The organism is Paenibacillus sp. Y301, assembly GCF_059445505.1.
The window spans coordinates 519,042-576,712 of the sequence record NZ_JCAIUL010000002.1 but is presented as its reverse complement, the minus strand read 5'-3'; the positions used below and the strand labels follow the sequence as shown (position 1 = coordinate 576,712).

The 57,671-nt window shown below is 40.9% G+C and carries 55 protein-coding genes, 2 tRNA genes and 1 other annotated feature (2 of these 58 cut by a window edge); of the genes, 8 read left to right on the top strand and 49 right to left on the bottom strand.

Going from position 1 to position 57,671, the window contains the following annotated elements:
• The 22 genes from AC1D69_RS06180 to AC1D69_RS06075 form a co-directional block, all read right to left on the bottom strand.
• Positions 1–410 carry the beginning of a bifunctional folylpolyglutamate synthase/dihydrofolate synthase gene (locus AC1D69_RS06180; protein ID WP_495455257.1) on the bottom strand. It extends 967 nt beyond the left edge of the window, so only the first 410 of its 1,377 coding nucleotides appear in the window; its start codon is at positions 408–410; its stop codon lies beyond the left edge, outside the window.
• 46 nt (positions 411–456) lie between these two features.
• Complete coding sequence (locus AC1D69_RS06175; RefSeq protein ID WP_495455256.1) at positions 457–3,123, bottom strand: valine--tRNA ligase; 2,667 nt, start codon at positions 3,121–3,123, stop codon at positions 457–459.
• Positions 3,124–3,182: 59 nt separating this feature from the next.
• Positions 3,183–3,460, bottom strand: a binding site (T-box leader).
• Between the two features lie 153 nt (positions 3,461–3,613).
• Positions 3,614–4,813, bottom strand: coding sequence for a LysM peptidoglycan-binding domain-containing protein (locus tag AC1D69_RS06170; protein ID WP_495455255.1), 1,200 nt, complete (start codon positions 4,811–4,813; stop codon positions 3,614–3,616).
• Positions 4,814–4,942: 129 nt separating this feature from the next.
• Positions 4,943–5,842, bottom strand: coding sequence for an RluA family pseudouridine synthase (locus AC1D69_RS06165; RefSeq protein ID WP_495455254.1), 900 nt, complete (start codon positions 5,840–5,842; stop codon positions 4,943–4,945).
• Positions 5,839–7,140 carry a glutamate-1-semialdehyde 2,1-aminomutase gene (gene hemL / locus AC1D69_RS06160; RefSeq protein ID WP_495455253.1) on the bottom strand — a complete coding sequence of 434 codons (1,302 nt, stop codon included), beginning with the start codon at positions 7,138–7,140 and terminating at the stop codon, positions 5,839–5,841. Before hemL ends, AC1D69_RS06165 begins: the two co-directional genes overlap by 4 nt.
• A gap of 76 nt (positions 7,141–7,216) precedes the next feature.
• Positions 7,217–8,218 (bottom strand): porphobilinogen synthase, encoded by a 1,002-nt coding sequence (gene hemB, locus AC1D69_RS06155; RefSeq protein ID WP_495455252.1) that lies wholly within the window; start codon positions 8,216–8,218, stop codon positions 7,217–7,219.
• 566 nt (positions 8,219–8,784) lie between these two features.
• Complete coding sequence (gene cobA, locus AC1D69_RS06150; protein WP_495455311.1) at positions 8,785–10,326, bottom strand: uroporphyrinogen-III C-methyltransferase; 1,542 nt, start codon at positions 10,324–10,326, stop codon at positions 8,785–8,787.
• 13 nt (positions 10,327–10,339) lie between these two features.
• Positions 10,340–11,296 carry a hydroxymethylbilane synthase gene (hemC, locus tag AC1D69_RS06145; RefSeq protein ID WP_495455251.1) on the bottom strand — a complete coding sequence of 319 codons (957 nt, stop codon included), beginning with the start codon at positions 11,294–11,296 and terminating at the stop codon, positions 10,340–10,342.
• A 3-nt stretch (positions 11,297–11,299) separates the two neighbouring features.
• Complete coding sequence (locus tag AC1D69_RS06140; protein WP_495455250.1) at positions 11,300–11,947, bottom strand: precorrin-2 dehydrogenase/sirohydrochlorin ferrochelatase family protein; 648 nt, start codon at positions 11,945–11,947, stop codon at positions 11,300–11,302.
• Positions 11,948–11,955: 8 nt separating this feature from the next.
• The gene (gene ccsA, locus AC1D69_RS06135; protein ID WP_495455249.1) at positions 11,956–12,783 is read right to left on the bottom strand and encodes a cytochrome c biogenesis protein CcsA; all 828 of its coding nucleotides are present in this window, start codon (positions 12,781–12,783) and stop codon (positions 11,956–11,958) included.
• A 15-nt stretch (positions 12,784–12,798) separates the two neighbouring features.
• A complete protein-coding gene (gene hemA, locus AC1D69_RS06130) occupies positions 12,799–14,193 on the bottom strand; it encodes a glutamyl-tRNA reductase (RefSeq protein WP_495455248.1) in 1,395 nt (464 codons plus the stop codon).
• A 217-nt stretch (positions 14,194–14,410) separates the two neighbouring features.
• Entirely contained in the window at positions 14,411–14,935 is a 525-nt protein-coding gene (locus AC1D69_RS06125) for a hypothetical protein (RefSeq protein ID WP_495455247.1), read from the bottom strand.
• A gap of 112 nt (positions 14,936–15,047) precedes the next feature.
• Positions 15,048–15,446: an adenosylmethionine decarboxylase gene (gene speD / locus AC1D69_RS06120; RefSeq protein WP_495455246.1), complete on the bottom strand. Its 399-nt coding sequence runs from the start codon at positions 15,444–15,446 to the stop codon at positions 15,048–15,050.
• A 273-nt stretch (positions 15,447–15,719) separates the two neighbouring features.
• Positions 15,720–16,307 carry a non-ribosomal peptide synthetase module gene (locus AC1D69_RS06115; RefSeq protein ID WP_495455245.1) on the bottom strand — a complete coding sequence of 196 codons (588 nt, stop codon included), beginning with the start codon at positions 16,305–16,307 and terminating at the stop codon, positions 15,720–15,722.
• A 208-nt stretch (positions 16,308–16,515) separates the two neighbouring features.
• The gene (yihA, locus tag AC1D69_RS06110) at positions 16,516–17,136 is read right to left on the bottom strand and encodes a ribosome biogenesis GTP-binding protein YihA/YsxC (protein WP_495455244.1); all 621 of its coding nucleotides are present in this window, start codon (positions 17,134–17,136) and stop codon (positions 16,516–16,518) included.
• A gap of 17 nt (positions 17,137–17,153) precedes the next feature.
• The gene (gene lon, locus AC1D69_RS06105) at positions 17,154–19,490 is read right to left on the bottom strand and encodes an endopeptidase La (RefSeq protein WP_495455243.1); all 2,337 of its coding nucleotides are present in this window, start codon (positions 19,488–19,490) and stop codon (positions 17,154–17,156) included.
• A gap of 88 nt (positions 19,491–19,578) precedes the next feature.
• Positions 19,579–21,315 (bottom strand): ATP-dependent protease LonB, encoded by a 1,737-nt coding sequence (gene lonB / locus AC1D69_RS06100; RefSeq protein ID WP_495455242.1) that lies wholly within the window; start codon positions 21,313–21,315, stop codon positions 19,579–19,581.
• A gap of 137 nt (positions 21,316–21,452) precedes the next feature.
• Positions 21,453–22,562 carry a flavodoxin-dependent (E)-4-hydroxy-3-methylbut-2-enyl-diphosphate synthase gene (gene ispG / locus AC1D69_RS06095; RefSeq protein ID WP_495455241.1) on the bottom strand — a complete coding sequence of 370 codons (1,110 nt, stop codon included), beginning with the start codon at positions 22,560–22,562 and terminating at the stop codon, positions 21,453–21,455.
• A 120-nt stretch (positions 22,563–22,682) separates the two neighbouring features.
• Positions 22,683–23,957 carry an ATP-dependent protease ATP-binding subunit ClpX gene (gene clpX / locus AC1D69_RS06090; protein WP_495455240.1) on the bottom strand — a complete coding sequence of 425 codons (1,275 nt, stop codon included), beginning with the start codon at positions 23,955–23,957 and terminating at the stop codon, positions 22,683–22,685.
• 11 nt (positions 23,958–23,968) lie between these two features.
• Positions 23,969–24,559: an ATP-dependent Clp endopeptidase proteolytic subunit ClpP gene (gene clpP, locus AC1D69_RS06085; RefSeq protein ID WP_495455239.1), complete on the bottom strand. Its 591-nt coding sequence runs from the start codon at positions 24,557–24,559 to the stop codon at positions 23,969–23,971.
• A gap of 246 nt (positions 24,560–24,805) precedes the next feature.
• The gene (gene tig, locus AC1D69_RS06080) at positions 24,806–26,137 is read right to left on the bottom strand and encodes a trigger factor (RefSeq protein WP_495455238.1); all 1,332 of its coding nucleotides are present in this window, start codon (positions 26,135–26,137) and stop codon (positions 24,806–24,808) included.
• A 163-nt stretch (positions 26,138–26,300) separates the two neighbouring features.
• Positions 26,301–27,176, bottom strand: coding sequence for a hypothetical protein (locus AC1D69_RS06075; protein WP_495455237.1), 876 nt, complete (start codon positions 27,174–27,176; stop codon positions 26,301–26,303).
• A 217-nt stretch (positions 27,177–27,393) separates the two neighbouring features.
• Between AC1D69_RS06075 and AC1D69_RS06070 the strand changes: the two genes are divergently transcribed.
• A tRNA-Arg gene (locus tag AC1D69_RS06070) sits at positions 27,394–27,467 on the top strand.
• Positions 27,468–27,846: 379 nt separating this feature from the next.
• On the opposite strand, the gene AC1D69_RS06065 is transcribed toward AC1D69_RS06070, so the two are convergent.
• The 6 genes from AC1D69_RS06065 to AC1D69_RS06040 form a co-directional block, all read right to left on the bottom strand.
• A complete protein-coding gene (locus tag AC1D69_RS06065; protein WP_495455236.1) occupies positions 27,847–28,050 on the bottom strand; it encodes a sporulation protein Cse60 in 204 nt (67 codons plus the stop codon).
• Between the two features lie 32 nt (positions 28,051–28,082).
• A complete protein-coding gene (locus tag AC1D69_RS06060; protein WP_495455235.1) occupies positions 28,083–28,532 on the bottom strand; it encodes a GreA/GreB family elongation factor in 450 nt (149 codons plus the stop codon).
• A gap of 176 nt (positions 28,533–28,708) precedes the next feature.
• On the bottom strand, positions 28,709–29,476 hold the full coding sequence (locus AC1D69_RS06055; protein ID WP_495455234.1) for a VOC family protein: 768 nt from the start codon (positions 29,474–29,476) through the stop codon (positions 28,709–28,711).
• Positions 29,473–30,285: a pyrroline-5-carboxylate reductase family protein gene (locus AC1D69_RS06050; protein WP_495455233.1), complete on the bottom strand. Its 813-nt coding sequence runs from the start codon at positions 30,283–30,285 to the stop codon at positions 29,473–29,475. Before AC1D69_RS06050 ends, AC1D69_RS06055 begins: the two co-directional genes overlap by 4 nt.
• 12 nt (positions 30,286–30,297) lie before the next feature.
• Entirely contained in the window at positions 30,298–31,125 is an 828-nt protein-coding gene (locus AC1D69_RS06045; protein ID WP_495455232.1) for a MetQ/NlpA family ABC transporter substrate-binding protein, read from the bottom strand.
• Positions 31,125–32,156: a uroporphyrinogen decarboxylase family protein gene (locus AC1D69_RS06040; RefSeq protein ID WP_495455231.1), complete on the bottom strand. Its 1,032-nt coding sequence runs from the start codon at positions 32,154–32,156 to the stop codon at positions 31,125–31,127. Before AC1D69_RS06040 ends, AC1D69_RS06045 begins: the two co-directional genes overlap by 1 nt.
• A 293-nt stretch (positions 32,157–32,449) precedes the next feature.
• Between AC1D69_RS06040 and AC1D69_RS06035 the strand changes: the two genes are divergently transcribed.
• The 3 genes from AC1D69_RS06035 to AC1D69_RS06025 are packed head-to-tail and all read left to right on the top strand — an operon-like array spanning position 32,450 to position 35,330.
• Entirely contained in the window at positions 32,450–33,607 is a 1,158-nt protein-coding gene (locus AC1D69_RS06035) for an amidohydrolase (RefSeq protein ID WP_495455230.1), read from the top strand.
• Between the two features lie 44 nt (positions 33,608–33,651).
• Positions 33,652–34,674 carry a methionine ABC transporter ATP-binding protein gene (locus tag AC1D69_RS06030; protein ID WP_495455310.1) on the top strand — a complete coding sequence of 341 codons (1,023 nt, stop codon included), beginning with the start codon at positions 33,652–33,654 and terminating at the stop codon, positions 34,672–34,674.
• Positions 34,671–35,330, top strand: a complete 660-nt coding sequence (locus AC1D69_RS06025) for a methionine ABC transporter permease (RefSeq protein WP_495455229.1) — start codon at positions 34,671–34,673, stop codon at positions 35,328–35,330. The genes AC1D69_RS06030 and AC1D69_RS06025 overlap by 4 nt, the downstream gene beginning before the upstream one ends.
• A gap of 97 nt (positions 35,331–35,427) precedes the next feature.
• Here AC1D69_RS06025 and AC1D69_RS06020 read toward each other — a convergent pair whose 3' ends face one another.
• From AC1D69_RS06020 to AC1D69_RS06005, 4 genes are all read right to left on the bottom strand, one after another.
• Positions 35,428–35,844 (bottom strand): DUF1259 domain-containing protein, encoded by a 417-nt coding sequence (locus AC1D69_RS06020; protein ID WP_495455228.1) that lies wholly within the window; start codon positions 35,842–35,844, stop codon positions 35,428–35,430.
• A 205-nt stretch (positions 35,845–36,049) separates the two neighbouring features.
• Positions 36,050–36,123 (bottom strand) — tRNA-Arg (locus tag AC1D69_RS06015).
• 172 nt (positions 36,124–36,295) lie between these two features.
• Positions 36,296–36,427 carry a hypothetical protein gene (locus AC1D69_RS06010; protein WP_495455227.1) on the bottom strand — a complete coding sequence of 44 codons (132 nt, stop codon included), beginning with the start codon at positions 36,425–36,427 and terminating at the stop codon, positions 36,296–36,298.
• A gap of 75 nt (positions 36,428–36,502) precedes the next feature.
• The gene (locus AC1D69_RS06005; protein ID WP_495455226.1) at positions 36,503–36,832 is read right to left on the bottom strand and encodes a hypothetical protein; all 330 of its coding nucleotides are present in this window, start codon (positions 36,830–36,832) and stop codon (positions 36,503–36,505) included.
• Between the two features lie 157 nt (positions 36,833–36,989).
• Here AC1D69_RS06005 and asnB point away from each other — a divergent pair, with 157 nt between their 5' ends.
• Positions 36,990–38,834: an asparagine synthase (glutamine-hydrolyzing) gene (gene asnB, locus AC1D69_RS06000; RefSeq protein ID WP_495455225.1), complete on the top strand. Its 1,845-nt coding sequence runs from the start codon at positions 36,990–36,992 to the stop codon at positions 38,832–38,834.
• A gap of 79 nt (positions 38,835–38,913) precedes the next feature.
• Here the strand turns inward: asnB and AC1D69_RS05995 are convergent, their stop codons facing one another.
• From AC1D69_RS05995 to AC1D69_RS05985, 3 genes are all read right to left on the bottom strand, one after another.
• Positions 38,914–39,537: an XTP/dITP diphosphatase gene (locus AC1D69_RS05995; protein ID WP_495455224.1), complete on the bottom strand. Its 624-nt coding sequence runs from the start codon at positions 39,535–39,537 to the stop codon at positions 38,914–38,916.
• 1 nt (position 39,538) lies between these two features.
• Entirely contained in the window at positions 39,539–40,300 is a 762-nt protein-coding gene (gene rph / locus AC1D69_RS05990) for a ribonuclease PH (RefSeq protein ID WP_495455309.1), read from the bottom strand.
• 93 nt (positions 40,301–40,393) lie between these two features.
• Positions 40,394–41,470, bottom strand: coding sequence for a GerMN domain-containing protein (locus AC1D69_RS05985; RefSeq protein ID WP_495455308.1), 1,077 nt, complete (start codon positions 41,468–41,470; stop codon positions 40,394–40,396).
• 134 nt (positions 41,471–41,604) lie between these two features.
• On the opposite strand from AC1D69_RS05985, the gene AC1D69_RS05980 reads away from it, so the two are divergent.
• Positions 41,605–42,180 carry a phosphatidylglycerophosphatase A family protein gene (locus AC1D69_RS05980; RefSeq protein WP_495455223.1) on the top strand — a complete coding sequence of 192 codons (576 nt, stop codon included), beginning with the start codon at positions 41,605–41,607 and terminating at the stop codon, positions 42,178–42,180.
• Positions 42,181–42,312: 132 nt separating this feature from the next.
• On the opposite strand, the gene AC1D69_RS05975 is transcribed toward AC1D69_RS05980, so the two are convergent.
• A complete protein-coding gene (locus tag AC1D69_RS05975; protein ID WP_495455222.1) occupies positions 42,313–43,251 on the bottom strand; it encodes an MBL fold metallo-hydrolase in 939 nt (312 codons plus the stop codon).
• Between the two features lie 388 nt (positions 43,252–43,639).
• Here AC1D69_RS05975 and AC1D69_RS05970 point away from each other — a divergent pair, with 388 nt between their 5' ends.
• Positions 43,640–44,458, top strand: coding sequence for a TerC family protein (locus AC1D69_RS05970; protein WP_495455221.1), 819 nt, complete (start codon positions 43,640–43,642; stop codon positions 44,456–44,458).
• An 88-nt stretch (positions 44,459–44,546) separates the two neighbouring features.
• On the opposite strand, the gene AC1D69_RS05965 is transcribed toward AC1D69_RS05970, so the two are convergent.
• The 5 genes from AC1D69_RS05965 to AC1D69_RS05945 all read right to left on the bottom strand — a co-directional run bounded on the left by AC1D69_RS05965 (position 44,547) and on the right by AC1D69_RS05945 (position 48,639).
• Positions 44,547–45,245, bottom strand: coding sequence for an ABC transporter permease (locus tag AC1D69_RS05965; RefSeq protein WP_495455220.1), 699 nt, complete (start codon positions 45,243–45,245; stop codon positions 44,547–44,549).
• A gap of 56 nt (positions 45,246–45,301) precedes the next feature.
• Positions 45,302–46,078, bottom strand: a complete 777-nt coding sequence (locus tag AC1D69_RS05960) for an ABC transporter ATP-binding protein (RefSeq protein WP_495455219.1) — start codon at positions 46,076–46,078, stop codon at positions 45,302–45,304.
• Positions 46,059–47,027, bottom strand: a complete 969-nt coding sequence (locus AC1D69_RS05955; RefSeq protein ID WP_495455218.1) for an ABC transporter substrate-binding protein — start codon at positions 47,025–47,027, stop codon at positions 46,059–46,061. Before AC1D69_RS05955 ends, AC1D69_RS05960 begins: the two co-directional genes overlap by 20 nt.
• Before the next feature lie 249 nt (positions 47,028–47,276).
• Positions 47,277–47,501, bottom strand: coding sequence for a helix-turn-helix domain-containing protein (locus AC1D69_RS05950; protein WP_438347154.1), 225 nt, complete (start codon positions 47,499–47,501; stop codon positions 47,277–47,279).
• 229 nt (positions 47,502–47,730) lie between these two features.
• A complete protein-coding gene (locus AC1D69_RS05945; protein WP_495455217.1) occupies positions 47,731–48,639 on the bottom strand; it encodes a YhcN/YlaJ family sporulation lipoprotein in 909 nt (302 codons plus the stop codon).
• A 171-nt stretch (positions 48,640–48,810) separates the two neighbouring features.
• Between AC1D69_RS05945 and AC1D69_RS05940 the strand changes: the two genes are divergently transcribed.
• Positions 48,811–49,890, top strand: a complete 1,080-nt coding sequence (locus tag AC1D69_RS05940; protein WP_495455216.1) for a glycosyltransferase family 4 protein — start codon at positions 48,811–48,813, stop codon at positions 49,888–49,890.
• Between the two features lie 115 nt (positions 49,891–50,005).
• On the opposite strand, the gene AC1D69_RS05935 is transcribed toward AC1D69_RS05940, so the two are convergent.
• The 8 genes from AC1D69_RS05935 to AC1D69_RS05900 form a co-directional block, all read right to left on the bottom strand.
• Positions 50,006–50,722, bottom strand: a complete 717-nt coding sequence (locus AC1D69_RS05935) for a glycosyltransferase family 2 protein (RefSeq protein ID WP_495455307.1) — start codon at positions 50,720–50,722, stop codon at positions 50,006–50,008.
• A gap of 7 nt (positions 50,723–50,729) precedes the next feature.
• Positions 50,730–51,650, bottom strand: a complete 921-nt coding sequence (locus AC1D69_RS05930; protein ID WP_495455215.1) for an NAD-dependent epimerase/dehydratase family protein — start codon at positions 51,648–51,650, stop codon at positions 50,730–50,732.
• Positions 51,647–52,474 (bottom strand): dTDP-4-dehydrorhamnose reductase family protein, encoded by an 828-nt coding sequence (locus AC1D69_RS05925; protein WP_495455214.1) that lies wholly within the window; start codon positions 52,472–52,474, stop codon positions 51,647–51,649. Before AC1D69_RS05925 ends, AC1D69_RS05930 begins: the two co-directional genes overlap by 4 nt.
• Positions 52,471–53,457, bottom strand: a complete 987-nt coding sequence (locus AC1D69_RS05920; RefSeq protein ID WP_495455213.1) for a polysaccharide biosynthesis protein — start codon at positions 53,455–53,457, stop codon at positions 52,471–52,473. Before AC1D69_RS05920 ends, AC1D69_RS05925 begins: the two co-directional genes overlap by 4 nt.
• The gene (wecB, locus tag AC1D69_RS05915) at positions 53,447–54,541 is read right to left on the bottom strand and encodes a non-hydrolyzing UDP-N-acetylglucosamine 2-epimerase (RefSeq protein ID WP_495455212.1); all 1,095 of its coding nucleotides are present in this window, start codon (positions 54,539–54,541) and stop codon (positions 53,447–53,449) included. The genes AC1D69_RS05920 and wecB overlap by 11 nt, the downstream gene beginning before the upstream one ends.
• 77 nt (positions 54,542–54,618) lie before the next feature.
• The gene (locus tag AC1D69_RS05910) at positions 54,619–56,280 is read right to left on the bottom strand and encodes a glycosyltransferase family 4 protein (RefSeq protein WP_495455211.1); all 1,662 of its coding nucleotides are present in this window, start codon (positions 56,278–56,280) and stop codon (positions 54,619–54,621) included.
• Positions 56,281–56,353: 73 nt separating this feature from the next.
• Positions 56,354–57,454, bottom strand: a complete 1,101-nt coding sequence (locus AC1D69_RS05905; protein WP_495455210.1) for a CgeB family protein — start codon at positions 57,452–57,454, stop codon at positions 56,354–56,356.
• Between the two features lie 54 nt (positions 57,455–57,508).
• On the bottom strand, positions 57,509–57,671 hold the end of the coding sequence (locus tag AC1D69_RS05900) for a CgeB family protein (protein ID WP_495455209.1). Its footprint extends 920 nt past the window's final position; the window shows 163 of its 1,083 coding nt (coding positions 921–1,083); the start codon falls outside the window, past its right edge — the gene reads right to left on this strand; the stop codon is at positions 57,509–57,511.

Below are 57,671 nucleotides of genomic sequence, written 5' to 3'. Positions count from 1 at the left end.
GTAGACACTTCAAACATGGTTGGAGAACCAAGTTCAGTTTGTGCAATACTCTCTACTATAGGACGCAAACGATTGGTGAGATCAAGTAAGGTTTCTTCAGGAATATCATCGCCATTATATTGAAAACGATTTGTGAATTTAGTGATATACGGCGATGTGAACGTTCCTACAGAATATCCTGTTTCTAACAGCACTTTTGTTAAAAAAGCGCACGTAGAACCTTTTCCATTTGTTCCTGCTACATGAATGAACTTAAGCCGACGATGGGGTTGTCCTAGTTGCTCCATCATGGCCTCCATGCGAGATAGACCCGGTCGAATTCCAAAAGGGATCAAACCATTAATCCAGTTGACTGCTTCTATATAAGTTGTAAGAGGAGCCTTATGCTCGGTTCCAATCTGATCCTCCATACTCTCTCACCTTCAGGTCTATGAATTGGTTGTTACGTTGTTACGCTTAGCCTTTAAGTTCTTCAATTCTAGCTAATACTTTACTACGTTTATCCGAATAGTCTGCCTGCTTCGCACGTTCTTCATCAATCACTTTCGCAGGTGCCTTAGCAACAAAACCTTGATTACTAAGTTTCTTCTCAACCCGCTCTACTTCAGCATTTAACGTTTGTACTTCCTTTTCCAGACGAGCAATCTCTTGTTCAATATCAATCAATCCAGCTAAAGGTAAGTACAACTCAGCACCTGTTACAACAGCGATCATCGATTTATCTGGGGCTGGAATATCCACACCTACTTGGAAGCTAGATGTATTACAGAAACGTTTCACGAAAATCTCATTACGACTTACAATACCAAACACATCAGCATCTCCAGCTTTAACAATTAATTCTACCTTTTTACTCATCGGTACATTAACCTCAGCGCGGATATTACGAACCGTGCGGATGATATCCATCAACATATTCATTTCGTTAACGGCATCAACATTTTCAAAAGATGCGTTATACTCCGGCCATGCAGCCAACGTAATCGTATCCCCTTCGTGTGGAAGGTGTTGCCATATTTCTTCCGAAATGAACGGCATGAACGGATGAATCAAACGAAGCGTACGGTCAAGAACATAGGCAAGAACCGATTTCGTACTCTTCTTAGCAACTTCATCTTCACCATATAAGGACAATTTGGCAAACTCAATATACCAATCACATAGGTCATCCCATATAAAGTTGTATAACAGTCGTCCTGTCTCACCAAACTCGTAAGCATCTATTAGACGCGTAATGTCACGTGAAGTTTCGTTTAGGCGATGGAGAATCCACCGATCAGACGTTTGTAGTTCTCCGCTGATATCAATATCTTCAAATGTGAACCCTTCTAGATTCATAAGTGCAAATCGAGAAGCATTCCATATTTTATTAGCAAAATTACGTGCTTGTTCAACGCGTTCCCAACGGAAACGAAGATCTTGACCAGGTGTACTACCTGTAGAAATCATATAACGCATAGCATCCGCGCCATATTTCTCGATAACTTCTAGAGGATCTACCCCGTTACCCAGCGACTTCGACATCTTCAGTCCATCGGAATCTCTAACAAGACCGTGCATTAATACATCTTGGAATGGAATCTGATCCGTAAATTCAAGCGCAGTGAAGATCATGCGAGCTACCCAGAAGTAAATGATGTCATATCCCGTAACGAGTACATTCGTTGAATAGTAACGTTTCAAATCTTCTGTATTATCAGGCCAACCTAATGTTGAGAAAGGCCACAACGCTGAGCTGAACCAAGTATCAAGTACATCTTCATCCTGTCTAAGTTCGGTACTTCCACATTTCGTACATGAAGTAACATCATCATGTGCAACATGAAGCTCACCACAAGACTCACAATACCATGCCGGAATACGATGACCCCACCAGAGTTGTCTTGAAATACACCAGTCACGTACATTCTCGATCCAATTCAGATAGATTTTCTCGAAACGGTCCGGTACAAAGTTAACACCCTTACCTGATTTCTGTACCTCAATGGCTTTTTCAGCCAATGGCTTCATCTTAACAAACCATTGCGTAGAAAGGTACGGCTCAACTACAGCTCCCGTACGTTCACTATGTCCAACTTGATGAACATGATCTTCGATCTGAATAAGAACACCTTGCTCTTGCAAATCCTTAACAATCTGCTTACGGCAGTCACTGCGATCTAGACCTTCATATGGGCCTGCTAGATCATTCATAGTGCCCGTATCGTCCATAACACTAATCTGTTCCAACTGATGACGCTGTCCTACTTCAAAGTCATTAGGATCATGGGCAGGAGTGATCTTCACAGCACCACTTCCGAATTCCTGTTCAACATAATCATCGGCGATAATCGGTATTTCACGACCCACGATGGGTAGTACAACCATTTTGCCAATCATATCTTTATAACGATCATCTTTAGGATGAACAGCAATAGCTGTATCTCCTAACATTGTCTCAGGACGAGTAGTCGCAACAGTAATATGACCACTTCCGTCTTTCAAAGGATATTTCAGATGATAGAGATGTCCTTGTACCTCTTTATACTCTACTTCAATATCAGAAAGAGCTGTACGTGCAACGGGGTCCCAGTTAATAATATATTTACCACGGTAAATAAGACCCTTCTTATACAAACTTACAAAGACTTCACGAACAGCTTTGGATAGCCCTTCATCCAATGTGAACCGTTCCCTTGAGTAATCCAGAGATAAGCCCATCTTAGCCCATTGTTCATGGATTGTATTCGCATACTGATCTTTCCACTCCCACACCTGATCAAGAAACTTTTCTCTTCCAAGATCGTAACGGGATAATCCCTGGGAACGCAGTTTCTGTTCAACTTTGGTCTGTGTAGCTATACCCGCATGATCCGTTCCAGGAAGCCATAAAGCGTCATAACCTTGCATCCGTTTGGTTCGAATGAGTATATCTTGCATCGTGAAATCCATAGCATGACCTATATGAAGCATTCCTGTCACATTGGGTGGCGGAATTACAATTGTATAGGGTTCTGCTTCTGGTCGTTGGCCTGCTTTGAAAAAGCCACCGTCGATCCAATACTTGTACCATCTCTGCTCAGCAGATTTCGGATCATACGTTGTTGGCATTTCAGTAGTGATCTTAGTCTCATTATCCGTCATAATTAACACCCTCCATTACATCTTCAGAATATCTAAGAACACAAAAAAACCTCTCGCCCTCAAAGGACGAAAGGTTATCTTTCGCGGTACCACCTTTGTTTCATGGTAAGTAAAATAATAAGCCATTATGTTCAGGCTTATAACAATACAAATCATGACACTCATACAGATAACGGCTGCAACCGGCCATATTCTATGCTATTGAGGATAACCTCAAGTATTCAAATAGGCAACTCCAGGGCGACCTTCGTTTGGCTGCATCCTGCGGAATCTTCCAGCGTTACAATTCCGCTCTCTGAAGGGCAACCCAACTACTCTTCCCGTTCACAGTTTATTGTTAAATATTCTACTGTAATAATAACGTTCAAAACGCTCATAGTCAACTTCCCATTCACCCGTTTCTAAGGAAATATACGGAATAGAATAACAAGAAACCCCGTACACAAGAAAAATGTACGGGGTTGGACTTAAAAAAGAGCCATTTCACATGTTATGGAATATACAGGATCTGACCTTCTTCTATCGTCTGCTCTGATAGACGGTTATATAACAGTAGTTCTCTAGGACTCAATTGGTAGCGATCTGCAATGAGATCTAGCGTCTCTTCTCTTTGTACGATGCATAGACGAACTTTACTAAATGGCGTCTTCTCAGATGCACCTCCAAGGAATAGGCTCTTCCATTGAACATCTTCGCTAGTCGATTGATTCTGTTCTTCTTCCCGAGCAATAAGTTGTTCCTCTTGCGCTTGTTGTTCTTGATCTCTGAGCGTTCGCGATCGACTGGAGGTCAATATTGACGATAAGCCCACGTTATCTTGTGAATTAGCAGACGGCTCCTTTTTACTACCAAAACCTATTCTTAACTCTGCTTTCTCCTCATTCTCTTCACTTTGTGTGAATTCAGGTGATGCTGCAGCCGGATTTAAGTCCTCCTCAAACAATTCATTTTCCAATGAATATACTGGAGAAGGCTCATTTACCTCTTCGAGGAAGGTCTCTGCGGATACTTCGTTCACTGTAGAATTTTCATTCTCATCCTTGAAGCCAATATTCCATACATTAGAGTGATCCTTATGACGAGCAAGTTCATCCTCCGTATGTTGCACTGATTCTTGAGCTTCAATGACTTCATGAACACGTTCATCTTGAGCGAATAACACCTCAGGTACATTTCTCTCTAACAAATGCTCTTCTGAGGAATCTACATTTACATAAGTGACATCCTCACTAGTTGGCCGAGAAGCTTCACTTTGATCTGTTTGCCATTCGGGTGTATGAACGACCGTGAAATCTTCCACATTCCAGGATGGCGTATCACTAGGAAGCGTTTCAATTCCTCGTAAAGACAATACCCCAGTAACGTTAAGACTTCTCTTAGATAAAAGATCCACGTCGAAATTCTCGATTTCTACAGCAATCTCATCCAAAGAAGTTACCCGGTTAAGAGGAACGGTGATTTCAACTGGAATATAATGTTCAAGTCGCTCAGTTCCGCTCTCCTCGCCTTCCCCTCTGTACAATCCGGTTAGGATCAAATGACCTCGGAGTGTAGCTTGATCTTCCTGACTTATTACCTGAATATGCGGTAACATCTCAACTTCTTCAAGTTCCGCAATTCCAGCCACTTCTTCTGACAATTGAATACGTTCATAAATATCAAAGCGCAAACCGTAGGACTGGTCAAACACAGGTAACGTCCTCCTTTCGGCATATTATAACCATGAGTCGTCTCACGGCATGAGCCCATTTTTTCTTAACTCATTTTATCTATATGCTTTAAAAAGAAGAGCATGACTCTTTTACCATTATCCTTTGACTTACGTTCTTAGAACATGCTGTAATTCACTCAAATCTGCCGGCCACGGATCTTCAATTTCTATGTATTCTCTAGTAAACGGATGCGTGAAACACAACTTTTCTCCATGTAGTGCCTGTCTGTTCATAACGCTACTATTTCCTCCATACAACGAATCACCTAACAAGGGATGACCCAGATGACTTAAATGAACACGTATTTGGTGCGTACGTCCTGTGTCCAGTTCGAGGTGAACAAGGCTCGCATTCTGATAATGTTCTTTCACTTGTAGACGAGTGATCGCTGATTGCCCTGTAGGAGAAACACGTCGACGCTGAGCGTGATGTCGATCTTTTCCGATTGGTAGATCAATCACGGAAATATCCGGGCTAACATGCCCTTCAACAAAAGCAATGTACTTTCGTTCAATTTGTTTGGAACGCATGTCCTCATCTAACTTTAGTTGAGCCCATTCGTTCTTTGCATATAGAACCGGACCTGATGTGTTCTGATCAAGTCTGTGAATATGTCTAACCGCGACCTCTTCACCCATACCCTCATAATGAGCTGCAACAATATGATCGAGTGTAACCTCACCCTTACGCCCATCGGGATGCACAGTCATTCCTGCCGGTTTGTGCACAACTAAACAGAAGTCATCTTCATAAAGAACTTCAAGTTCCTGCCAGACTGGATTTATGCCAAAAGACTGAGAAGGAAATAGAGCCAGCCGTAGCCTAGCTCCATTCCACTGAACCTTCTTCTCATGTGTTAGTCGTCGTAACAACTTCTCCGGCATCCCCATCGTGTTGCTCAACCAGTTCAGCGTCTCTGCATCACGATCTTCTGCACCTTGAATTGCTTTACCCGGATTGAGTTCTAACCATTCCCCTCGTCGAATCCAGTTCTCTTGTCTACTCATAGAGTCTTAAGCGCATTATAATTGGCTTCAATACTTAAATCGATATCTTCGACACTATGGGCAGCAGAAACGAACATTCCTTCGAACTGTGATGGCGCTACGCTCACACCGTTGTGAACCATAGCCGCAAAATATCGACGGAATGAATCTATATTACTGTTCTTCGCTGTATCAAAGTTGGTCACAGGTCCATCCGAGAAGAATGGACATACCATCGATCCAACGCGGTTGATGGTAACAGGTACACCAAGTTCTTTGGCATTCCGTTCAAATCCTGCCTGTAATTGAGCGGCACGTTCTTCTAACTGCTGATACACTTCTGGCGTAAGTAGCTTAAGTGTTGTATATCCTGCCATCATAGCTAATGGATTACCGCTAAGGGTACCCGCTTGATAGATGGGACCCGCTGGAGAGACCTGTTCCATAAATTCACGTTTTCCACCATAAGCACCTACAGGTAGACCTCCACCAATGACTTTTCCAAGACAAGTTAGATCTGGTGTTATACCAAATAATCCTTGAGCACATTCCCGGTCTACCCGAAATCCTGTCATTACTTCGTCAAAAATAAGCAAACTACCATATTTCGTGGTTAGATCACGTAATCCTTGAAGAAATCCAGGTAGAGGGGGTACAACACCCATATTACCTGCAATGGGTTCAACGATGATACATGCAAGATCCTCACCGTAATGTTCGAATGCAACTTTTGCAGATTCAAGATCATTATAAGGAACCGTGATCGTATTCGATGCTACCCCTTCTGGTACACCAGGGCTATCCGGTAAACCTAACGTAGCTACACCAGATCCTGCTTTGATCAGTAGGCTATCTGCATGTCCATGATAAGAACCTTCGAACTTTAGAATCTTACTTCTACCTGTAATTCCGCGCGCAAGACGAATTGCACTCATCGTTGCTTCCGTTCCAGAGTTAACCATCCGAACAATATCGATTGAAGGAACGCGTTCACACACTAACTTAGCCATCTCTGTCTCAATCAACGTTGGAGCTCCGAAGCTCGTCCCTTTTAAGGCAACTTCTCGGATAGCTGAGATCACTTCTGGATGGGCATGTCCCATAATCAAGGGTCCCCAAGAACAAACGTAATCAATAAAGCTATTTCCATCAATATCATAAATGCGCGAACCTTCTCCACGATCAACATAAATTGGCGTTAATCCTACGCTCTTAAATGCACGAACAGGACTGTTAACTCCACCTGGAATATACTGTTTAGCTTCTTCAAAGGCTGCTCTTGACGCCTCTTCTTTACGATTACCAGACATATTACTCATTCTCGCAACTCCTATCATTTCAATGGTGATAAAATCATCTATCGTATCTAACTCATTCGTTGAAGTCGTAATCTATTTATTTCTCAGTTAACCAACCCGCCATATCCTTAGCAAAATAAGTGATGATAATATCCGCACCAGCGCGCTTCATTCCTGTAAGCATTTCTTGTACAATGGCCTTCTCATTAATCCAACCCTGCTGTGCAGCAGCTTTGACCATAGAATATTCTCCACTTACATTATAGGCTACCAACGGAAGGTCGAATTGATCCTTAATCATCCTCATGATATCCATATAAGCTAACGCGGGTTTCACCATCAACATATCCGCACCTTCAAGCACATCTGATTCTGCTTCTCTAAGGGCTTCTCTTGCATTAGCAGGGTCCATTTGATAAGTTTTACGGTCACCGAACTGAGGTGCCGAATCAGCCGCTTCGCGGAACGGACCATAGAATGCTGATGCGTATTTCACGGAATAGGACATAATCGGAATGTGCTGATATCCCGCTTCATCCAGACCTTCACGAATCGCTTGGACAAATCCGTCCATCATATTAGATGGTGCGATGATATCTGCTCCCGCTTTCGCTTGGGATACGGCAGTCTTCACTAACAGAACAAGTGACTCATCGTTTAGTACATCTCCGTGAACATGGCCATCGTGTTCAAACGTATGTACCATCCCACAATGTCCGTGATCCGTAAATTCACACAGACATGTATCTGCAATGACTAACAATTCTGGATACCAGCTTTTGATCAGGCGAGTGGCTTCTTGCACAATACCATCTTCTGCAAATCCAGAAGAACCCACACTATCCTTTGTTTCTGGTATACCGAACAATAGTACTGCCGGGATTCCTAATGATGCAATATGATCTACTTCATTCTTCAACGTATCCAGTGAGAAATGATATACACCTGGCATAGATGTAATTTCTTTCTTTACATTCGTACCATAGGTTACGAAAATCGGTTGTACCAAGTCTTGTACATTCAGAACCGTCTCCCGTACCATATTACGAATACCTACAGATTGACGTAAACGACGATGCCGTACTAATGGAAAACTCATAGTTGAAAACCTCCTGAAATTTTTCGAGCATATACTGCTTGCGTAACTTCGAGAAAAATACTACGGAAGCATATGCTTAAATTTTTCGAGCATATACTTCTAGCATAATCTTCGAGAAAAATACTACGAAAGCATATGCTTAGTTTTTTTGCATAATCTTCCGTGATACACTTCGAAAAAACTCGCTTCGAAAGCATAATCCTTTTTCAAGCATATACTTCATAATTACCCTGGACTTGAGGTGAGCATGACCGCTACGGTAACAGATTGTCCTTACGATCGCTGTTGCCCTCAGATTTCTTTATTATATACCGCCTTTAGCGGTAGAAATCCGATGGCAAGATTATGCTTCCGATGTAGCTTTCCTAAGGAAAGCTTTTAGGCGACCGCTTCGCTTCTACAGGACAATTCCGCTCCCTTCGCTACTTCCATCATTACATTATTTCTACCAAGGGACAGATCTTGGTATATTTCAAGAAAACTATTTCATGGGCAGTATCTAAGTTTTTCAGAATATTCATTCTGTCAAACTCCAAAAGATCATTCTACACCTTGATCCTCTAAGTTTAAACTTCCGACGCATTCCAAGAGCATAAGGATTGAATTAAGCTATCGATGGTCGCTTCTTCCGCAATGCGAACTACGGATAGACCTGCTTCGATCGCTGTCTTAGCAGTAATTTCCCCAATACAGAGGATTTCAACCCCTTCTAGTCGCTTAATAGGGTCTTCAATTCCCATTCGTTTCAGAATGGCTATAAGATTGCTGACTGTAGAGGAGCTTGTAAAAGTAATAGCATGAATACCGCCCTCGTCAAACATTCTTAACAGTTCAACATCATCTTCCCCGGTCATAACGTTATGATAAGTAACCGTATCGGTTACTTCTAGTCCCATCTCTGTAAGCTTCTCAGGAAGCCACATTCTACCTTTATCTCCACGTGGTAGCAGAACCTTCTGTCCTGCCTTCAATCGATCCCCTAGCACCTCTACCATGCCTTCAGCTTGGAATCGTTCTGGGAGCTGTTCGGGGATTATAGAACGCGATTTTAAAGCCTTAGCAGTAGATGGTCCCACAGCTACAATCTTAGCCTGATGTAATGAACGGATATCCTTCCCTTGCTCTTGTAAATGCTGAAAGAAGAACTCCACGCCATTTACACTAGTGAAGAAGATCCAATCATACTCACCTATTGCTGCAAACGTCGTTTCTAAGTTTGATAGTTCAATCGGATCTGACGGCTTCACGATCTCAATAACTGGGAACTCGTAAGGTTCTCCACCTAGCTCTTCGATTCTATTCGCCAGCTCGCTGCTTTGCGAACGAGCACGGGTTACGAGAATTCGTTTACCGAAAAGCGGCATATATTCTGCCCACATCAACTTTTCACGTTGCAATACTACATCACCCACCACGATAACAGCAGGTGCTTGAAAATTAGCAGCTTTCACCTTTTCTTCTATATCTAGAAGAGTCCCGGTTAGCGTCTCCTGCTCAGCACGAGTTCCCCAACGTACGAGTGCAACAGGAGTACTCTCAAGACGTCCATTCAATATTAATTGTTTACTAATATATCCTATTTTGGCGACACCCATCATAAAGATGAGCGTACCCGTTGCATTCGCTAGCTTATCCCATTGAATCATTTTATCAAGTTTGTCAGGGCTCTCATGTCCTGTAATAATTGAGAGTGAAGAAGCCATATCACGGTGAGTCACAGGAATACCCGCATAGGCTGGAACACTTATAGCGGAAGTGATACCCGGAATGATCTCATAACTGATTCCATTTCTTCTAAGCAGTTCTGCTTCCTCTCCAACACGTCCAAAAATAGTAGGGTCTCCCCCTTTCAGCCGAGTCACCGTCTTACCCTCAAGTGCAAGATCGACCAACAACTGATTAATCTCCTCTTGCTTCATCGTATGACGGTCTGGAAGCTTACCAACGTACACCTTCTCTGCACCTGGCTTCATCGATTGTAACAACCGTGGATTTGCCAAACGGTCATACACAACGACATCTGCCTTCGTGATACATTTCAACCCTTTGACTGTAATAAGACCCGCATCTCCCGGTCCGGCTCCCACTAAATATACTTTCCCATGAATGAATGACATTTCGTTATCCCCTTACTTGTGCCAATATATTCTCCGCCCCTTGAGCAATTAACTTCTCTGCAACTTCCAGTCCAAGCTTCTCTGGTTGTGATCCTGTTAAGGTCTCTTTCAAAATGATATCCCCATCAGGTGACCCGACCATACCTGTTAATTGTATAACTTTGGCACCCGTTTGGGAAACATCTGCTGGATCAGTCACCCACACCGCATGTGCACCAATTGGCACCTGACATCCACCATTCAGAACGCTTAGAAACTTCCGTTCAGCCTCTACCGTTAACGAAGTAGCTTCATCATTATAAAGAGCCAGAAGCTTACGCAGCGATTCATCATCTTCACGACATTCAATCCCTAATGCACCTTGACCTACAGCAGGAAGACACACGTCTACCGCAAGATACGATGTGACACGATCTTCCCAACCCATGCGATATAGACCCGCAGCTGCAAGTAGAATAGCCTGAAACTCCCCATTCTCAAGCTTACGAAGACGAGAGTCGATATTACCTCGGATGGATTCTAATTGGAGATCAGGACGATAAGCCTTAAGTTGACTAGAACGTCTTAAACTACTTGTACCCACTTTAGCCCCTTGAGGCAATTGGTCTAGATTCAATCCTTCTGTAGAGATAAGACAATCACGTGCATCTACCCGAAGTGGAACTGCGCCGTTGATCAGCCCTTCAGGCAACTCAGACGGCATATCTTTCATACTATGTACAGCCATGTCGATTTCTTTATCCAACATTGCCTGTTCAATCTCTTTAACAAACAGACCTTTACCGCCTACTTTTGAAAGAGTCACATCCAGAATGCGATCACCTTTTGTAATAATCTTCTTTACTTCAAATCGAAAATCCATCCCATGCTCATCGCTAAGTTTCTGTAACGCATCAATCACTTGACCTGTTTGTGTTAAGGCTAGTGCACTTTGTCTACTACCTACAATAATTGTCCGCATTCCTTATGCCTCCTTATGATTTACAATCCATTGTTCTATTTCAGTATCATTCCACTCCCTGAAGGCACCTCGTCTGATGTCCTCGAGAATGGGTTGTTGGGCTAATGATCTAAATAACTTATGGCGTTGCTCAGGTGATTCTACCCGTTTCTTTATTTCTAAACGCATCAGATGAAGGAAATCCAGATAACACTCATATTCATCGCCATATGCCTCATCCAAGTTCTTGCACAAACTTTTTGCTACCGAAGGACCAGCACCATCAGTGGACACAGCAATAGTAAGTCGCCCACGCCTCATGACTGCCGGGTTAATAAACGTACCCATTTCTCCATGACTCGCAACATTGACGGGAATTCCGTTCAACTTCGCTTCTTCTGCTATTTGCAGATTCAACGCCTCATGACCCGTTGTAGCATGGACGAGCCAATATCCTACAGTATCTCCATCATCAAATGCACGTGGTATCCACTTTATACGGTTAGTTTCATATAACATGAATAACCCCTGTGTAAGTTGTGGGCTAATGATCGTAATCATAGCTTTTGCTTCAAGGAGTGATCTAGTCTTTCTTTCTGCAATCATCCCTCCACCCACAACCAAGCAGGGACGCTCTTCACAATCTAACAGTATAGGAATATAACTTGCCATATTATCGATTACACTCCCGTCCACCAATGAAAATTCGACCACGAATTCAGCAAGAGATTTAAGACAATAACCGCATAACCAATTAATGCCCATTTAGACATCGTAACACCTGAATTTTGTTTTGATCTTCTTTTGACAAAATAATATATGAAGACGCCTAGGCCAATGAATGTTGTCAGGACTTTGGAATCTAACAGCAACTCCAATCTCCCTTCAGCAATAATGGAGAGTACCGCTACAATTAATGATATTGCTAAAAGCGGAGTCCCTATCAACATACCATAGTAAGACAACTTATCCATCATTTCAAGACTAGGCAGACGTCTCATCGTGTCATTCCATTTCTTGTTTTTCAACTTTTTGTGAAGAAATAGATACATCGCTGCAAATACAGCAGACACCGTAAATGACACAACGCTTAAATTAGCTAACACGATATGAAACAATAACAATCCATGCACACCTTGCCAATTACTCAACGGGTTATTACCCGAGTCAAACCACAAGTGATTAAACACAAGAGCGCAGAAACCAATCACACTGAACAATAAAATCGTGAATTCGGATTTCCGAAAGAAACTCATTAGTAATGATGCAACCACTAGAATAAATGAAAACATGAACAAGAAATCGTAAAGCGTGACTATGGGCACGATAACTTCCTGCCAAGTACGCACTCCAAGTACTGTGCATAATAACACTAACACAATAATAAGAAGCCCTGTGCCCATCCGCTTCGCACTCGAATTGCGACGAATGCAATCCCAGAAAAAAAACAGAAGGCTCAGGGCATAAATATAAATGCCTGTATCATAAATTTTACTTACTAACCACATATAATTCACCCACCTTTATAGGCCGGCAGGCATCAAAGATGCCTTAGAGAGTGAGGATAGGATGTCCGAAGATTTACTTGATGTACTTACAACTTGAGGTTTAGAACCAGAGACCCGATCTTTGTCGTTATCCTGTTCGTGCATTTGATCTTCTAAGGCAAATATCTGCGTAAAGAAATCCAGAGCCTCATTTCCTTGCTTCTCACCCGTCATTTCCTTAATTCGATTAATCGGATCATGCATCATTTGATTCACGATACTTTTGGTTAACCGACGAATGACCTTCCGTTGATGATCATCCAGTTCTGGAAGCTTATTGAACAAGCTTTCCATAGTCTCTTCATGAATCGTATTAGACTTCTCTTGCAAAGCACGAATAGCAGGTCTAACGCCAAGTGTCTTCAACCACTGATGAAATACAGCGATCTCTTCCTTAATCATAATTTCAATCTTAACCGCTTCAGCACGGCGCATCTCAAGATTGCTCTCCACGATCCCTTCCAAGTCATCGATATCATATAAAAACACATTATGAATATCGCCTATAGCAGGATCTATGTCTCTTGGCACAGCAATATCAATCATAAATAGCGGGCGAGATTGTCGATTCTTCATGCTCTCCTTGACCTGCGAAGAAGTTAATACATAATCTTTAGCTCCCGTAGAACTAATAAGAATATCCACTTCATCCAAACGACTGATAGCTGTCTCAAGGGTGCATGGCGTACCATTAAACTTAAGAGCTAGTTCCTGTGCTCTCGCTAGCGTACGGTTAGCTACAATGACTTCATCTGCACCGTTAGCATACAAATGTTTCACCGTTAATTCGCTCATCTTACCTGCACCAAGAATGAGTACCTTTTTGTCTGTAAACAACCCAAAAATACGCTTTCCAAGTTCAACCGCAGCATAACTTATGGAGACAGCACTTTCCCCAATATTGGTCTCGGAATGAACCCTTTTGCCTAGCGTTACGGCTTGTTTAAACAACATATTAAACCAAACACCTGTTGCATTATTCTGTTGCGACTGTAGAAAAGCGTTCCGAACTTGACCTAAGATTTGCGTTTCACCCAGAACCATCGAGTCTAAACTACATGTCACACGGAATAAATGAGAGATAGCCTGTTCATCTTCATATATATAGAGATGATTTGTGAATTCTTCACGCGAAATACCGAACCATTGTTCCATAAAACTTCTTATAAAATAGCCGCACATGTGTAGTCGATCAACGACCACATAAATTTCTGTACGATTACAAGTCGCAACAATGACACCCTCTAAGACACTCTTAGTAAGCTTCAATTGGCGCAGGGCTTCCGGTAGATCTTTATCTGCGAATGTAAATTTCTCTCTCACTTCCACAGGCGCCGTGCGATAATTCAACCCTACAACGACGATGTGCATTACGATGTCACCTGCCTCAGTTAAAATGAAATAATTGAACCGTTTAAAGTGGTGTATATCGAACATTCAAACAATTAATTTCAGAATCAATATGTTAATTATATCACACTTGTTCGACACACCATGTCGATTTTATGACATGTTTATGAACCCATATTTCTTCCATTAGTGTTAGTAGTATCTTCATTATCTATACTTCTCATCCTGTACCCGAATCCTAATCTGAAATTAGCTTATCCAATTTTTGACCGAGTTGATCTAATTGATTCGCTTGGTTCTTCATAATATGATGGCTTCCATCTACAAGAAGACTATAGATCGGTAAAAGTTCCGCAAATGATGTGCTATATTCTACTAATTGATCTCGTTCATTCTGTTGAAGCGGTCGTTCTCCACCAATCTGCCAACTGGTAATCTTATTCACCAATTCTTCAATAGCAGGTAACCGATTCAAGTTATTCTCCCCAAATGTTTTTACCATTCGTTCGTGACCAAAGTGTGCTGAATACGCTGCTAGCTTAAGTCCATTCAACTGTTCGGTAGTATCCATATGAATTACATCCATTAAGGATGAGTTCAATATTTCCATCTGAAAATGTACAACTTCAAAGAGCATTTGACCCGCATCTTCTTGTTCCTCATGTTGTGGGTTGAATATCCGATACCCTTGATACACTAAACTCCCTATTAACAACAATATGACACATAGGAATAAAATGTCCCTATTCTTTTTTCGTTTCATTCACAACGCCCCCTTATACATGAATACCTATGTAATAGTGTATGGGGCTTTAAAAAAACAAATAACCATGGACGTCCATGGTTATGTTCTAAACGATATGATAATGACGTTATTATACGAGCTCGACTGGTTGCATTTCTGGTGTTTCTACAGTCATTTCTCCTAAACCACGCACAAGCTTTTTAGCAAACGTTTTTTCCGGTTTCAATACGGATACCAGGTAATCAATAGCCAATTGTGGATCAACTGTTTCTCCACAGGTATAACAATCAATGGCTGCAAAACCTCTCTCAGGGTAAGTATGAATCGAGAGATGACTTTCTGACAACAATACTAGCACAGTAGCACCTTGTGGTTCAAACTGCTTAGATTGCACGGACATAACCGTTGCTCCACACGCCTCCGCAGCCTCCACCATGTGATTCTGCAAAAATTCGGCACTGTTAAGCATTCCAAAATCGACACCCCAAGTATCTACAGCAACGTGTCTTCCGAAAGTCGAATATTCCATCTTTCGGTTTCCCCCTTCCTAGGAATAAAATGTTTGAAAAATTTCATCCGCTAGGACCTACGTCATTCACTTCTCGAGGGATAAATCTCTCGTAACATAATGTCCTGAGTGAATCCTGGTTCCTAATATTCTTTTCAACGAGATTAAAAATAACATCTATTGGAATGAATTGCAATACTTTTTTTAAGAATTTCAAATTTATAATATGCTCATAAATAAAAAAGGGAACTCTTTTCGATAGTCGAAAAAAGATCCCTTTGTTAACTAGATATATCAAGCTTCCATTGCAAACCATTTCGCACTACCTAATCGAAGCTTCTCATCAATGATTTGAATATCATTAGTGCTATTAGCTTTGTTCCGTTGATCTAGCCAAAAGTTAATATCCTTGTAAGTTGCAGAAATTTCTTGTTCAACTTCTTTAGATTGAAATAATTGTTCTAGATCTGCCAAGTCATGTTTGTGTTCAAACACTAAGCGACTACCTTCAGAGGTCATTTCCTCAATTCGTTGAACCGATCCATGCGTATAATAATACATCATTGTGAATCCTTGATAAATACGATTCACCTTACCATCACCTTTACAAGTCATGAATAACGTACGAACCGCATTTGTCAGTCGAGGGTTCACCAAGCGGCATGACAACTCACAGAGGTATACACCATCCTTGCATACAATAGGTAAATGAACTTCCTCCCCACTCACGTCCTCGAGCACGATCTCTTGCTCTCCACTGCCTAACACTAACACTTTAGGATGTACATAGCAGTGTTCCATCGATTGCAGAAACTGATTCATTTGAAGTTCTGTTAATTGTAATTTGGCTTTTACATATTCTGTGGCTAACCGCTGAGCCATAAAAATCTCCTCAATTCTTTGTTTCAATACTTAGTATTATTATACAGCACAATTATAATAAATTTCTTGTCAACAAATCATTGATTTTCCACTAAATTTCATAAAAAATCCGATTAATCCCGATTGTATTATGAATTTCATATAGGATGCTCACTTTCATAGCTGAAAAACGCTGAATACCTACGTCATTCATTGAAATATAAGATCCCTACGCTTCAGGAAGATCGTCTTCATTCTCTGATGTAGGCATAGTGTGAGCTTCAATGATACTCCATAACTCATCTTTACCCAATCCAGTCTCAGATGAAAACAAAACCATCGGATGGTCAATTCTCAAACTTAAGCATTCTTTCATTTGTTTAATCTGTTTCGCCCAACGACTACGCGGAATTTTATCTGCCTTCGTTGCAACTACACAGACGGGCATATCATAATGGGAGATCCAATCATACATAATCACATCATCTTTGGACGGCGGATGCCGTAGATCCACAATCAGTAACAGCAATTTTAAAGTATCTCTTTCTAATAGATACCTTTCAATCATTGTACCCCATGCCTGCCGCTGTGTTTTGGAGACTTTAGCGAAACCATAGCCTGGGAAATCCACAAGATATAATAGATCATTAATACGATAATAATTTAATTGCTGTGTTTTACCTGGCGTGGAGCTTGTACGAGCCAAGTTCTTACGATTGATCATTTTGTTAATGAGTGACGACTTACCCACATTGGAACGCCCTGCCAGAGCAATCTCTGGCAAGGCGTCCTCCGGGTATTGATCAGGGCCAACAGCACTAATCACAAACTCGGATTTAGTAACTTTCATAATTATATAATTCCTCTCTAGTGCACTCCCGTATGTTCCACAAGCGCATGTTGTAGTACCTGGTCCATATGCGACACAGGTATAAATTCTACTTCATTCTTTATGCTGTCAGGAATCTCACTTAAATCCCGTTCATTATCTTTAGGGAGCAGAATTTTTTTGTAGCCTGCACGATGGGCGGCAAGTGATTTCTCTTTCAATCCACCTATGGGTAACACGCGTCCTCGCAAGGTAATTTCACCTGTCATAGCCACATCCTTGGATACGTATTTCTTTGTCAAAGCAGATATTAAGGCCGTTGCAATCGTAATTCCTGCTGAAGGTCCATCCTTAGGTATAGCTCCTTCAGGAATATGAATGTGAATATCATTTTTCTCATGAAAATCAACTGAGATACCTAGCTCTTCTGATTTAGAACGAGTATAACTAAAAGCTGCTTGTGCTGACTCTTTCATCACATCACCTAGCTGGCCTGTTAACGTTAGTTTACCCGAACCTGGGACAACTGTCACCTCAATCATTAGCGTCTCTCCACCCACTTCAGTCCAAGCGAGACCTGTCACGGTTCCAATCTGATCCTCAAGATCAGCCACACCATGACGGAATTTCGCAATACCTAGCTCATCCTTAAGATCATCGGGTGTTATGGTTGTTATGGATTGATGTTGTGATACGATCTTCTTAGCTGTTTTACGACACAAAGAAGCAATTTGCTGTTCTAAATTACGAACCCCTGATTCTCGCGTATATTCACGAATGACCTTTAATAAGGCTTCCTCTTCAATCTGCAGTTGATCAGGTTCTAATCCATGGTCACGTTTCTGCTTAGGCAATAAATATCGCTTCGCGATCTGTAACTTCTCAAGCTCCGTATATCCCGGAATATGAAGCACTTCCATACGATCGAGAAGAGGTCTTGGAATATTGTGTATCGCATTTGCGGTAGTAATAAACATGACTTGAGATAAGTCAAAAGGAACCTCTATAAAATGATCGCTAAATGTATTGTTCTGCTCGGGATCTAGAACCTCAAGCAACGCAGAGGATGGATCTCCTCTAAAATCAGCTGCCATTTTATCAATTTCGTCTAGAAGGAATACCGGATTTATAGATCCTGCCGTTTTCATTCCCTGTACAATGCGACCTGGCATCGCACCTACATAAGTACGACGATGTCCTCTAATCTCGGCTTCATCCCTTACGCCACCTAGAGATATCCGCACGAATTGCCGTTCTAACGATCGAGCAATGGAACGTGCTAAAGATGTCTTACCCACACCTGGTGGGCCAACTAAGCAGAGGATTGGACCCTTCATCTTCTTAACAAGTTTCTGAACAGCCAAGTACTCGAGAACACGTTCCTTAGGTTTCTCAAGACCATAATGATCCTCGTTCAGGATATCTTCTGCTCTCTGAATATCAAGGTCATCCTCAGTCTTATTACTCCAAGGCAAACTCAACAGCCAATCCACATAGTTACGGATCACTCCGCCTTCTGCTGAACTTGCTGGCATCTTCTCGAGACGATCAATTTCCTTATCAACCTTTTCTTTCACTTTATCCGGAAGATCTTTCTCCTCCATCAGCCCACGAAGTTCATCCACTTCGCCAGCACGGCCTTCCTTCTCTCCTAATTCTTTCTGAATCGCCTTCATTTGTTCACGCAAATAATATTCCTTCTGGGTCTTCTCCATTTGTTTCTTAACCCGTTGGCTAATTTTACGTTCCAATTCAAGCACTTCACGCTCGTTATTTAGGATATCAAGTAACTTCTCAAGCCGTTGATGTACATCAATCGTTTCTAATATTTCCTGTTTATCTTTAATCTTGAGCGTTAAATGACTCGTGATCACGTCTGATAAGCGACCTGGTTCCTCAATATCTGAGACAGCAGCCAACGTCTCTGACGTTACCTTCTTCGATAAATTAATATAATGTTCGAACTGAGTAAGTACGGTCCGCATCAATGCATCTATCTCAGGATCATCACTTTCCTGCTCTGGAAGTTCACGCGCAATAACCTCGTAATACTCCTCGTTATCTGTATACTGAAGAACCTCCGCTCGTTCCATTCCTTCTATTAACACACGAATAGTTCCATTTGGAAGCTTTAGCATTTGTCTTACTTTCGCTACTGTACCGATCCGAAATATATCATCTTGAGTTGGTTCTTCAATGTTCACTTCAGATTGAGAACAAAGGAGAATCAAGTTATCATCTATCATTGCTTTCTCCAAAGCCTTGACCGATTTCTCACGACCCACGTCAAGATGAAGCACCATGCTTGGGTATACAAGAAGTCCTCTCAAAGGCAATAACGGAAAACGACGACCTTTGGGTTTACTAGTCCCCATCGCTTTCGCACCTCCATTTGCTCTCTTAGGTTATACATCTTCACTATTTTAGCAAATAACATGTTGAAACACCAATAAAACACTGATTTTAAAAACTCCCCGAATCCGTTACTTGACCTGGCCGCGCTAATTTCGCGTGAAGATATGATGAAGGGACTTCCGTATAACCATCCGTAATCTCAGGGAGCAAGGTTTCTTGTAGATTATTCACCAATTCCTTGCCAAAGACATGCTGGAATACTTCCTGAATAGATTCTACTGGGATAACTTTTAGTCCATTAAGATCCTCAAATAACGATTGCCAATTTTCCTTTGGAATAATAACCGTCGTTGCACCTGCCTGGAATGCAGCTTCAACTTTCGCAATAACGCCGCCAATAGGTTTGACCTTTCCATGAATGCTAATCTCTCCAGTCATAGCAATACGATGGTCAATAGGAATCTGCTTCACAGCAGACACAATTGCTGTAGCCATAGCTATTCCTGCAGATGGACCGTCAATGGGTGTTCCCCCAGGAAAATTGATATGCAATTGATAATCGTTTGAATCTAGGCCCATTAAACGAAGGACGGTAAGAACATTCTCCACGGATCCTTTTGCCATACTTTTACGTCGGATGGTTCTTGAACCTCCACCGATCTCTTCCTCTTCAACTACTCCAGTAACATTAAAGGCACCCTGCCCCTTAGCCACTGGCGAAGCAGATACTTCTATCTCCAGTAACATCCCCATGTTAGGGCCGTACACGGCAAGCCCATTGACTACACCTATTTGTGGGTACGTGGCGATTTTTCGATCAGGGCGAGGTTGAAGTTGACTGCTGTTCGCAACCCACTCCACGTCGGACGCTTCTAATGAATCCCTCTTCTCCGTAAGAGCTAATCCAGCAGCAAGCTGAATAATATTAACAGCCTCTCTTCCGTTCGTAGCATAGTGTTTCACTACTTCTACTGCAGAAGGACACGGTGTAAGGCCAATTTTTAGAATAGCATCCTCAGCGATAGCCCCAATCTCTTCTGCTAACAAAGGTCTGAAGTAAATTTCCATACAACGAGAACGAAGCGCAGGAGGAATTTCTTGCGGAGAACGTGTCGTTGCCCCTACAAGACGGAAATCAGCAGGCAATCCATTTTGAAAAATATCATGAATGTATGCTGGTGTATTATTGTCCTCGGAGTTATAATATGCACTCTCCAACAAAACCTTGCGATCTTCTAGCACCTTTAATAACTTATTTAATTGGATAGAATGTAATTCACCAATTTCATCGATAAACAAGATCCCTCCATGCGCTTTAGTTACTGCACCTGGTTTCGGTTGTGGAATACCTGCAACGCCCATTGAGCCTGCACCTTGATATATTGGATCATGAACAGACCCAATCAATGGATCCGCAATACCACGTTCGTCAAAACGAGCTGTTGTTGCATCAATCTCTGTAAATTTTGCATCACTTTTAAATGGAGAAGAAGGGTTCTTCTTAGCTTCCTGTAGAACTACACGTGCTGCAGCTGTCTTCCCTACACCTGGAGGGCCATATATAATGACATGCTGAGGGTTCCCACTACACAATGCTGCTTTCAAGGCACGTAGTCCATCCTTTTGTCCTACGATATCCTCTATGGATTGTGGTCGTGTTTTCTCTGCAAGAGGTTTGGTAAGTGATACAGATCGAAGTTTCCGTAATTTCTCTAACTCCTTTTTCGATTCTCTGTCGACTGCTGAACGGTTGGTCTTCTGACCACGCAATAGATTCCAGAAGTAAATACCGATCACAACACCGAAGAACAATTGAACTAACATAAATATCATAGTAAAATTCATGGTCATCCTCCCGTTTCTTTAACTAGTATTAGGTTAATACTTGATAGTATTGCCTTTTCCTCTCCCAATAAACGCAAAAAACACAAAAAAGAGCTATAGTCCCCATTCATCAGGGCTATAGCTCTCTTCTTACAAAATTATGATTGATGTTGATGATTACGGCCAGGAATTTCTCCTGTTGCTTCGAATACTTCAACAATATGATCTATTTCTTTCTTCAGTTCACTAACCAGATCAGCTTCAGGGACCTTACGGATCATCTCTCCATAACGGAAGAGCATTCCTTCACCTCGTGCTCCTGCAATCCCAATATCTGCCTCACGAGCCTCGCCTGGACCATTTACAGCACATCCAAGAACCGAAACCTTAATAGGCACCTTCAATTTAGAAATATATTCTTCAACCTCGTTGGCAATAGAGAACAGATCTATGTCTAGTCTTCCACAAGTAGGACATGAGATCAACGTAGGAGCGTTAGAGATTAATCCGAATGACTTCAGAATCTCACGCGCTACCTTTATTTCCTCTACTGGATCCGCACTAAGTGAAATGCGTAAGGTATTACCAATCCCCATAGATAATAGAGCTCCGATACCCGCAGAACTCTTTATTGTACCCGAGAATAATGTTCCTGCTTCTGTAATTCCGAGATGCAATGGATATGGAATAACTTCTGCTGCCTTACGATAAGCCTCAATAGCCATCGGTACATCTGACGCTTTTAGGGAAACGATAATATCGTGAAAGTCTAGCTCTTCCAAGATCCCAATGTGAAAAAGAGCACTCTCAACCATGGCATCCGGTGTTGGATAGCCGTATTTCTCAAGCAAATGATTCTCTAGAGAACCTGCATTGACACCGATACGGATGGGAATACCGTGAGCTTTACAAGCTTTAACAACCTCTTCCACTTTCGAGCGACGACCAATATTACCAGGATTAATACGAACTTTATCAATCCCATTCTCAATAGCTTTCAAAGCTAATCTATAATCAAAATGAATATCCGCAACAAGTGGAATATGAATTTGTTTCTTTATTTCCTTAATAGCATCTGCCGCTTCCTCATTGTTAACGGTGACCCGCACCATTTGGCAGCCTGCTTCTTCCAAGCGTAATATTTCAGCAACTGTCGCTTCTACATCCGCTGTCTTTGTTGTACACATACTTTGAATGATAACATCATCGCTTCCACCAATAACTAGGTTTCCAACTTTCACAGGACGTGTGTCTTTTCTTGAAAACATGTTTACCTCCCCTTAACGCTAAAACTCCACCCCTAACCCCAAACGTCAAAATTTGCACGGTATAGGGTAGAAGTGGACCTTCGGCAATCGCTTTATAAAGTCCTTTAGGATGTTGTTCCTTTAGGCGCTTTCTTCCTGCTTCTTACTATCATTACCGTTTCCTTCTTTGTCAGCATGTAGTTCAGGAATGATCTTATCTTGAACTACCTTTTCAGTAATGACACATTTCTTGATATCATCACGAGATGGAACTTCATACATCACATCAAGCATGATGCCTTCGATAATGGCTCTCAAACCACGAGCACCTGTATTACGCTTAATAGCTTCCTTAGCTATAGCTACCAAAGCTTGTGGTTCAAATTCTAGATCTACATTATCCATTTCTAGAAGTTTCTCATATTGTTTAGTCAGAGCATTCTTCGGTTCAGATAGAATGCGAACGAGCGTATTCTCATCCAAAGGCTCCAAACTTGAAATAACAGGTAAACGACCTACAAATTCCGGAATTAGACCGAATTTCAAAAGATCTTCAGGAAGAACCATCGATAAATATTCTCCTTGTTTCAGATCCTTCTGAGCATCTCCACCTGAACTAAAGCCGATGACTTTCTTACCAATCCGACGTTTAATTAGCTGTTCTAATCCATCAAATGCACCACCGCAAATGAACAATACGTTTGTAGTATCAATCTGGATGAATTCTTGATGAGGATGCTTACGTCCGCCTTGTGGTGGTACAGAAGCAACTGTTCCTTCAAGAATTTTTAGAAGGGCTTGCTGTACTCCCTCACCTGATACATCACGAGTAATCGATGGGTTCTCTGATTTACGAGCCACTTTATCGATTTCATCGATATAAATAATGCCTCGTTCTGCTTTCTCTACATCATAATCTGCAGCTTGGATAAGCTTAAGTAGAATATTCTCAACATCTTCACCTACATAGCCTGCTTCTGTTAAAGAAGTAGCGTCTGCAATAGCGAATGGAACGTTTAGAACTTTCGCCATCGTTTGTGCAAGTAATGTTTTACCAGATCCCGTAGGACCTAATAAAAGAATATTACTCTTTGTTATTTCTACATCGTCAATCTTACTTTGTGTGTTAATCCGTTTGTAATGGTTATACACAGCAACAGACAACGACTTCTTCGCTTGATCCTGTCCAATAACATATTGATCAAGAATATCGCAAATATCTTTTGGTTTCGGAATATCTTTCAAGTCCACTTCTTCCTCGTGGCCCAATTCTTCCTCTACAATCTCTGTACATAACTCGATACACTCGTCACATATATAAACACCGGGACCAGCCACTAATTTACGTACTTGCTCCTGGGTTTTACCACAGAAAGAACATTTTAATTGCCCTTTCTCATCATTAAATTTAAACATATTACCACCCCTTAAGATTTAATCGGTGAAGAGAGAACCTGGTCAATAAGTCCGTAAGACACCGACTCTTCGGCGCTCATGAAGAAATCACGATCCGTGTCCCGTTCGATTTTTTCGAGGGGCTGACCTGTACGTTCAACATATATTTGATTGAGCTTTTGTCTCGTTTTAATAATCCAATCGGTGTGGATCAGAATATCTGACGCTTGCCCTTGAACTCCACCCAAAGGCTGGTGAATCATCACTTCACTATTGGTCAAAGCATATCTCTTGCCTTTTGCCCCAGCAGTTAGTAGTAAAGAACCCATACTCGCAGCCATTCCCACACAAATCGTGGATACATCCGGCTTAATGAATTGCATTGTATCGTATATACCCATTCCCGCTGTAACAGAACCACCTGGTGAGTTAATGTACAAGCTTATGTCTTTCTCAGGGTCTTCAGCCGCAAGGAATAATAACTGTGCTATGACGAGATTGGCAACATCATCATCAATGGCATTACTTAGAAAAATAATGCGATCCTTAAGCAATCTGGAGTAAATATCTGAAGATCTTTCTCCCCGATTGGTTTGTTCTACAACCATAGGTACTAGACTCATTTGTCCAACCTCTTTTCCATTTAAAGATAGAGTTTATTGCTTTCAACAGTATTTTACCATGTTAGAAGCACGATGTCATTTTTTCAACTTTAATATTGAAATTCCTTTTTCAAAAAAAATATGTATTTGTAAAAACATCCAATCATGATATGTTTTATCCATAATTTGGATGCTATAAGTTGAAAATAAGGCACGTAAAAAAATACGTGCCTTATCATCTGTATGGCAGCCTAGGCAGCAGCCTTCTTATTTATCTTCTTCAGTTGATTCTTCTACAACTTCTACAGCAGCAACTTCTTTGCTGTTAGTTAGCAAGAAATCAATTGTTTTACGTAGTGAAATTTCTTCACGTAGGCTATTCAATGAACCATTAGCTTCTAGAACACTACGAAGTTCTTCTGCAGAACGTTTGTAGGAATCAGCCAATGTGTTCAATTCATTCGTAACGTCTTCTTCTGTAACTTCAATGTTCTCTGCTTTAGAAACAGCTTCAAGAACCAAGTTGTTACGAACACGTTTCTCAGCATCGCTTGACATTTGTTCTTGTAGATCTTCAGTAGTCTGACCTGAGAAGCTTAAGAACATTTCAAGGTTCATACCTTGTGCACGAAGACGATTATCGAAATCACGCATCATATTTTGAACTTCGCTAGCGATCATTGCTTGAGGAATTTCAACTTCTGCTAATTCAGAAACCTTATCCACTACAAGACCTTCTTTAACACCTTTTGCTTCTTGATTTTTACGAACCTCAAGTTGTTTGTTCAAGTCTTCTTTGTACTCAGCCAATGTTTCGAATTCACTAACATCTTTAGCAAACTCATCATCCAATGCAGGAAGTTGTTTGCGTTTGATTTCATGAATTTTCACTTTGAAGATAGCTTGTTTACCAGCTAAGTCTTCTGCATGGTAAGTATCTGGGAATGTTACTTCAACGTCTTTAAGATCGCCTGTAGCCAATCCTACAACTTGCTCTTCAAATCCAGGAATAAATGTGTTACTTCCTAGTTCCAATGAATAATGTTCTGCTTGTCCGCCTTCGAAAGGAACACCATCTACAGATCCGTCAAAGTCAAGAATCGTGATATCGCCATTCTCAGCTACACCCTCTTCAATAACAACTAGTTCTGCATGACGATCTTGTAAACGAGTCAATTCTTCATTTAATTCTTCTTCAGTAACTTCAACCTTTTGTGTTGGTACTTCTACACCAGTGTATTGACCAAGTGTCACTTCAGGTTTTACAATTACTTTTGCTTTGAATTTAAAAGTCTGACCTTTTGCAAATTGATCGATATCAATTTCCGGACGATCTACAGGGAAAATATCTGTTTCGTCAACAGCCTCTGTGTAAACTTCTGGAAGCAAGATATCAATAGCATCTTGATACAAACTTTCAACACCGTAACGTGATTCAAAAATAGAACGTGGAACTTTACCTTTACGGAATCCAGGTACATTTGCCTTCTTAGATACTTTAGTAAAAGCTTTATCAAGTGCCTCGGTTACACGCTCTGCTTCTACTTCTACTTCAAGAACCCCAAGGTTCTTCTCTATTTTTTCCCAGGTTGCTTTCATTTTATGCTTTCCCCTCCAAAAATATTTCACATGATTTATCATTATCTACATAATTTCACGCACAGAACAACCATTTTAGTATAAACAACATTGAATTCTTTTTCAAGAGCAGGGGTACCTCAAGATACTAAATAACTATGGCAATTTTATTACTTGTTATTACTTAATCTGCTACACCATCTGAAATAAATTGTCTCAGAGTCCGATACACCTGTTCAAATTGAAAACGAATATTTTCTGTAATCCCATACACAGCACGTGTTTCTTCTTCATTTCTGTCCCCTGTCAGACTTTCCGATACAATCTGATGAAGTGCTGCTGCCCAAATATCCAAATCTAAATCTTCATCTACTATTAATAAAGATTGATAAATACTTGTTCCATATATAGCTTTAATAAACTGTATCCATAACTCTTGTGCAAAATAATAAAGCGTAGGTTCCTGAACTTCCGTATGTTGTGCAACCCGATCTACAATGTGCTGAACGGCAATCGGAAAGTCGCTATCTTTCAGTGGAACATTGTCAATCTCAACTTCAACTTGTTCCTGACCGCGCATAAAAGTAACGTACCCCAGCATACCTCGCTTATGAAGCGTCTGTAGGACACGATACTGTAATAGTGGATGCATCTCTGTATTCTGCAACCATTTCGTCAGAGCCTCATCGATTAGATCACCATTCAAATAAGAAAGCTGTTCTAAGGCCAACATGGTTTGTTCTGACAAAGGTTCATGCATGATGGTGTGAAGTAATTTATTAGCATACTCAGCGTCTTCAGCAAGCTTACCTTGAACTCGAAGACGAGTTAGATCTTCTTCATCGAAATCATTATCTTTATCCATAGGAGAATGTTCATTATCTTCTCCCGTTATATATTGTGGGAACGCCGTTTCTAACCATTCAAGTAACGCCTGCCATTCGTCCACGTGTCGTTCTTCCTGCCCTTGGCATTGAAGCAGAAACCGAAGTAGATCCATTGCTTCTCCATATCGTTCACTTTCCAGCATGACTGTAAGTTGAATCTGGTAGTAATCCAAAGTCTTCGGAAAAAGTACAAGATTGTCTTTAGCTGGCGTGTTGGTGGTGTCGTTTATAATTGCCCCTCCTCTCTTTCATTTTTCCGTTAATTCAAATTATATCACACCTGTTCCAAGAAAAAAAAACGCCGTTCACTCATCAGAGGAATTTTTTTTCATAAATATATCTTGCTATTATGTGTTGCCCATGATATATTATTAATTGTTCGTTTTTCGCGTCTCAGTAGCTCAGCTGGATAGAGCAACGCCCTTCTAAGGCGTCGGTCGGGGGTTCGAATCCCTCCTGGGACATATAGTAAGAGGATCTCCAATATGGAGATCCTTTTTTTGTGTCCGGAGGGTGAGAATCCCCAATGGGGGGGGCGTCGGAGCATAATCATCGTTAGCATGCACTTCGCAGTCTCGACCATAGGGAGAGTATCCCTCCTGGACATACACAACAAGGGGTTCTTTTCTACGAAAGCAGAAAAGAACCCCTTGTTGTGTACTAACTTCTTAGGTTGTCATCTATTGAAAGATAGCATTAACAATCAAGTAAATGGTGGTTGACACAATGAACACCGTCGAGACGGAAGACAAAGTTAAAAAAAACACTTTATACTTCTGTTCTTGTGCACTCTCAACATTGGAAATTCTCATAAAGCTCCTTTCATTACCAGTTAAAGCTACCTTATTCCTGATCTGCTTTATTATCCGTTCTGTACACGACTAGGATGGTGCTTCTTTGGCGTTCTGTTTTAGATATACTGGACTTAACGACCGATTCATAACAGATGTTAATCACTTGTTCTTCTTTTAAACCCGCTAAAAATTGATTCGCCTTATTCTCAGCATAAGAATTATCTGAATCCACGAACTCTTTCACTTGGATCATATTAAACTCTCCTTTGTTGGTTTTGCAACCTATTATTTCTCTGTATCGCCATAATTCATAAATTTAATATCCTTGATTCTTACTTTCATGGTACCAGAGGGTACGATAAATTCATATGAGTTATCTATTTTCGTCATTAATAGCTGCAATCCAATCGGTGACAGAAATGAAATCCAATTCTTACTCGGATCCGTCATGTGCGGAAACACAACCGTGTACTGATCTTCATAACCATCTTCTTCGTAACAAAGAGTTACTTGACTCCCAATGAGCACCATGGAGTTTAATAACTCTTGGCTGCCTTTAGGAATGATACTCTCAAGTGATGTTGTATACATTGAAAGGACTTGATCCATTCTAATCCGTTCTTTCAGATCGTGGGGTATATATCTTTTAAGGAAAGATTGCTTCTCTTCATCAAAGAATACAAGCTGATTCACCAACTGGGTATTAGAACCCTGATGAATAGTACTATGGTTCATAGTAGATTTCCCCCCCTGTCAGTTGCTTCTTCCTTTCTGATCCATGATAGCGCTTCATCATAATAATCCCTCCATAAACATATAGACCTCGTGTAAGGAGGCCTCCATTGTATCTTATCAAATATTTACTTTTATTCCAATGAAAAAGAACACCTACGAATCATTAAATTTACCCATTAGTGAAACACATACTCTCCTTGCCCAATATGAATCGTTTTACCTCTCAATTCAGGAGATTCCGTACTAAAAACCAATTGGCTTAATTGTTCTGTATTTCCCTGCTGAAATAGAAATGTCTTATCTCCAATGCCAAGTGTCACAGAATGGGCCTCAGACGAAATACGAGTGAGGTTAAATACCTTGCTCCAATGTGCCGCAACAATAGAAGGCTCAGACACCGTAAAGACTGCCATTTCGATTGTAACTTCCCCTACAGGATGAGGCTGAATTACTCCCGTTTCAGTTAGCTTGGTCAAGCGTTCGTCATCTGTTCCTATCCACTGAATAATAAATGGGTATACCAATCCATGAAAGTCACCATGAATAGTCATCATGCGCCATTCAATCCATTGTCCCTGTGCGTTCATTCGTCTACCATCTATAATCGGAGACAAATCTAAACCCTGTAATCTTAATGATTCAGCCGTTTGGTCGATGTCATCTGTGCGAATAGCCACTCGACTTAGACTTTCATGGTCAGGTAAATTCGTTAGAGAATCCTTGACGATGAGGTTTGAAGTGTCCGCCTTCGTTGCTAATTCACGGTCTTCAATTCCTAGAAACTCAATATAAGTCAAATCAAAATAGCTTAGTGCATTATAGGTACCCCATTGTTTATGTGAACCACCATGAAAAGCCCTCAATCCATGATTCTCAAATGTACGAATAGCATCGCTCAAATCATTCACATAATGCACGGTATGATCCCATTGTAATTGTGTCATTCATGAACCGCTCCTAACTCTGTTGTTCGTTTAACAGCTGCTAGAACACTTCGTTGAAGTCCTGCTGCAAAGTCACTGTTATTCAATTCGTAAAGTGCATGCATCCCTACTCCACCAGGTGAATTATTAATATCCAGTAATTGACGAGGATGTAGCTGAGTGTGTCTTAACATCTCTACCGAACCGGCAACATTCTCGAGAGCAACTTGCCAAGCTTGCTCTCGAGGCAGACCAGCCAGTACCCCTGCATCCGTTAATGATTCAATGAAATAATAAACATAGTTAGGACCCGCAACGCCATAACCTGTAAAAATATCAATCAAGGATTCACTCAAGTATTGTACTTTTCCAAATCCATTCAAAAAGGCACCCACCTGAATCTTACTTGCATAATCATTTAATGCTGCTCCGCTATAACCCAGCCCTGTATCCGTTAGTGTATTAGGGATCACTCGAATGATCGAACGTTCCCCACCCATATAACTAGCAAGTTTATTTAGAGTTACTCCCGCAACAATCGAACATACTGCACTTTCCTTGGAAGAATATTGTTGAATAAGACGGCCTACACCAGCCAAATCATCCTGAGGTCTAACAGCAATTACGATAAGGTTCGCCTTCGCAAGAGCGCTCTCTTGAGCATCCGATGTTTGAACACCATAGGTTTCACTTAGGAATCGGAGACGTTCTTCATGGATATCGCTCACGCTAATGTGGTCTGCTGCTATCGCTTGGTTCTTAATCATTGCGCGGATGATAGCCTCAGCCATTTGACCTCCACCCACAAAATGAATATATTCCATAGTCATTTCAGTCACTCCTTAGTTATTCTCCCATGCCTCTGGTAAAATAAATCCATCATATTTCTCTTGGGAATCAATATATTCTTCAAATTCCTTGGACTCATAGGCTGCTTTCAGATCCTTAGCCCATTGTGTATTCTCATTCGCCTTATTAATAGATACAATAATCCGATGTTCTAATGGCGTATTCTCAATTTTAAGTGCTTCTGTAATTTTTCTGTTCGCATTAGCAATGTAGTTCCCGTTCACAACACCATAATCCACATCTTGTAGAGATACTAAGATCTGCGCTGGATCTAATACTTTAATATCGATAGCGAACTTATCGGATTCCACACTATTTAAATTAAAATCCGTTGTCCCAGCATCCGCCTTTACTTTAACCCATCCTAGGTCTTCCATAATTCGAACAGCACGCTCTTGGTTAACAGGATCATTCGGTACAGCCACTGTAGTTCCGTCCTTAACATCATCTAATGTCGTGTGATTTACGGAGTAAAGGCCTTGTGGTGCTCCCGGTACGTAAGCGATATTAATCATATCCGCCTTGATCTCTGCATTAATTCCTTCCATATAAGCGGTACTTTGAAAGATACTAGCGTCAATAGATCCTTCCTTCATAGCTGGATTAACCTGCATATTTTGTGAGAACGTTTTGATATCTACCTTGTACCCCTCTTTCTCTAGAATAGGTAGAATTCCTTTTCGAAATTGTTCCTCGTATGTACCTACGCCAAATCCAACCTTAATTTCTTTCTTCTCTTGCCCAGCTGTATCTTTATTTTCACACGCTCCAAGGATCAATACCATTCCTACTAATGAAGCTAATACTAATTTTTTCATCATCATACGTTCCCCTTTTCAAATATAGAATCATGTAGCTGTTGTAATGCCTCATCCGTCACATTAACAGGGATAGAACAATTAGGTGCTAGTATAAAAGGTTGATTAGCCATAATTCTTAAGGCTTCATGAGCTTGAGCGCGAATACTCTCTATATCATTTGAGGCGAATAAGCTGTGGTCAACACCACCCACTTTCGTAGGTCTAAGTTTCCCATCCAGATACATATTACCAGCCGCTTGTGTATCCCAGCTTATTCCTTCAATTGGATAGTCATTAAAACGTTCAGGATGCGAGTACGCACCACATGTGTGTAAAATACGCCTTCCATAATGCGCTGCATCTAGAACGATAGAATCATAGGGTCTAGAGAACTCGTTGAAATCCGCTTCATGTAATAAGTCAGGATGAGCCGTCCCCGTAGTTGCATAGAAAACACCATCTATTCCACAGCTCCCTAATTCCTGCACATAATCTGCTAGAGTCATCGAGATGGCATGTAATGCATGATGCACACCTGCTCTGTTCTCTGTTATTAAGGATGTAAGATTGATCTTATTATCACTACCATAGATGGTCTCTGAGACATAAGCAGACTGTCCGATCAAGAATAGTAATATGGTCAGTGGTGAAAAGATCGTCTGTATAAGCGGCGTATCTGGAAGCCCCTGTCTAATCAGCTTAGCGGCCTCTAATTGTTCTATTAAAGGAGCAGATTGGGTAGCTCGTGTCACTTCGATATTCCATACATCACGAGCTGTTTCTATGGCTGCTCTCGTTTGCTTAGGAAACACTGACCTATAGTCATGTAAATCGTATGTATTACCCCATACTTCTGCATAGTAGGTTGCTCGTGGATTTATTTTGACCCAGTCCCAATCGAATTTCTTCGTATAGGCTATCGTAGCTTCTGCAAGATCACTTGCATTGTGCTCTTTATCCAGAATGTGACGCCATCCACTTACAATGGGTCGATCTGCAAGTTCACCTGATAGTAGAGCTTCAAAACGTTCCTTCTTGTTCCATTCACCCATTTATTGTTCCCCCCAGCATTGGATTTGCTTCCTTAATTCCGACTTAATCAATTGGATTAATTAATTGGATGATACCACGGTGTAAAATATATCGTCAATATTTAAAAATATGACTTATAATTCACAGCATAGTTGATTTAGTTCTTTTCATAATCTTAGGAAACGATATTGACAAAAGTTCTATTGTAGAGGTAACATAACCATCAAAATATAAAGCATATCGGATAACTCAGAATTGTAATATAATTATAGTTAATGAGTTTATCTAACCATATAGAAATGAGGGTCATCCCATGACTAATGTACCTTATATAGAATCGGATCAAGCATTATCCCAACGTTTAATTGAAGTTCGACGTAATCTCCATCAAGAACCTGAATTATCCAATGAAGAATTCAAGACGACTGTAAAAATTCGCGAATGGCTAGCAGAAGCTGATATTCGTATACTCGATGTTCCCCTAGCAACCGGGGTTATCGCAGAAATTGGTACTGGCGAGGAACCGATTATCGCAATCCGTTGTGATATAGATGCGTTACCAATCAAAGAACAAACAAACTTACCCTTTGCTTCAGGAGTAGATGGAAAAATGCATGCTTGCGGTCATGATTTCCATACGGCATCCATCTTAGGAGCAGCTTATCTATTGAAATCCCGTGAATCAGAGTTAAAAGGGACGGTTCGCGTCTTATTTCAACCTGCTGAAGAAACAGGTCACGGTGCCACTTCCGTGTTAAATTCAGGCGGTCTTGATCGTGTATCTGCTATCTTTGGTCTTCATAACAATCCTGACTTACCCGTTGGAACATTTGGCACCCGAACAGGGGCATTAACAGCAGGGGTTGATCGGTTTGAAATCAGCATTAAAGGTAAAGGAGCCCATGCTGCATTCCCAGAGAATGGTGTAGATAGCATCGTAACAGCATCGCAAATTATACTTGCCTTGCAGACGATCTCTAGTCGAATCACAAGTGCCACGGAACCTGTAGTTGTCAGTGTGACAAGAATAAGTGGTGGTAATACGTGGAATGTCTTACCCGAAGTCGTTGAATTAGAAGGTACCGTCAGAACCTATGATGAAGATATACGTCGCATCATTCCAGAGAAAATAAAACAGATTATTCAAGGAACAGCTGCTGCTGCTGGAGCAGAAGCTGAATTACATTGGTACCCAGGTCCCCCTGCTACCATTAACGATGGGGAATGGGCAGACTTCAGTAAAGAAATTGCAGCCCTTGCCGGGTATAAAGTACTCGATTTATCACCTCAAATGAGTGGTGAAGATTTCTCTTTCTACCTACAGAAAATTCCGGGAGTATTCGTAAATATCGGAAGTAATGGCGCTTATGGACTCCATCATCCTCAATTCGACGTAGATGAAGATGCTATATTACCAGCTTCACACTATTTCGCATTACTGGCAGAATCCGCATTAAAGAAGCTTACCTAACGTAATACTGTACCTTATTTCAACGAGAAGCGAGTTGAATGGATATGATCGAGATCAAGGACGTGTATAAGACATACGAACGTAAAGGAATTCTTAATGAAGCGCTAAAGGGGATTAACTTAAAGGTAAACAAAGGGGATATTTTCGGCGTCATCGGGTATAGTGGTGCTGGAAAAAGTACATTGATCCGTCTCGTAAACTATTTAGAGAGGCCCACTGAGGGGCAAGTATTCGTAGAAGGTCAGGATTTGGAGGAATTCAACCCTTATCAATTACGCGTAATGAAGAAACAGATTGGCATGATCTTTCAACATTTCAATCTACTTGAGTCAAAGACTGTCTTTAACAATGTGGCTACCCCTCTTATTTTATCAAAGAAGAGTAAGAAAGAAATACAAGAAAGAGTGACCGAATTACTCGCATTTGTAGGCTTAGAGGACAAAGCCAAGAGTTATCCTAGTGAATTGTCGGGTGGACAGAAACAGCGGGTAGGTATTGCACGAGCCCTCGCCTCCAATCCTTCTATTCTATTATGTGATGAGGCGACGTCAGCCTTGGATCCACAGACCACACGATCTATTTTGCAATTACTGAAAAAGATCAACGCCGAATATAACATTACAATTATGATTATTACGCATGAAATGGCCGTTATACAAGAAATTTGTAATCGTGTAGCCGTGATGGAAGCAGGGGAGATTATTGAACAAGGGTCTGTATTAGAGGTCTTCGGACATCCTACACATCCAACCACTCAGAATTTCGTTAGAACTGTTATCCATGATAGCATTCCAAATAGTGTCCAAAGGTCCTTGAAAGATGAAGCTGGACAACGCCTTTTTAAACTAGAGTTCATTGGTCAAGCAGCCTCTAACCCTATTATGAATACCCTGATTCGACAATATGATCTACATGTGAATATTCTGTTTGCTAATATGACAGAAATTCAGGACACGACATTGGGCAGTATGATTATTCAGATGCAAGGGGATCATTCTATCGTAAATGAAGCAGTCCACTTCTTAAAAAAACGTGATGTATTGATTGAGGAGGTCTTCGGAGTATGATATCGACATCGATTACTTTAGAACAATTTATACAATCCATTTCTGAAACCATTTATATGGTGGGCATCTCATTACTCATCGGAGCTCTGATTGGAATCCCGTTAGGCATATTGCTTGTTGTCACAAGATCTGGTGGAGTCCTTCAGAACAAGGCATTATATGCGATTCTAAATCCAATAATCAATATTGTCCGTTCACTCCCATTTATTATATTGTTAGTGGCCATCATCCCTTTCACCCGTTTCATAGTTCAGACATCCATTGGAACAAATGCAGCCATAATACCTTTGATCATTTATATCGCTCCGTACATAGGAAGACTAGTAGAAAATTCATTACTTGAAGTCAACCCTGGTATTCTAGAAGCAGCGGATTCTATGGGAGCTACACCGTTTCAGGTGATCTGGCATTTCCTTTTACCAGAAGCGTTCTCTTCCTTAATCTTAACGCTTACTACAGCTACCATCGGATTAATTGGAGCTACTGCCATGGCAGGAACAGTTGGTGGTGGTGGAGTAGGTGATATGGCGATCGTCTACGGCTACCAACGTTTTGACACTGTCGTTATGGTGCTTACCGTCGTTGTGTTAATCGTATTCGTTCAAGGCATACAATCCCTGGGGAATTGGTTAGCGCGTAAAGTAAGACGCAACTAACATGACATGACAAGGATTAAACCTTACGCAAGTTTAAAAAAGTAATCATAAAAACAAACAATCACCCATTATTCTAAGGGTGATTGTTTGTTTTTATCTATCCCAAGAAAGCAATAGACTGTTTTGTTTTTCTTGCAAATGCTACTGGTTCATCGATGGCCTGCCAATGAACATACATGATTCTAGGATTTTCTTTTAACCAGTGATTATGAAGAGCTGTTACTGTAATCCCTTGGCTCTGAAGATTACGAATTAATCGATTGGCTTGGCTTTGAAGAAGCCCAGTTTCACCTAAACAGAGCGCACGACCCGATGAATCTAAGGATTCAAAGGAAAAGAGTTGATGACTAACCAACGGTGAGTGCGTACGTCTTCCCTCGATTGTCGCATTAATTCTTCTTGACCGATTGACGAAACATACAGGACCTGGAGTAATTTCATGTGCACCACCTAGAATTGATGCAAATTGGTTACATAGTCTTTGAAATCTCGGACTTACTTTTACTTTATCCATAATATACCTCCTATCATTTGATAGTAGTATTCTATGGTTGATAGAGTTGTAGTGATTGTACTTCAATCCCTTTAGCATCAAGTTAGGGTTCTCACCATCAGGGCATAAAAAACCAGCCCCTTCTATACTAATAATAAAAGGTTGGTTTTATCTTTAAATCAGTCTGGACGCAAAAAAGGATCTCCTAAAGGAGATCCTTTTTTTATGTCCCAGGAGGGATTCGAACCCCCGACCGACGCCTTAGAAGGGCGTTGCTCTATCCAGCTGAGCTACTGAGACATGAACATAATGGTTTGCACCTTGGTTTATAGAATAATGACATATGTATGTAAGAAGTTGAATTTGTCATAACTCTTTTAAGAGGGTGCGTTATTTATTATAACGCATCCTCACAATTTATCAATACCCAAACCAGAGTTAATTATTTACAAATTCAATTAAGCGTCTTATTTTACCTGTTACCACGACGCCAATCTATTCTGTCATCGGTATGTTTGACTGGATGTTTGGCAATAACCTCTTCAGCGAATTCATTATTATGAGTATACTTATTACCTTTATTTTTCTTGAATTTCTCCGCCATCGAATATCACCTCCTGTCTATAGTATGGTAATACCGAAGATTGAATATGAGTTATATAATTTGGATGGTATGCTCTTATCCGTCATATGAATGTAGAAATGCATTCACGCCTGATTCCTTCATCTGTTTACGAGTATCCATCGAACCCCACTCATAAATTCGCTGATACACATCATCTAGTGCATTCTGATAGGTCATATTTACAACAAGCTCGGGCGTATCTGGCCAAGGAAATGTGAACCCTAAAAAAGCATCTTCTTCCTTATCTTTTACTAATTCCATTAATCGTCTGATTTCTTGAGCTTGTTCCTCTGTCGCTTCGATCTCCCATTCATAAGTCGTTGCACCCCTGTCCATTAGAACCGATCTTCCATGTACGGATACATAATACTTACGTTTATCCACGACATCTTTTCCCCCTTTTTCGACGCTGTAATCATGAGACTCACCTATAGTTTTCCTTAAAGGACAGACATTTTATCCCTTCCTTCGGCATATTCTATATGACTTTGGTAAAAGAAAGGGCAGATATGGACAACCGACAAAGAGAGGATGAACCGTCATGTGCGGAATAACCGGATTTATACAATGGAGCGGTGATTTAACACAGGATTCACAATTGCTCGTCCAAATGACTGACAGTCTAGCTCAACGTGGGCCTGATGCTTCTGGAACTTGGATCTCCAATCCTTGTGCATTCGGACATCGACGACTAAGTGTCATTGACCCAGAGAACGGTGCACAACCCATGATTGTACATCAGGATGATGATGTGTACGCCATTGTATATAACGGAGAACTATATAATGCGGCAGAACTTACAAAAGAATTACGCCAACGTGGATATCAATTCCGTACGCGTTGCGATACAGAAGTATTATTAGTGTCTTATATTGAATGGGGACCCGATTGTGTGGATCGTTTCAATGGTATCTTTGCTTTTGCCATCTGGGATAGTGTTCGCCAACAAGTCTTTTTTGCGCGTGATCGCGTAGGAGTAAAACCACTTTTCTATAGTCATATCGACGAAACACTTATATTCGGTTCGGAACCTAAGGCTCTTCTTCAGCATCCAAAAGTGGAACCCGTTGTGGGACCTGAAGGATTAGCAGAAATCTTTGTTATTGGGCCGGCACGTACGCCAGGGCATGGTGTATACCGCAACGTTCATGAACTTCGTCCAGGAAACGCCATGATTTTTAACCGTAATGGTCTACGTACTTACCCTTACTGGAAGCTCGAGAGTCATGTACATGAAGATGATGAGAACACTACCGCACGCAAGCTAAAGGAAATTCTTCAGGATACACTTGAACGCCAATTAATATCTGATGTTCCCGTATGCACGCTGTTATCCGGTGGTCTAGATTCCAGTGCGTTAACTGCATTAGCTGTAGATTTCTATCAACGCTCAGGGCAAGAACAAATGCACACCTATTCCGTTGATTATGTGGATAATGATAAACACTTCAAATCCCATTCATTCCAACCCGGAGCCGATGCTCCTTGGATCAAACGCATGGTCGAAGAGCTTGGGACTACTCACCACTACATTGAAATTGATACTCCCGAACTCATTGGTGCGTTAGAAGCTTCTACTAGGGCTCGCGATTTACCTGGAATGACTGATGTGGATTCATCTCTGTATTTATTCTGCCAAGAGATCAAGAAGGAAGCTACTGTTGCAGTCTCTGGTGAAGCTGCGGATGAGATCTTTGGGGGATATCCATGGTTTCACCGGGAAGACATGTTAAATTCAGGAACGTTCCCTTGGGCTGTTGCATCAGATATGAGGGCTAGCCTGCTATCCCCTGAAATACGCAATTGGATCTCTCCTCTCGAATACCTAGGTGACAAATATTCAGAAGCCGTGAATGAAGTCCCTAAACTATATGGAGAAACCGGTAAACAAGCTCAAATGCGCGTCATGTCTTATCTTAATATTACACGCTTCATGCCTACCCTCCTTGATCGTAAGGATCGAATGAGTATGGGTGTCGGCTTGGAAGTCCGCGTTCCTTATTGTGACCATCGATTAATACAATATGTATGGAATATTCCTTGGGACATCAAGATGGCAGGTAATCGTGAAAAGGGCATCCTTCGTAAGTCTTTAGAAGGGGTACTCCCGAATGATGTTCTTTATCGTAAAAAAAGCCCTTATCCTAAAACACATAACCCTGATTTCCTTGCAGCTGTAAAACAGCAACTACTAACCATATTAGATGACCCTACATCACCACTTCTACCCCTCATTGATGTCGCTAAAATTCGGGAAATCGCCTCATCTCCAGATGCATCTTCTAATCTACCGTGGTTCGGTCAATTAATGTCAGGTCCCCAATTATTTGCCTACTTAGCGCAAATTGATTATTGGCTCCGCACATATCATGTATCCATTCGCTAAAATAAGTATAAGAAGAGGCTACCCTAGAACGCTAGGCAGCCTCTTCTTATTCTTTATTAACGCACATTGAAATGTACATTTATCCCTTTAATTTAGCTATTAATTCCCGCAATGCTACACCACGATGACTTATAGACTGTTTCTCTTCTATGGATAACTCAGCCATTGTCTTATCATATTCTGAGAGGTAGAACAGTGGATCATAGCCAAACCCACCAGCACCTGCAACATCTGTCGTAATCCAGCCTGATACAGAACCAGAAGTCTCAATATGTTCTCCTGAGGCTGGATTATATAGCACTAACGAACAGATGAATCTTGCTGGGCTTAATAAGGTTTGTTCCGTATCTTCACCCAGTTTCAACTGGCATAATTCATGTAATAATTTCTCGTTGTTCTGCTGATCCGTTGCATGTTCACCGGAATAACGTGCAGAGTATACACCCGGTTGTCCATTTAATGCCTCTACAGACAGCCCTGAATCATCTGCGAGTACTGGAAGCCCCAGCGTATCTCCAACCGTCTTTGCTTTCTTAAGAGCATTCTCAGCAAACGTAAGTCCGTCTTCAACCACATCAGGAAGTTCAGCATAATCAAACATACTCTTCACTTGCTTACCCAATTGTGCAAAAGCATGCTCAAATTCTTTCACTTTCCCTTTGTTCTTAGTCGCAACAATGATAATATCCTGATCTAGCTTCATGTTAGACTCCTTTTGCCGCTAATCCAGAGCCGATCAGAAGTGATATTGGACCAAGAATTTCTTTTTGGCGTGAAATAATTTCTTTAATTCCCTCTTCCCCAATCTGAAGCAATTGATTCAGCTCTTCACGGGAGAATGGACTTTCTTCACCTGTTCCTTGCAATTCAACGAATTGTCCTTTTCCTGTCATGACCAAGTTCATATCCACTTTAGCCTTAGAGTCTTCTTCATAATTCAGATCCAATAATGTCTGGCCACCTACAACACCAACACTAACGGAAGCCAAATAATCTGTAATTGGAAATACAGGAAGCTTGTGCTGTTGAGCAATCTTATTCACAGCAATACATAGAGCTACAAAAGAACCTGTAATGGAAGTAGTTCGCGTACCCCCATCTGCTTGAATCACATCGCAATCCAGTGTAATCGTACGCTCACCCAAAGCCTGTAGATTCACTACAGAGCGGAGCGCTCTTCCGATTAGACGCTGAATTTCCATCGTCCGACCAGTAAGCTTACCACGATTGGCTTCCCGTTGATTTCGGGAATGAGTTGCTCTTGGCAACATGGAATATTCCGCTGTTACCCATCCTTTTCCTTGTCCTTTTAGGAATGAAGGTACTTTCTCATCCACCGTTGCTGTGCAAAGGATCTTGGTGTCTCCCATTTCTATATATACAGAACCTTCTGCATATTTATTTACATTTGTCGTTATATTCATTGTCCGAAGTTGATCGTTATTCCGTCCGTTTGATCTCACAATTATCTGCCCCCTACATCATTAGCGTCCCTATTTTGCAAACCTTATTTTATCAAAGTGTAGGAATAAAAGCACCTTTTGAAGGAGGAACCTCTTTTAGATTGGTATTTGGTTAATATACTTCGGTCTTGATACAGGCTCACTATATACTTGATTATCTTCACCTACAACTTTAGATTCCCCATTAAGCTGTATTTTCACCTTGTTATTAACCGTATTCTCAGTAACCGTTAATACAACAGATTGTAGGAACTGAGAAGGAACCTTCTCCCCTTTAAGAAACATATCTTCCTTGAGAGAAACCGTAACCGTTCCGTCTTCCGCTGTCTTCACAGACTCTAGAGACGTGTCCGACGTCATTACCTGTTCCAGCCCCCCTCTTAGTTGAGGACCTTGAATGAGCTCATCGAGCGCTGCTTGCAATGTATTCTGTCCGGGTGCGACCAACCTTGTTACCGGTACATAATATTGTATTCCATCTGGTGATTCTGAGGAGAAATACACCGTTACCGAGCTAGAATTGGTATAGGTTGCCCCATCCCCTTTTTCCAGATTAATTCCCATACTTCGTCCGAGTGATTGAACAAGCGGCGTATGATTGAGAGGCATTTCCGTTATTTTTTCCCCCTCTACCCAAAATTGAACCTGGTTGATGTTGGCATCACCCGTAAGTGTCCAAGTTACCGCCTCTAACATCTTTCGTTCATTCTGGGCATCATATTGGGTAAACGATTTGTTGAATTCCACCACTGCAAGTTTCTTTTCCTTCTCAATCGTGACTGTCTTCACCTCTGTACCTTTAGGTAATACTGCTGTGAACCCCTTTGGTAGGTATGCTGCATAAGGTCCATCTTGGACCATAGCTTCGAGTGATTGACGGAGTAGCATATTATCTTTGTTCTCTTGTGGTGGCAACCCTAGAGATACTGGAGCCAACAATCCATATTGATCTGTTAAATATATGGTAGATGTTGGTGCCATAGCTGGAGCTATACCCTGTGGGGATGGTGTAACGACACCATTTACAGCTTGTAACATTTCGGCTTCCACTTGAGCTGGTGGTGGATCAATATCCATCGATTGTTTAGTAAATCCTCCGCATCCAGATAATATAATGGGAACAGCCAACAGTCCAGCAGCGGAGATGCTGCGTATTTTATTTTTTGACATAATCTATGAGCCTCCCTAACGTATTTTATACAGTTTGTACTAGTATATATACGAGCCCTTTTCTAAAAAATAACTATTATTTTGCCATTAGGGTCAGAAAGTGAAATTTATTAAAACCAAAGAATGAGGTGTAAGGGATGAAAGATGAACGTAATCCGTATAGTCTAAATAGTAAAGCTGTATCTGAAGCCACTTTTAAATTGCTTGATCAACGAGGTGTCCAGATTGATGACATTGCTGAACTCGTGATGTTACTTCAGAAAAAGTACTATCCTAACTTGACGATGGAGGAATGTGTCCACAATGTCGAGATGGTACTTAGTAAACGTGAAGTGCAGAATGCCGTCATAACGGGGATTGAGTTAGATATATTAGCAGAAGAGGGCAAATTACACTCTCCATTACAAGAAATGCTGCTCAATGACGAAGGACTTTATGGTGTGGATGAAATATTGGCATTCTCTATTGTCAATGTCTATGGCAGTATTGGATTCACGAATTATGGATATGTGGACAAGCTAAAGCCAGGTATTTTAGAAAGACTTAATGATAAAACCTCAGGAGAAGTTCATACTTTCCTCGATGATATCGTCGGTGCAGTCGCTGCTGCAGCCAGTAGTCGTATCGCACATAGAAAACAAGCAGAAAAAGAGGAGAATTTCGCTGAAGATGGCAAAGAATTCAACCCCTTGTCTGAAGAAGGGCTAGAATAAGTTGGTTTCTTTAAATTTGTTAAAAAAGCTACTCTAATTTATGGATACTTAGATCAAAAAAACCGTAGGCCAAGGTATTCAATCTTGGTCTACGGTTTTTCTATTCTCCTACTATTTTTTAACACTCATGAATTAATCAGTAGTAATAATGGCTTTGAAGAGAATGTCTCCCTCTGAGCTAGATGTCGATTGTGCTTCACCTCGACGAACTAATTCCTGCACATGTGCAAGAGCTTCACATAGGGCAAACCTCATTTGATGAAGGGTCAGTTTATTCCCAAATAGATGCGTACAAATCTCATACCCACTTCGTGGGTATTCAACTAGTAACTTCTCAACCTCCATTAATCGTTGTTCATGGTGTGTTTGTAAATGATCTATACGATGATGAAAGGTAGAGAATGGATTCCTATGCCCTGGAAAGGCCTGTTTCACCTCATATTGATTGAGTTTCTCTAAACTATTCATAAAGGTATACAACGGTTCAGGATCACTACCCGGAATAAGACTCACATTAGGTGAAATCTGGGGCAAGACTGCATCCCCACAGACGATAAGGCCATACTCTTGATTATATAAAGATAGATGCCCGGGCGCATGCCCCCCTGTTTCTATGACCAACCAAGGTAGACCACCCATTTCTAGGATGCTTCCACCGTTAACGATTGTAATATGTGGTGTAGGCGAAACTTGAGGGATGAAATCAAGGAGGTGCTGCTCCATTTGATCAGCCCATTCATCTGGCAATCCATGCTGTCGCAGCCATAACGTGAAATCCCTATGGATGACAGAATCTGAGGCCCACATTAGGAGCGACTCATCATGAGCTCTTTGAGACATGTATACCGGACAGTTACATTGTGATTGAAACCAACCCGCTAAACCATAGTGGTCTGGATGATGGTGTGTTACAAATACTTCACTTACATCCTCGAGTGAATAACCCAAACGTTCAAGTGCCTTCTTCCATTCTTCTTCGGTTTCATCATTGTGTGGCCCCGGATCGATAATGGTAACACCTGATGAATGATGTAACACATAACTATTGACCCAGCGTAATGGATAAGACATTGATATTTTAACTTGGTGAATTCCATAGTCCCAAGTGGTTATTTCAGGCATTTTCATTTTTATCATAACCTTTCTATTGACAATAACTCCGAAAAAATATATGATTCGGCTATATTATTCTAACATACAAGAAATTCTATATACCCGTAAAGGGGAGTAGCTGTATAAATAAAGTCGTCAATACGAGAGTAGTTTCTCCGGCTTTATTGGCAATTGTTATATACAATTGTTAGCGAGACCTTTACCAAATTGGGAATACCCTTGATTTTATTGAAGGGATTCACACTTTTGGTAAAGGTCTTTTTTAATGCTCATCGTTAAGGCACGTCAATTGACGTTTTTCTTATATATTTTGAAACATACTAAGGACACTAAGGGGGAGCGCAAAATGGATTTAGGATTAATATTAGAGTATGGTTGGGTTCTTCTCGTACTCGTAGGGTTGGAAGGACTTCTCGCCGCAGATAATGCGTTAGTAATGGCTATTATGGTAAAGCACTTACCTGATGAGCAGAGAAAAAAGGCGTTGTTTTATGGACTTGTAGGAGCATTCGTCCTCCGTTTCGGATCATTATTCATTATCTCATACCTAGTCGATATCTGGCAGGTGCAGGCTATTGGAGCTCTTTACTTATTGTTTATTGCTGCGAATAACATTATCAGGAAGTTTGTCAGCAAATCTAAAACGGATGAAGCTCTCGAAGGTTCTTCTGTTAAAGAAAAAAAGAAATCTGGATTCTGGATGACAGTAGTCAAAGTCGAAATCGCGGATATGGCCTTTGCAGTTGATTCTATTCTAGCTGCGGTGGCTCTTGCAGTAGCCTTACCTCCAAGTGGATTGGGACATATTGGCGGCTTAGATGCAGGTCAGTTCATTGTCGTATTTGCTGGAGGACTTATGGGACTAATCATTATGCGTTTCGCTGCATCTTACTTTGTTACGTTGCTACATTCCCGTCCGGGGCTGGAAGTTGCTGCATTCGCCATTGTCGGTTGGGTAGGAGTCAAGTTAGCCATTATCACCCTTGCTCATCCCGAATTGGGTGTTCTACCAGAAACATTTGCCCATAGCACAGCATGGAAAGCTACGTTCTACATTGTTCTCATATTAATTGCAGTCATTGGCTGGTTTACAAGTGGTGGTAAGAATGAAGATCAAGGCGATGAGCATCCTATTGCTGAAGCTGATAAACAACTAGGGAAGTAATTTTATTGAACTAAACAAAAAGGGACCAATTCCAAGGGTTACTACTAACCACTGGGAACGGTTCCTTTTTGATCATAACCTGTTGCACTTATGAATTCCGCCACTTCATGAATCTAGAATCTAGATAGTCTACCAACATAAATAGTACAAATCCGATCAGACTAAACAACATAATCCCCGCATACATCTCTGTATAATCCATCCTTAACCAAGCATCCATAATAAAATACCCCATTCCATGCTCTGTACCATAGATTTCTGTAAAGAAAAGAACAGATATGGCTGTACCTAATGAAATCCGAATCGTACTGAGTATTACGGACAAAGCGCCAGGTAACGTAACATGCCAGAATTTTTGCAATCGACTTGCGCCGATACTGGTCAATACATCGTATGTACTATCTGGGATCGCCTTCACACCATCGCGTACAGATATAATGATCTGAAAAAGTAATATCAACATAATCATCAAGATCTTGGATGTTTCACCCAGCCCGAAGAATAACATCACAACGGGTAATAAGGCGATTTTGGGAATGGGATAGGTTAGATAAACAATAGGATCTAATAACTTATTCCAAAGCCGGGAACGACCCATAAGCAAGCCAATCAGCATGCCAATCGTTAACGCTAATAATAGACCGGCACAAATACGAAATAGACTATAGCAAATATGAAGCCAAATCGATTTCTCGTCCAAATTTCCTATAGAGAAATATACCGCGAGCGGACTTGGAAGAATCGGATGGCTAATGAGCAGGTAGGCAATATACCACACCACATTCATTATAAAAAATACGAATAATAGCCTAACGATATGAAGGATATGTTTCTTATTTCGGTTCACCATTGTTCCTGTATTACCTTTCTAATCCTCTTAGTCTGTTGAAAAAAAATATCACTATCGCGCTTGTCTTCATATTTCATATGAAATACGGAGGCGTTATCGATGATAAGCGGTGATTCTTCTTTATTCAATGACATAACGATTATTTTTTCTCCAAGTAGAATGGCCTCTTCTACATCATGAGTAACGAATAACGTTGTTGCCGGATGCAGAGTCCAATTTTCTACAAAAAGCTGTTGAATCGTTTCACGTGTGACCGCATCTAATGCTGAAAAGGGTTCATCCAACAACATGATCGTTGGCTCTAGTGCAAAGGCTCTAGCAATAGCTACCCTCTGCTGCTGACCACCACTGAGTGACAGAGGATAACGTTTGGCTAAGTCAGCAATACCCATGGCTTCAAGCCACTGCTTGATTTGCCGTTCCTGATTCTTCTTTTGCATCCGATCACGATGACTGATTCTTAACGCTATATCAATATTAGATTGAACCGTTTTCCAGGGAAGAAGACCGTAACTTTGCGGCACAAGTCCAATTAACGTCTCGCTTCTATGAACGGATTCCCCCTCAAGGATGATCTCCCCGTCGTATTCTTGGATTAGACCCGCTACAGCTCTTAGTAGAGTAGACTTCCCGCACCCAGATGGACCAATTATGGTGTAAATGCTATGCTCAGGAACGGTTAAATTAATACGTCTAAGTACCCCTTCCCCTTCTACATAATTAACAGTTAGGTCCTTGATCGTAAGTCCATTATTTCTTAAATGCGACATCAGATATCACTTCTTCTGGCAATATATTCTTACTAAGAAGCCCTTTTTCCCTTGCCCAAGTAAAAGCTGCTTCAACCTCTTGTACATTCACCTGATTAGAAGGAAGGTATTTAGGTACGATATTATCGTTCTTCAAACTCTCTGGATATCCAACTTCTGTAATAATCAGATCCATGTATTCCGATTGATCATGCGTTTGCATATAGTTAACTGCGTCATCATACGCTGCATACATGGCCTGAATCTCTTGTTCTTTATCGCTAATGGTCTTCTGTTGAAATGCTAAGACAAACGGATTCACACCCGCATCTAACGTCGAGCTTAACACACGTAATCCCGCAGATTTCCCCATAGTGACATAGGGCTCAGGTAAAATAGCTGCATCCGCCTTATTATTCTTTAATAATTCTAATCTTGTTGGAATCTGAGGTACTTCCGTTACCGTGATATCTTCTTCCGTGAGACCTGCCTTTTTGAGCATCGTTGCAACCGTATATTCGGTAGAAGTATTTTTGGATAAAATTACGGTCTTTCCTTTTAAATCCTTCACTTCACGAATATCATTATTTCCTGTTAATAAATCAAATTCTCCAAAAGTGGTACTAGTCACTTTAACATCTAGTCCTGCCTCATTATAAATGGCTATTGCAATTAAATCGGCGCTAATGCCATCCAGTTTTCCTGCTTGAAATGCCACATCACGGTCTTTGGCACTTTTGAACGTCTGAATATCCAAGTTCACGCCATGTTCCTTATCGAACCCCTGTTCATGAGCGACGATGAACGGAATAGCATCAATTGAGGGTAGCAATCCTAACGTTAAAGAAGATGTGGCTTCTATTCCATCCGTTTCCTTATTATTAGACGTGCTACATCCAACACCAAGCACGCTAATCAACAGAACCACCATACATACCATCATTATTTTTTGTTTATTTCTACGCTCCATTACCTATCATCCTCCCTATCCTGTTGTTATTTATCTCTATTTTATCTCTAACTCTTCTGTTTGTGCATTTATTCACAATTCAAAAGATAATGTCATTTTACATCAATAATCACATTTTGTATATTTCAAATTAGAACATTTCTTCAACGTTAGACATTAGAACACCACCAAAAAACCTTCTGATGATATCTTCATCCTTAAAGGAGAAGACATCATCAGAAGGTCAAGGGTGCTCTTTGAAGGCTTGGGTCAAATAATAAGTTCGCCTAGTTTAATTAGTTCAACTACGGCTTGCGAACGGCCTTTGACATTGAGTTTTTGCATGACGTTCGAGATGTGGTTACGCACCGTTTTTTCGCTTATGAATAATAGCCCGGCGATGTCGCGTGTCGTTTTATCCTGAACAAGCAATTCAAAAACTTCACGTTCACGGTGGGTCAATAAAAATTTGCTATTGTGCTCGTTTCCCTTCAATGGTGTCACCCCTCCTTGCCCGGGTTTTTTATGGTATAACAAGGTAAAGGGATACAGTCAACTCATTCTATGAATAGCATGGGGTAAAGGTGCTTTGTAATCGTAAAATAGGCTCATTCAAGCTTATGTAAATGGTTCTTCAAATCGATAGATTCCTTTTCTGTAGTGGACACAAAAATAGCCAAGAACCCTAGGGTTCTTAGCATTTATTCAGATCATACCTTTTATTTTAACGTCCCATATTGTTTAAGGGTCCGTTCGTAGTATTGTTATTTACATTGCTCCCTGATTTCGTTGGGAAAATGCGATTAACTAAGGTTTGGAATTCATCAGCAACACCACTAATAGGATGACCATTAGATACATCTGACACATATCCTCCTACACGATCCACAAATTCAGGATTCGCTGATACATATACATTTGTAATCGTAGGATCACTCTTCTTAATCTTGTCTGAAATCATGTCTTTTACTTCTTGCGTGATGTTGTGATCGTCATTACCTACAACACCATTACCGGTTCCTGGTGCAGGAGAAGTTGTTAATCCACGCATTAGCCCGTAACTACTTGTCCCCAATGATCCGTATCCATGATCTCTATTGGTTGGGTAATTACCACCACCACCCGTTTGGTTTGTTACGTTTGAAGTTACACCATTTTGAGTAGGTGCCCCAAGGCCCATCATATTTCCACCTGTACCCGTGCCTGTACCCATGATGGTTGAATCATTTATTCCAGTATTTAAATTCGTTGATGTGCCATTCATGGTGTTACCACCATTCATCGTATTTCCACCATTCATGGTGTTACTATCCTTTATGGACACAGCAACGTAAGCATTATGATCCGTTAACATGACTTTAGCAGATTCAACCTGTTTCATCTTCGAAATTTTATCCGATAATTCCTTGCTGTACCTTAAATTCCCCATCATGTTATCGCTACGCTTAATGTTATCATTCACAGAATTTATACCAAACCGATTACCGTTATTTAATGTACTATTTCTTGTGCTTTTTGTACTCATATTATTATCAGCATTTTTTGTAGTGCCACACCCTGTTAATCCTGTAACCGTCATACCCAATAAAAGCGTTGCAGATAGTACGGATACACTAACGGTTTTTATTCTCACGCTAAGATCGCCTCCTTATAATGTTGGACTTCATGTTTAACATCATATAGAGTGCACGATACTGCGTAGGGCTATGCTGGAAAGGTTTTGTATCTACTTCAAAAACACACACACTCCATTTCTCGGATTCACGTATGATAGGGTATGAATCCAGAAAGGGGGTGATTTTCCGTGAAGGTTCTATTTATATTTTATATACCAAGTGGAGGGGTGGAGACGTTAAATCGGCTTCGATGTCAAACATTGAAGCAACATGGAGTCGAATGCCATTTATTATATCTGCAACCCGGATTAGGACTACAGAATATGCATACGCTGAATGATATTCCAATGTACACCACCGATTCAGATAACGACATTACAATCATTCTACGAGCGAATCAATTCGACGCTATTGTGGTCATCTCAGACTTTCTCATGTTGGAAAGATTGCGACGTTTAGGATATAGCGGTCCCCTTATTTATGAAATACAAGGATTTGGTACTCGTGAAAAAGCAGCTCATGTACTACAAGAAGCTGTCCCGATCTTAAGTAGTTGCTGTAATGCTGTTATCCTTCCTAATACATCCCATTTATTTGAATTGGTGATAGAGATATGTCCCTGGTTGCATCGCTTCATCCTTCCCAATATGATAAATACCGCTCAATTCAAGTATGTAGAGACGGATTACACCTCTCCTCCGGTCATTAGCTGGATTGGAAGATTGGAGCCCAATAAGAATTGGAATGAATTCCTACACATTGGTAGAAGACTTATTGATATTCATCCTGAAATGAAGTTATGGATGTTTCATGATGAGACGATCTACGTCGAAGAAGATAAACAAAATTTCTATCGTACATTAGATCAACTTCAATTGGGTCCTCATATCCATCTACTATCCAATGTTCCTCATGCTGAGATGCCAACGTATCTATCCATGACTGGAGATTCGGGTGGTATTCTACTATCGACTTCCGTCATCGAGGGATTCGGGTATGCTGTTGCTGAAGCCATGTGCTGTCATTGCCCTGTTCTAAGCACGGATTCTGATGGCGTACGTTCATTTATTAATCATAATGTAACCGGTAAATTCTACCCATTAGGTCATGTCGATGTAGCCGTAGCAGAGGCTTTAGAACTTATGCATAATCAAGAACTCAGAAATAATATCCGTCGCCAAGCCTACACTCATATTGAGTCTAAATTTACTCCTGACCAATATGGTACTTCTTTTGTGCAGATCATGAATGCATTAAACGTATTCTAAAATAGAAAAACGGTTCTGCAGATATGTCCTGCTAACCGTTTTTTTGTGCATGTTTGAACATATATGTGAATTCACTTTATTTATCCCTTGAATACTATTGGCGTGCAGGGAGATCCTACCCATGAAGCGTTCCTACAAGATGTCTTAACGCATTCTCATATCGCATCAATGTTACCTTAACTTCAGCTTCGATAGCAGCCTGATGTTTCAGGGTTCCCATGCCTGAATGCCATCGATATACGGTCAATGGTTCATTTAGATAATGAAAGCCATGCCCACTAAGAATTGTTCTACACCATAGATCTAGATCATGTGTATAAGGTAATCCTTCATCAAATAACCCCACCCTATTTAACAATTCCTTTTTCATCATCACAGTACAGCCATTCACACAATTTCCCAATAGAAAAGAACTATAAAACTGCTTCACGGTGGTGAGGGAAGCTCCTGCCCATTGTTGTGTGATATGACTTGCTTCATTCATTACATTAAAATTAGTATGAGAAATATCTGAATGATTCTCTAACATAAATTGAATCTGTCTTGTTATTTTCCCTGGGTAGAATACATCATCTGAACTTAACCAAGCTATATAGTCTCCTGAAGCAGACCTTAGACCATGATTCAATGCGCTTGCCGTTCCCCCATTCTGCTTACCAAGGTAATGAATATAGGGATAATAAGGTCTTAATAACTCCGCATGTTGCGTAGATCCATCATCTACAACGATGATCTCTATATTACCATATGACTGGGACAATGCACTTTCCACAGCGTGGAGAATGTATGGATCATTGTAAAACGGAATTACAATTGTCACTCTTGGTGTCATTGTCATGTCATTCCCTCTCCTCATCACGATAGTATTGAATAACATCTTGAAGCGATTGATGAATACTAAAGGTTGTGTTCCAACCTAATTGGTGAAGTTGGGATCGTGGAGAATGTGTAATATGCTTATGCTGTAAATCAGAGCTCGTGATTTGTTCTATGACTTCTGGAGGAATCGAAATGTCAGACATCTGGAGCATTCGTTCAGCTATACTTCCTAATGTTCGTTCAATCCCATAACATATAGGATAGACCTCTCCCGGTGTTCCACTAGTAAGGAGTACTTCATATGCACGAACCGCATCCCGTACATCAAGAAAATCTCGTGTTTCATAAGGAGAAGATAATTGGAAGGAATACTCTGCCAGACCACGTTCAACCTGTACAATATGTCTTCCTAATAAGGAGCATATCCCTGTGGATGGGCCGGGACCTACTAGATTACTAGGCTCTGCTAACAGAACATGTTGCTTAAATAAATGCATCCATGATTGCACGGATAACATTTCTAAAGTCTTGCTAAGACTGTAAGGGTGAGGTGGTTGTGGAGAACGATCTAACTCGAATGTAAGTCGAGAGCCGACGATAACAATTCGGCTCTCTGGAGAAACCCTCATAGCATCTAGCAAATATAACGTTGCAAGTACATTCGTCTCTATATACATTAATGGATGCTTCCATGATTCTGGTACAGAATTGTTACCTGCTAAATGTAATACATCATCAGGTTGCTCTTGCGAAATAAGCTGTTGTACCTGTTGTTTATCATTTAATTCGCACACTCGCTCAACGACTTGAAGTTGTGAAGGCATTGCACCTCTTCTGCGAACGACCGCAATTACCCTCATACCTTTCTGTGCAAAATACGAACATGCATGTCTTCCAGTAAACCCCGATGCGCCAGTAATAAGAAGCGTCCGCCTCTTCATGACGCCCTCATCCAACATTCCAATTCTTTAAGCATCATTTCATAAGAAGGAACTTCATAGTGGAGGTCCTTTCGCGTGTTTACTAATGTCTTATCCTGTGTCAGTTGCGTGTCCGGAAGAATGCGAACATCACCTTTACCCCAAATCACTTGAAATAGAAGTAATAAATCGCGCTTATTCATAGGTTTCGACTGCACAAGATGAATAAGACCTGACAAATCCCTTTCCAGAAAGGAATCCATGGCTTTCGCTAACTCTAGTGTTGTAATTCCGTTCCAGAATACTTGTTGATAGCCTAGGATATCGCCCTTTTGTTTCAGAAACCAATCTAATAGGCCAATTCTATGGGCACGTATTTCTGGACCAATAATAGATGTTCTTATCGTAAGATGGCCCTGTGAATGAATTTCTCCAAGTGCCTTAGACATAGCGTACACCGTCATGCCATCAGGAGCATCTGTCTCCGTATAACTTCCTCTTGTCCCTGAGAAGACACAGTCGGTACTAATATGCATAACCCTTGCACCTATGTTATCTGCCACATTACGAATTCGATGAGGTAGAATCCCATTAATGTAATAGGCATCAATGGGATTCTTCTCTGCTTCTTGATTCAATACTCCTACTGCATTGATAATGACATGCGGACGAACCATCTCTATTAATTGTTCCACTAGATGACTATCGGTCATATCAACAATAAGCCCTCCATCCTCTGAATTGTTCCTCGTTGTGTAGAATACCTGATGACGTCCCTGCAGACGGAAATAGTCGACTAACATATGCCCAGCCATCCCATTTCCACCCATAATAAGGAGCTTCATGATAGAAACCCTCCAGTTACGAGGATATCCTTTATTTCCTTTTTACTCATTAAGTTATCTTCTGAGCTGAAGCTATTAAAAGAAACTAATGGATACTTATTGTAGTGAAGCTTAAGCTTCGGAATATCGACTGTCGGAAGGATAACCAAATATTGATCATCATACACAACGGTCGTCTTACTTTCAAAATCACTCATTAGTATTTCATGAATTTTCTCACCAGGTCGAATACCAGCCTCAACGATCTCTACATCATGCTTACCAGAAGCCTCAATTAAGACGTCTGCTAAATCCACAATACGGCAAGTTGGCATCGTCATTACAAATATTTCACCACCAATACTCTCAACGCATGCCTTGAACAGCAACGTAATGGCTTCCCTCAAGGTCAAGAAAAATCGGGTCATGTTCACATCTGTAATGCGGACTTGGTTCTTAAACTCGATCTGATTCATGAATAGATGAACTACACTTCCATTCGTTCCGAGTACATTTCCCCCACGAACACATACGAACTCTGTATCCGACCGTAATAGATTTGCATATACGATTAACTTCTCTCCAATGGCCTTGGTCATCCCATAGAAATTAGAAGGATTCGCTGCTTTATCGGTCGAAATATAAATAACTTTCTTCACTTTGTTCTCAATAGCTGCTTCTATGACATTTTGAGTGCCTACTACATTTGTCTTAAGCGCTTCGTAAGGTTGATCCTCACATACAGGAACATGCTTTAGTGCTGCCAAATGAAATACATAATCCACTTCCTGACAAGCAATAGTTAGCGCATCCTTATCTCGAATGTCCCCGATACAAAAGCTAAGTCGTTTATCCTCAAATAAACGATTCATTGCTACTTGGGTTGACTCATTACGAGAGTAGACAATAACTTCTTTGGGGTTCTGCGGTAACAATTGCTTAATCAATTCATATCCCCAAGAACCGGTACCTCCAGTTACCAAAATACGTTGATTATTGAACATGTAGCTTCCCTCCAAGTAGAAATTTAACGACTCTTAAGCTTACATCTTCAACGACATACCCCTTAGGAAATTCCCAGTTTCTTGGTAGATCCACCATCATCTTTGCAGCACCTTGTATATCGTCAGCATGGAGACCGGATACGACGTTACTACCACAATCAATCGTTTCTGGTCGCTCAGTCGTCCGTCGAATCGTTACAGCAGGGACATGCATGATGCAACATTCCTCCTGTACTGTTCCGCTATCAGTAATGGCGCAGCAGGCAAACTTCTCTAACTTAATGAAGTCAAAAAATCCAAATGGTTCATAGAACTCAACAAGAGGATGCATAGCGATATGGAGATCAGTAGATATACGGGATCGTGTACGAGGATGAATGCTGCAGATTAGGCGACGTCCATGAGCCTCGGCGATCCCATTTAATCCCTTCATAATCTCAAGCAAGTGGGGGGTATGGTCAACATTCTCAGCTCGATGTGTCGTTACGATGAAATATTGCTGTGGTGTGAGGTTCAATCTTTCCAGAATATCGCTTTGATTAATTTCTTGATCATAATGTTTCATAACTTCGTAGATTGGATTGCCTGTTAGGATGATCCGTTGACTAGGTACTCCCTCTTGAAGTAAATTCTGCTTACTCTGCTCCGTATAAGGCATATTAATAGAAGAAATCGCATCAATAACCTTTCGGTTCTTCTCTTCGGGTACATCTAGATCGAAGCACCGATTTCCCGCCTCCATATGGACTACTGGGATTCCCATTCGTTCAGCTAGAATAGCGCATAATGCACTGTTCGTATCTCCAAGTAAAAGCACTTTATCCGGTTTTTCCTTCACTAGGATGGCTTCCATTTGCAGAAACATCGCTGAAAGCTGTCCTCCTAGTGTCGTTCTCTGCTCCCGAAACACATAATCAGGCTCTCGAATCTGTAACTCCTTGAAGAAGATATCACTCAGACTCACTGTGAAGTTCTGCCCCGTATGCACAAGTACATGTTCCGTAGCATATCGATCTAGCAACGATATAATAAGACTCAGACGGATGATTTCAGGTCTCGTACCCAAAATCGTCATAATCTTCATATTCTTTACGCTCCTTCCACACCCGCACTCCATTGATGCGATTAGTAATCATTCATCTCATTTAATTCATTTGGTGATTATCGTCTTGATCGACTGGCTCTTGATCGAGAGTGCCTACTTTTTCTTAATTTCGCTCTTTTAACTTTTGATGTATACCGTCTTCTCACAAGTTTTTTAATTCGTATTTTTTTAAGCCGAATTTTTTTAACTCTTATTTTTCTTCTGTGATGTTTCCTACGGTGGTGTGATCTATGCTTCCTTTTCCTTGACGATTTGGACCTTTCTTCACCCTTTTTATGCCTGCGTACCCTAATAGGCTTCTCAGCTTCACTTAAACTTTCTTCTGTTGACACATTAGAGATCGGGCTCAGCATCTCTTGAGAAATATGAACGGTTGGGAGTGATGTCTGAGGAATTTGGTATATAATTTCACCTGGTAATTGTCTAACCCGTACTTGATTGACATCATCAACGGTAACTGTCTGTAATTCTCCATTCTCAAGACGTAACAAATGGCCTTCTGGAGCTTGAATAAGAGGGAACCAGCCAGAGCGCTGTTTTAACCAAGCAATAACCATGGACTTTAGACGCTCCCGATATGTTTCTAAACCAAATGCGATATGAACACGCTCTTGACCATGAGCCCCTACACTAGCGCCACCATCAGGACTCTCAAGTAACTGACATACTTTAGAGGCTAGTGATTCCTTGTCCCCCGGGGGAGCTAAATAATCTTCACAATCAGCCAATTGCAGAATTTCACTCAATCCACCTGAGGCGTAAGCAACGACTGGCTTTCCTAACACGAGTCCTTCAAGTGCAGTCATTCCGAAGCCTTCTCTAATTAGACTAGGAATAACAACAATGTCCATTGCACAATAAGCCGACTGTACGGAATCTTCGAAGGGTATAAAAGTAAACCTATCTCTTATTCCAGCTTCTTCAATCTTACGAAGGCAATTGTAAAGGAAAGATTCATCTATAGAACTACCAATAACAAGAAAACGCGACTCTGGAAATTTAGGTGCAACGTTTATGGCCATATCAATGAAATGATCTAGCCCCTTCTCTTGATTAATAAAGGAAGAAATGTACCCAACTAACCGATGTTCGGTACTTAGATTTAACGTATTTCTCTTTTCATTACGGAGTTGTGGCCAGACTTCTGGATGTAGTAGTAACTCTTCACTCCAGGATGGAGGAAGTATGCTCATTTTCGATTGTCTTAGCTCTTGTGAGAAACAACTAGATACACTGTCAGAAATAGCAATAATCCAATCGCTATATTGGTTAATTAAATCGACTGAAATGGAGGTATATGCATTATCCGTAATCACTTCTGTAACTTTCCATATGATGGGTACACCAAGTTCCTTCGCTGCCATAGCAGGGAGAATATGAACACACGTATTTGTAATAATAAGATCGGGCGATTGGCTACGAATGAGTTCTTTCAAAGATTCATATTCATTATTATGTTTCAAATGATCGATCACTTGAGGTAAATCAAGACTAGGCGTATATACTCCATGAGCTAAAGAAATCGGTAGAATGATAACCGTTATTCCCTGTTCCCTTGCCTTTTCTGATAATTTACCATCATTAGGAACTACGAGAGTACATTCAAAGAATTCAATCATTTGAATGCAAAAAAATAAGAGTACCTTCTCCGCTCCAGTAATACTGTTCTTATTCGACAAATGCGAAAATACAAGCAACGTGGGTTTTGGATTAGTCATAGTTATTGAACCACTGCATGCTACTCGCAGGGTACATACTCACCTCCCATTCACTATTATTTTGATATCATTCTTAATCAAAAATAACGGCAAGCATTTGTTTGAGCCTCTGAGTATACGTATGATCTCGTAACGTTCGCTTTAAAGCATTCAGAGCAATCTCACGTCGTTCTGCTTCATGAGTTAAGTAATATTCCACTTTATCCACTAATTCTTGTTGACTTGAATACGTCTCAATCTCCACTCCTGGGATATAGTGATTTGCTAGATCGTCTCGTATATCTGTCAACTGTAGTGCACCACAGGCTGATATTTCAAAAGTACGTGGGTTAGGAGAAACCGCAGGAATTTTTAGACTATTATTATTTACGGTATCGTCCATATGGGAACGGTGTAAATTCAATACGATCTTACTCCCGCTGTACACTTCTGCTGTTTCTTTAGGACCCATCCATTTGTTCAAATCAATCTGAGATTGATATTCTGCATAAGATGGAAGGCGATCCCACCATATGCCATTAATCATTAGATTTCTAGACATCAATTGGGGTAATATTGGATTCAAAAATTCAACGCGATTCCAATATCCCGATCCGATAAAGCTAATATTTCTTCTAACCATAGAAAGTGATGATGTTGGTCTGAAATGCTCTAGGTATGCACCAAAAGGGAGATAATGCACATGTGGACAACCCAGTTGCTGATAGTAAGCCACAGTACTTAGCTCCAAAGTAAACACATAGTCATAATATAGAACTATCTCTGAGGTCCGATCTGTATAATAGGGATCATCCGTTAGCCAGATCGCTGTCCGTATGCCCTTCTGACGAATAGAGATAACCTGGTCTACCGGTACTTCCATTCCGTCGAGCATGATTGTTATATCAGGATTCATCTGAGCAGCGATTTCCGCTATCGGTTGTCGAGGATCCGTCACGGTTACCTCGGCTACCATAGACTGTAACGTATGAATAACAGCCTCATCCAAAGGGGAATATGGAAGGCCCTTACCAGAAGAAACATATAGAATACGTAGGGGACGATAAGGCATGGGCTCTTGTGGAATACTTAATATCGATTGAGCTCTTCCACGAAGATACCCCTCATCATACCCTCCTTTAAACCCAGCTTCCTGTCCTCTGCTTCTTGCCTCATCACTCGAATTTTCCACCATAACCCTCCACTCCTTCTCGTCTCATTACGCGATGTTACCCTGCTCTCATTTGTGTTACACGAACATCAATTCAAGCAACCTTTCTAACCTCTGGTAGAACGTGTGATTTGTCATAGTGGTCATTAAACCTCTCCATGCGATCACTTGCCTTTCCTGTTCATGATCCAGATAATACGAAATCTTCTCCTGAAGCTGAGAGACGGAATCAAACGTCTCA

Excerpts from the sequence above, each read along its gene's own strand:
- AC1D69_RS06175 (WP_495455256.1), bottom strand. The coding sequence starts at position 3,123 with ATGACGGATAATGAGACTAAGATCACTACTGAAATGCCAACAACGTAT.
- AC1D69_RS06165 (WP_495455254.1), bottom strand. The coding sequence starts at position 5,842 with ATGAGTAGACAAGAGAACTGGATTCGACGAGGGGAATGGTTAGAACTC.
- hemL (WP_495455253.1), bottom strand. The coding sequence starts at position 7,140 with ATGAGTAATATGTCTGGTAATCGTAAAGAAGAGGCGTCAAGAGCAGCC.
- hemB (WP_495455252.1), bottom strand. The coding sequence starts at position 8,218 with ATGAGTTTTCCATTAGTACGGCATCGTCGTTTACGTCAATCTGTAGGT.
- hemC (WP_495455251.1), bottom strand. The coding sequence starts at position 11,296 with ATGCGGACAATTATTGTAGGTAGTAGACAAAGTGCACTAGCCTTAACA.
- AC1D69_RS06140 (WP_495455250.1), bottom strand. The coding sequence starts at position 11,947 with ATGGCAAGTTATATTCCTATACTGTTAGATTGTGAAGAGCGTCCCTGC.
- ccsA (WP_495455249.1), bottom strand. The coding sequence starts at position 12,783 with ATGTGGTTAGTAAGTAAAATTTATGATACAGGCATTTATATTTATGCC.
- hemA (WP_495455248.1), bottom strand. The coding sequence starts at position 14,193 with ATGCACATCGTCGTTGTAGGGTTGAATTATCGCACGGCGCCTGTGGAA.
- AC1D69_RS06125 (WP_495455247.1), bottom strand. The coding sequence starts at position 14,935 with ATGAAACGAAAAAAGAATAGGGACATTTTATTCCTATGTGTCATATTG.
- speD (WP_495455246.1), bottom strand. The coding sequence starts at position 15,446 with ATGGAATATTCGACTTTCGGAAGACACGTTGCTGTAGATACTTGGGGT.
- AC1D69_RS06115 (WP_495455245.1), bottom strand. The coding sequence starts at position 16,307 with ATGGCTCAGCGGTTAGCCACAGAATATGTAAAAGCCAAATTACAATTA.
- yihA (WP_495455244.1), bottom strand. The coding sequence starts at position 17,136 with ATGAAAGTTACTAAATCCGAGTTTGTGATTAGTGCTGTTGGCCCTGAT.
- lon (WP_495455243.1), bottom strand. The coding sequence starts at position 19,490 with ATGGGGACTAGTAAACCCAAAGGTCGTCGTTTTCCGTTATTGCCTTTG.
- lonB (WP_495455242.1), bottom strand. The coding sequence starts at position 21,315 with ATGAATTTTACTATGATATTTATGTTAGTTCAATTGTTCTTCGGTGTT.
- ispG (WP_495455241.1), bottom strand. The coding sequence starts at position 22,562 with ATGTTTTCAAGAAAAGACACACGTCCTGTGAAAGTTGGAAACCTAGTT.
- clpX (WP_495455240.1), bottom strand. The coding sequence starts at position 23,957 with ATGTTTAAATTTAATGATGAGAAAGGGCAATTAAAATGTTCTTTCTGT.
- clpP (WP_495455239.1), bottom strand. The coding sequence starts at position 24,559 with ATGAGTCTAGTACCTATGGTTGTAGAACAAACCAATCGGGGAGAAAGA.
- tig (WP_495455238.1), bottom strand. The coding sequence starts at position 26,137 with ATGAAAGCAACCTGGGAAAAAATAGAGAAGAACCTTGGGGTTCTTGAA.
- AC1D69_RS06065 (WP_495455236.1), bottom strand. The coding sequence starts at position 28,050 with ATGATCCAAGTGAAAGAGTTCGTGGATTCAGATAATTCTTATGCTGAG.
- AC1D69_RS06060 (WP_495455235.1), bottom strand. The coding sequence starts at position 28,532 with ATGAACCATAGTACTATTCATCAGGGTTCTAATACCCAGTTGGTGAAT.
- AC1D69_RS06055 (WP_495455234.1), bottom strand. The coding sequence starts at position 29,476 with ATGACACAATTACAATGGGATCATACCGTGCATTATGTGAATGATTTG.
- AC1D69_RS06050 (WP_495455233.1), bottom strand. The coding sequence starts at position 30,285 with ATGACTATGGAATATATTCATTTTGTGGGTGGAGGTCAAATGGCTGAG.
- AC1D69_RS06045 (WP_495455232.1), bottom strand. The coding sequence starts at position 31,125 with ATGATGAAAAAATTAGTATTAGCTTCATTAGTAGGAATGGTATTGATC.
- AC1D69_RS06040 (WP_495455231.1), bottom strand. The coding sequence starts at position 32,156 with ATGGGTGAATGGAACAAGAAGGAACGTTTTGAAGCTCTACTATCAGGT.
- AC1D69_RS06035 (WP_495455230.1), top strand. The coding sequence starts at position 32,450 with ATGACTAATGTACCTTATATAGAATCGGATCAAGCATTATCCCAACGT.
- AC1D69_RS06030 (WP_495455310.1), top strand. The coding sequence starts at position 33,652 with ATGATCGAGATCAAGGACGTGTATAAGACATACGAACGTAAAGGAATT.
- AC1D69_RS06025 (WP_495455229.1), top strand. The coding sequence starts at position 34,671 with ATGATATCGACATCGATTACTTTAGAACAATTTATACAATCCATTTCT.
- AC1D69_RS06020 (WP_495455228.1), bottom strand. The coding sequence starts at position 35,844 with ATGGATAAAGTAAAAGTAAGTCCGAGATTTCAAAGACTATGTAACCAA.
- AC1D69_RS06010 (WP_495455227.1), bottom strand. The coding sequence starts at position 36,427 with ATGGCGGAGAAATTCAAGAAAAATAAAGGTAATAAGTATACTCATAAT.
- asnB (WP_495455225.1), top strand. The coding sequence starts at position 36,990 with ATGTGCGGAATAACCGGATTTATACAATGGAGCGGTGATTTAACACAG.
- AC1D69_RS05995 (WP_495455224.1), bottom strand. The coding sequence starts at position 39,537 with ATGAAGCTAGATCAGGATATTATCATTGTTGCGACTAAGAACAAAGGG.
- AC1D69_RS05980 (WP_495455223.1), top strand. The coding sequence starts at position 41,605 with ATGAAAGATGAACGTAATCCGTATAGTCTAAATAGTAAAGCTGTATCT.
- AC1D69_RS05975 (WP_495455222.1), bottom strand. The coding sequence starts at position 43,251 with ATGTCTTATCCATTACGCTGGGTCAATAGTTATGTGTTACATCATTCA.
- AC1D69_RS05970 (WP_495455221.1), top strand. The coding sequence starts at position 43,640 with ATGGATTTAGGATTAATATTAGAGTATGGTTGGGTTCTTCTCGTACTC.
- AC1D69_RS05965 (WP_495455220.1), bottom strand. The coding sequence starts at position 45,245 with ATGAATGTGGTGTGGTATATTGCCTACCTGCTCATTAGCCATCCGATT.
- AC1D69_RS05960 (WP_495455219.1), bottom strand. The coding sequence starts at position 46,078 with ATGTCGCATTTAAGAAATAATGGACTTACGATCAAGGACCTAACTGTT.
- AC1D69_RS05955 (WP_495455218.1), bottom strand. The coding sequence starts at position 47,027 with ATGGAGCGTAGAAATAAACAAAAAATAATGATGGTATGTATGGTGGTT.
- AC1D69_RS05935 (WP_495455307.1), bottom strand. The coding sequence starts at position 50,722 with ATGACACCAAGAGTGACAATTGTAATTCCGTTTTACAATGATCCATAC.
- AC1D69_RS05930 (WP_495455215.1), bottom strand. The coding sequence starts at position 51,650 with ATGAAGAGGCGGACGCTTCTTATTACTGGCGCATCGGGGTTTACTGGA.
- AC1D69_RS05925 (WP_495455214.1), bottom strand. The coding sequence starts at position 52,474 with ATGAAGCTCCTTATTATGGGTGGAAATGGGATGGCTGGGCATATGTTA.
- AC1D69_RS05920 (WP_495455213.1), bottom strand. The coding sequence starts at position 53,457 with ATGTTCAATAATCAACGTATTTTGGTAACTGGAGGTACCGGTTCTTGG.
- wecB (WP_495455212.1), bottom strand. The coding sequence starts at position 54,541 with ATGAAGATTATGACGATTTTGGGTACGAGACCTGAAATCATCCGTCTG.
- AC1D69_RS05910 (WP_495455211.1), bottom strand. The coding sequence starts at position 56,280 with ATGACTAATCCAAAACCCACGTTGCTTGTATTTTCGCATTTGTCGAAT.
- AC1D69_RS05905 (WP_495455210.1), bottom strand. The coding sequence starts at position 57,454 with ATGGTGGAAAATTCGAGTGATGAGGCAAGAAGCAGAGGACAGGAAGCT.